Annotated in this window: 47 protein-coding genes (2 of these 47 running past the window's edge); 20 read left to right on the plus strand and 27 right to left on the minus strand. The window is 70.4% G+C overall.

Translation table 11 applies throughout. From position 1 onward, the window contains the following. The 3 genes from ACX114_RS23425 to ACX114_RS23435 all read left to right on the plus strand — a co-directional run. Positions 1–633, plus strand: partial view of a serine hydrolase domain-containing protein gene (locus tag ACX114_RS23425; RefSeq protein WP_459287961.1) — the 3' portion only. The gene continues 375 nt to the left of window position 1, outside the view; the window shows 633 of its 1,008 coding nt (coding positions 376–1,008); its start codon lies beyond the left edge, outside the window; the stop codon is at positions 631–633. A 2-nt stretch (positions 634–635) separates the two neighbouring features. Continuing rightward, entirely contained in the window at positions 636–2,021 is a 1,386-nt protein-coding gene (locus ACX114_RS23430) for a serine hydrolase domain-containing protein (protein ID WP_459287963.1), read from the plus strand. A 170-nt stretch (positions 2,022–2,191) separates the two neighbouring features. Beyond that, positions 2,192–7,261, plus strand: coding sequence for a tetratricopeptide repeat protein (locus tag ACX114_RS23435; protein ID WP_459287965.1), 5,070 nt, complete (start codon positions 2,192–2,194; stop codon positions 7,259–7,261). A 9-nt stretch (positions 7,262–7,270) separates the two neighbouring features. Here ACX114_RS23435 and ACX114_RS23440 read toward each other — a convergent pair whose 3' ends face one another. Both ACX114_RS23440 and ACX114_RS23445 read right to left on the minus strand, forming a co-directional pair. After that, entirely contained in the window at positions 7,271–8,008 is a 738-nt protein-coding gene (locus tag ACX114_RS23440; protein WP_459287967.1) for a competence/damage-inducible protein A, read from the minus strand. A gap of 34 nt (positions 8,009–8,042) precedes the next feature. Continuing rightward, entirely contained in the window at positions 8,043–9,740 is a 1,698-nt protein-coding gene (locus tag ACX114_RS23445; protein WP_459287969.1) for a hypothetical protein, read from the minus strand. A 261-nt stretch (positions 9,741–10,001) separates the two neighbouring features. Between ACX114_RS23445 and ACX114_RS23450 the strand changes: the two genes are divergently transcribed. Then, on the plus strand, positions 10,002–11,294 hold the full coding sequence (locus tag ACX114_RS23450; RefSeq protein ID WP_459287971.1) for an AMP-binding protein: 1,293 nt from the start codon (positions 10,002–10,004) through the stop codon (positions 11,292–11,294). Here the strand turns inward: ACX114_RS23450 and tmk are convergent. Together tmk and ACX114_RS23460 are read right to left on the minus strand one after the other, a co-directional pair. Further along, complete coding sequence (gene tmk, locus ACX114_RS23455) at positions 11,257–11,913, minus strand: dTMP kinase (protein ID WP_459287973.1); 657 nt, start codon at positions 11,911–11,913, stop codon at positions 11,257–11,259. The two genes, ACX114_RS23450 and tmk, sit on opposite strands and share 38 nt — an antisense overlap. Next, positions 11,910–12,248: a hypothetical protein gene (locus tag ACX114_RS23460; protein WP_459287975.1), complete on the minus strand. Its 339-nt coding sequence runs from the start codon at positions 12,246–12,248 to the stop codon at positions 11,910–11,912. Before ACX114_RS23460 ends, tmk begins: the two co-directional genes overlap by 4 nt. A 214-nt stretch (positions 12,249–12,462) precedes the next feature. On the opposite strand from ACX114_RS23460, the gene ribB reads away from it, so the two are divergent. Beyond that, complete coding sequence (ribB, locus tag ACX114_RS23465; protein ID WP_459287977.1) at positions 12,463–13,590, plus strand: 3,4-dihydroxy-2-butanone-4-phosphate synthase; 1,128 nt, start codon at positions 12,463–12,465, stop codon at positions 13,588–13,590. A gap of 23 nt (positions 13,591–13,613) precedes the next feature. Here the strand turns inward: ribB and thrC are convergent, their stop codons facing one another. The 5 genes from thrC to greA form a co-directional block, all read right to left on the minus strand. Then, the gene (thrC, locus tag ACX114_RS23470) at positions 13,614–14,945 is read right to left on the minus strand and encodes a threonine synthase (RefSeq protein ID WP_459287978.1); all 1,332 of its coding nucleotides are present in this window, start codon (positions 14,943–14,945) and stop codon (positions 13,614–13,616) included. Further along, complete coding sequence (locus tag ACX114_RS23475; RefSeq protein WP_459287980.1) at positions 14,942–15,502, minus strand: hypothetical protein; 561 nt, start codon at positions 15,500–15,502, stop codon at positions 14,942–14,944. Before ACX114_RS23475 ends, thrC begins: the two co-directional genes overlap by 4 nt. 91 nt (positions 15,503–15,593) lie before the next feature. Further along, positions 15,594–16,229, minus strand: a complete 636-nt coding sequence (locus tag ACX114_RS23480; protein WP_459287982.1) for a protein-L-isoaspartate(D-aspartate) O-methyltransferase — start codon at positions 16,227–16,229, stop codon at positions 15,594–15,596. A gap of 91 nt (positions 16,230–16,320) precedes the next feature. Beyond that, a complete protein-coding gene (gene recG / locus ACX114_RS23485; RefSeq protein ID WP_459287984.1) occupies positions 16,321–19,404 on the minus strand; it encodes an ATP-dependent DNA helicase RecG in 3,084 nt (1,027 codons plus the stop codon). A gap of 118 nt (positions 19,405–19,522) precedes the next feature. Next, a complete protein-coding gene (gene greA, locus ACX114_RS23490; protein WP_459287986.1) occupies positions 19,523–20,029 on the minus strand; it encodes a transcription elongation factor GreA in 507 nt (168 codons plus the stop codon). Positions 20,030–20,212: 183 nt separating this feature from the next. Between greA and ACX114_RS23495 the strand changes: the two genes are divergently transcribed. Continuing rightward, positions 20,213–20,743, plus strand: a complete 531-nt coding sequence (locus ACX114_RS23495) for an FHA domain-containing protein (protein WP_459287988.1) — start codon at positions 20,213–20,215, stop codon at positions 20,741–20,743. 18 nt (positions 20,744–20,761) lie between these two features. Here the strand turns inward: ACX114_RS23495 and ACX114_RS23500 are convergent, their stop codons facing one another. The 5 genes from ACX114_RS23500 to ACX114_RS23520 all read right to left on the minus strand — a co-directional run bounded on the left by ACX114_RS23500 (position 20,762) and on the right by ACX114_RS23520 (position 26,991). Then, entirely contained in the window at positions 20,762–21,706 is a 945-nt protein-coding gene (locus ACX114_RS23500) for a hypothetical protein (protein ID WP_459287990.1), read from the minus strand. A gap of 312 nt (positions 21,707–22,018) precedes the next feature. Continuing rightward, complete coding sequence (locus tag ACX114_RS23505; RefSeq protein ID WP_459287992.1) at positions 22,019–22,492, minus strand: hypothetical protein; 474 nt, start codon at positions 22,490–22,492, stop codon at positions 22,019–22,021. Between the two features lie 95 nt (positions 22,493–22,587). Beyond that, positions 22,588–25,659: a CHAT domain-containing protein gene (locus tag ACX114_RS23510; protein ID WP_459287994.1), complete on the minus strand. Its 3,072-nt coding sequence runs from the start codon at positions 25,657–25,659 to the stop codon at positions 22,588–22,590. After that, positions 25,643–26,200: an RNA polymerase sigma factor gene (locus ACX114_RS23515; RefSeq protein WP_459287996.1), complete on the minus strand. Its 558-nt coding sequence runs from the start codon at positions 26,198–26,200 to the stop codon at positions 25,643–25,645. The genes ACX114_RS23510 and ACX114_RS23515 overlap by 17 nt, the downstream gene beginning before the upstream one ends. Positions 26,201–26,370: 170 nt before the next feature. After that, the gene (locus tag ACX114_RS23520) at positions 26,371–26,991 is read right to left on the minus strand and encodes a hypothetical protein (RefSeq protein WP_459287998.1); all 621 of its coding nucleotides are present in this window, start codon (positions 26,989–26,991) and stop codon (positions 26,371–26,373) included. Between the two features lie 116 nt (positions 26,992–27,107). Here ACX114_RS23520 and dgcN point away from each other — a divergent pair, with 116 nt between their 5' ends. Both dgcN and ACX114_RS23530 read left to right on the plus strand, forming a co-directional pair. Beyond that, positions 27,108–28,121 carry an N-acetyltransferase DgcN gene (dgcN, locus tag ACX114_RS23525; protein ID WP_459288000.1) on the plus strand — a complete coding sequence of 338 codons (1,014 nt, stop codon included), beginning with the start codon at positions 27,108–27,110 and terminating at the stop codon, positions 28,119–28,121. A gap of 61 nt (positions 28,122–28,182) precedes the next feature. Further along, positions 28,183–28,911 (plus strand): YebC/PmpR family DNA-binding transcriptional regulator, encoded by a 729-nt coding sequence (locus tag ACX114_RS23530; RefSeq protein WP_459288001.1) that lies wholly within the window; start codon positions 28,183–28,185, stop codon positions 28,909–28,911. Between the two features lie 60 nt (positions 28,912–28,971). On the opposite strand, the gene ACX114_RS23535 is transcribed toward ACX114_RS23530, so the two are convergent. Further along, complete coding sequence (locus ACX114_RS23535) at positions 28,972–31,098, minus strand: nucleoside hydrolase-like domain-containing protein (RefSeq protein ID WP_459288003.1); 2,127 nt, start codon at positions 31,096–31,098, stop codon at positions 28,972–28,974. A 110-nt stretch (positions 31,099–31,208) separates the two neighbouring features. Here ACX114_RS23535 and ACX114_RS23540 point away from each other — a divergent pair, with 110 nt between their 5' ends. Further along, on the plus strand, positions 31,209–32,846 hold the full coding sequence (locus ACX114_RS23540; protein ID WP_459288005.1) for a DUF2339 domain-containing protein: 1,638 nt from the start codon (positions 31,209–31,211) through the stop codon (positions 32,844–32,846). A 70-nt stretch (positions 32,847–32,916) separates the two neighbouring features. Next, a complete protein-coding gene (locus ACX114_RS23545; protein ID WP_459300254.1) occupies positions 32,917–34,524 on the plus strand; it encodes a cell division protein FtsK in 1,608 nt (535 codons plus the stop codon). On the opposite strand, the gene ACX114_RS23550 is transcribed toward ACX114_RS23545, so the two are convergent. Together ACX114_RS23550 and ACX114_RS23555 are read right to left on the minus strand one after the other, a co-directional pair. Continuing rightward, positions 34,521–34,787 carry a hypothetical protein gene (locus ACX114_RS23550; RefSeq protein ID WP_459288007.1) on the minus strand — a complete coding sequence of 89 codons (267 nt, stop codon included), beginning with the start codon at positions 34,785–34,787 and terminating at the stop codon, positions 34,521–34,523. The two genes, ACX114_RS23545 and ACX114_RS23550, sit on opposite strands and share 4 nt — an antisense overlap. Next, positions 34,784–35,137, minus strand: coding sequence for a hypothetical protein (locus ACX114_RS23555; protein WP_459288009.1), 354 nt, complete (start codon positions 35,135–35,137; stop codon positions 34,784–34,786). Before ACX114_RS23555 ends, ACX114_RS23550 begins: the two co-directional genes overlap by 4 nt. A 95-nt stretch (positions 35,138–35,232) precedes the next feature. Here ACX114_RS23555 and ACX114_RS23560 point away from each other — a divergent pair, with 95 nt between their 5' ends. The 4 genes from ACX114_RS23560 to ACX114_RS23575 all read left to right on the plus strand — a co-directional run bounded on the left by ACX114_RS23560 (position 35,233) and on the right by ACX114_RS23575 (position 38,894). Next, positions 35,233–36,093, plus strand: coding sequence for an alpha/beta fold hydrolase (locus tag ACX114_RS23560; protein WP_459288011.1), 861 nt, complete (start codon positions 35,233–35,235; stop codon positions 36,091–36,093). Positions 36,094–36,131: 38 nt separating this feature from the next. Next, positions 36,132–37,739 (plus strand): patatin-like phospholipase family protein, encoded by a 1,608-nt coding sequence (locus ACX114_RS23565; RefSeq protein WP_459288013.1) that lies wholly within the window; start codon positions 36,132–36,134, stop codon positions 37,737–37,739. Positions 37,740–37,826: 87 nt separating this feature from the next. Then, on the plus strand, positions 37,827–38,228 hold the full coding sequence (locus tag ACX114_RS23570) for an MGMT family protein (RefSeq protein ID WP_459288014.1): 402 nt from the start codon (positions 37,827–37,829) through the stop codon (positions 38,226–38,228). 120 nt (positions 38,229–38,348) lie between these two features. Next, positions 38,349–38,894, plus strand: a complete 546-nt coding sequence (locus ACX114_RS23575; protein WP_459288016.1) for a M15 family metallopeptidase — start codon at positions 38,349–38,351, stop codon at positions 38,892–38,894. Between the two features lie 32 nt (positions 38,895–38,926). On the opposite strand, the gene ACX114_RS23580 is transcribed toward ACX114_RS23575, so the two are convergent. The 5 genes from ACX114_RS23580 to ACX114_RS23600 form a co-directional block, all read right to left on the minus strand. Further along, a complete protein-coding gene (locus ACX114_RS23580; RefSeq protein ID WP_459288018.1) occupies positions 38,927–40,285 on the minus strand; it encodes a D-arabinono-1,4-lactone oxidase in 1,359 nt (452 codons plus the stop codon). Continuing rightward, complete coding sequence (locus tag ACX114_RS23585) at positions 40,180–40,875, minus strand: FAD-binding protein (RefSeq protein WP_459288020.1); 696 nt, start codon at positions 40,873–40,875, stop codon at positions 40,180–40,182. The genes ACX114_RS23580 and ACX114_RS23585 overlap by 106 nt, the downstream gene beginning before the upstream one ends. Before the next feature lie 142 nt (positions 40,876–41,017). Further along, positions 41,018–43,429 carry a sensor histidine kinase gene (locus ACX114_RS23590; RefSeq protein ID WP_459288022.1) on the minus strand — a complete coding sequence of 804 codons (2,412 nt, stop codon included), beginning with the start codon at positions 43,427–43,429 and terminating at the stop codon, positions 41,018–41,020. Positions 43,430–43,511: 82 nt separating this feature from the next. Continuing rightward, positions 43,512–44,720: a type 2 periplasmic-binding domain-containing protein gene (locus ACX114_RS23595; protein WP_459288024.1), complete on the minus strand. Its 1,209-nt coding sequence runs from the start codon at positions 44,718–44,720 to the stop codon at positions 43,512–43,514. Between the two features lie 282 nt (positions 44,721–45,002). Beyond that, the gene (locus tag ACX114_RS23600) at positions 45,003–45,995 is read right to left on the minus strand and encodes an alpha/beta fold hydrolase (protein ID WP_459288026.1); all 993 of its coding nucleotides are present in this window, start codon (positions 45,993–45,995) and stop codon (positions 45,003–45,005) included. 119 nt (positions 45,996–46,114) lie between these two features. On the opposite strand from ACX114_RS23600, the gene ACX114_RS23605 reads away from it, so the two are divergent. The 5 genes from ACX114_RS23605 to ACX114_RS23625 all read left to right on the plus strand — a co-directional run bounded on the left by ACX114_RS23605 (position 46,115) and on the right by ACX114_RS23625 (position 52,935). Next, a complete protein-coding gene (locus ACX114_RS23605; protein ID WP_459288028.1) occupies positions 46,115–47,038 on the plus strand; it encodes a hypothetical protein in 924 nt (307 codons plus the stop codon). Between the two features lie 129 nt (positions 47,039–47,167). Continuing rightward, the gene (locus ACX114_RS23610) at positions 47,168–49,390 is read left to right on the plus strand and encodes a DUF4139 domain-containing protein (RefSeq protein WP_459288029.1); all 2,223 of its coding nucleotides are present in this window, start codon (positions 47,168–47,170) and stop codon (positions 49,388–49,390) included. Then, positions 49,390–50,949 carry a mucoidy inhibitor MuiA family protein gene (locus tag ACX114_RS23615; RefSeq protein ID WP_459288031.1) on the plus strand — a complete coding sequence of 520 codons (1,560 nt, stop codon included), beginning with the start codon at positions 49,390–49,392 and terminating at the stop codon, positions 50,947–50,949. The genes ACX114_RS23610 and ACX114_RS23615 overlap by 1 nt, the downstream gene beginning before the upstream one ends. A gap of 14 nt (positions 50,950–50,963) precedes the next feature. Then, entirely contained in the window at positions 50,964–51,728 is a 765-nt protein-coding gene (locus ACX114_RS23620; protein WP_459288033.1) for an alpha/beta fold hydrolase, read from the plus strand. A gap of 7 nt (positions 51,729–51,735) precedes the next feature. Next, entirely contained in the window at positions 51,736–52,935 is a 1,200-nt protein-coding gene (locus tag ACX114_RS23625) for a DUF6348 family protein (protein WP_459288035.1), read from the plus strand. A gap of 9 nt (positions 52,936–52,944) precedes the next feature. Here the strand turns inward: ACX114_RS23625 and ACX114_RS23630 are convergent, their stop codons facing one another. From ACX114_RS23630 to def, 5 genes are all read right to left on the minus strand, one after another. Then, positions 52,945–53,379 (minus strand): hypothetical protein, encoded by a 435-nt coding sequence (locus ACX114_RS23630; RefSeq protein ID WP_459288037.1) that lies wholly within the window; start codon positions 53,377–53,379, stop codon positions 52,945–52,947. 142 nt (positions 53,380–53,521) lie between these two features. After that, the gene (locus ACX114_RS23635) at positions 53,522–54,682 is read right to left on the minus strand and encodes an FAD-dependent monooxygenase (protein WP_459288039.1); all 1,161 of its coding nucleotides are present in this window, start codon (positions 54,680–54,682) and stop codon (positions 53,522–53,524) included. A gap of 30 nt (positions 54,683–54,712) precedes the next feature. Then, the gene (locus ACX114_RS23640; RefSeq protein ID WP_459288041.1) at positions 54,713–55,561 is read right to left on the minus strand and encodes an MBL fold metallo-hydrolase; all 849 of its coding nucleotides are present in this window, start codon (positions 55,559–55,561) and stop codon (positions 54,713–54,715) included. A gap of 19 nt (positions 55,562–55,580) precedes the next feature. After that, positions 55,581–56,648: an NADH:flavin oxidoreductase/NADH oxidase gene (locus ACX114_RS23645; RefSeq protein ID WP_459288043.1), complete on the minus strand. Its 1,068-nt coding sequence runs from the start codon at positions 56,646–56,648 to the stop codon at positions 55,581–55,583. Then, on the minus strand, positions 56,645–57,271 hold the full coding sequence (gene def, locus ACX114_RS23650; RefSeq protein ID WP_459288045.1) for a peptide deformylase: 627 nt from the start codon (positions 57,269–57,271) through the stop codon (positions 56,645–56,647). The genes ACX114_RS23645 and def overlap by 4 nt, the downstream gene beginning before the upstream one ends. Before the next feature lie 138 nt (positions 57,272–57,409). On the opposite strand from def, the gene ACX114_RS23655 reads away from it, so the two are divergent. After that, on the plus strand, positions 57,410–57,671 hold the 5' portion of the coding sequence (locus tag ACX114_RS23655) for a hypothetical protein (RefSeq protein WP_459288047.1). The gene runs 236 nt beyond the window's last position; only the first 262 of its 498 coding nucleotides appear in the window; its start codon is at positions 57,410–57,412; the stop codon falls past the right edge of the window.

The raw sequence follows: 57,671 nt of genomic DNA on the forward strand, positions 1-57,671 counted from the left end.
GAAGCCGTGACCCGGTACGCGAGCGGTGACTTGGTGTTCACGCCGGGCTCCCGCTTTGACTACAACATCACCAACTGGATTCTCGTGCAGGCGATCCTGGAGCGTGTTTCCGGAGGCTCCTACGCGGAGCTTGCTCAGCGGCTTGTGTTCAAGCCCTTGCGCATGACGGACAGCGGCATCGCGGCGGGCGAAGCCGGGAAGATTCCCAACCTCGCGTTGGGCTACCGCTCGCTGAAGCCCAAGGCGGAGCGTCGCGTCTACACGCTTCCGAGCTACCTCGTGACCGCTGGCGGCTTCTACAGCACCGCGGATGACCTGCTCCGCCTGAATCACGGAGTGCTCTCGGGGAAGCTCCTGTCGTCGGAGTCCAGGAAGGCACTCCTGACGGTTGAGCGTCCCGAGTCTTCGTACGCCCTGGGTGGACGCGTCCGGACCTTCAAGAACCCACGACTGGTGACCCAGAACGCCGCGACGAACGATGGGACGTGCGGCGCCTATCGCACCGTCTCCTGGCGCATCCTCGAAGATGGCCGCACCGTCATCTTCCTGAGCAACCTACGGCCGGATGACACGAAGCTCTTCGCCTTCACGGAATCGCTCCTGGAGATTCCGAGCGCCCAGCCGGAAAACTGATCATGCCCCTTCACAGATGGAGCTTGCTGCTTGTTTTGGGATGGGCGCAGTGGGCTTGGGCCGCGCCGGACAAGGTGGATGCGTTCCTGCGTGCGGAGATGGCTCGCAATCACATTCCTGGCGCCGCTGTTGCCGTGGTGCGTGACGGCAAGGTCATCAAGCTCGCGGCCTACGGCACGGCGAATCTCGAGTGGAAAGCCCCCGCGAGCACTCGCACTGCATTCCAGATTGCTTCCGGCACCAAGATGTTCACGGCGGTCCTGCTGATGGACTTCGTGGGCCAGGGAAAGCTCCGGCTGGACGACCGTGTCTGTCAGTACATCTCCGAGTGTCCTCCCGCCTGGAAGGACATCACCCTGCTTCATCTCGCCAGTCACACGTCTGGCTTGAAGCCTGGCCCCGTGGACGCGGACAACGCCAGCGTCACGGCCGCGATTGATACGGCGAAGAGGGCTCCGCTTGCGTCAGCTCCTGGCGAGAAGAACGCCTATGGGTCAGACGACTTCGTGCTCCTCACCCATGTCCTGGAGAAGGCCGGCGGCGCGCCCTACGAACAGCTCCTGAGAGACCGCATCTTCACGCCCCTGGGCATGACGAACAGCGGCTTCGACCATGCCACCCTCACCGAGCAGCACGTCGTCCTGACCAGCGACGTCGTCACGGAACGCTCGGCGACCTACCAGTGGAAGACGGATCACCAGCAGCAATACTGGTTCATGTACCCGTATTACACGCTGTCGGCCGGCGGCCTGTTCTCCACCGTGACGGACATGTCTCGATTCGTGTCCGCACTGATGAGCGACAAGCTCTTGAATTCGGACCTGCGCGCCGCCATGTGGACGCCGCCCAAGCTCAACGACGGTAAGGCCAGCGGCTTCGCGGTGGGCTGGACCGTGGGCCAGTACCGGGGACGTCGCGAAGTGGCCCACAGCGGCGGCCCGGCACTCTCCGACACGGTCTACTACCCGGACGACAAGCTGGCCGTGGTGGTGCTGACGAACCAGCGGAAGCTGGTCCCGGCCCTCGCCCACGGCGTGGCGAACTTCTATCTGTCGCCTCCGCCCTTCCTGAACGAGCCCGGCATCACTGACTCCAATCCCGAGCGGACAGAGACCATCAAGGCCCTCGTGCCCGCACTGAGTCAGGGCAAGGCGGAAGCCCGCCACTTCACCGGGACCGCGAAGGACGAGCTCGCGGACATGAACGATTGGTTCCGCATGAAGCTCGGCGGAATGCCTCCGCTGAGCCGGTGGGTCCTCGTGAAGGACTCCACGGACCACCTGTCACGGACCTACCGCGCGGTGTACGGCAAGGACGTGACCCAGCGATGGAAGGTCACGTTCGATGCAACAGGCCTGATCGCGGAAGTGGACGTCACGGACGAGTGAGGCCGGGGGCCTCGCATGTCTTCCTGGGACCGGGCCACCGCCTGTCCGCCTGCCTCCCCTGCACTCAAATCGCCAGGAAAGACGGGAAGTTGAGGGGCCAGCCGAGCGCGTGGTACGAACTCCCGTTCAGTCTCCCCCTCTCAATTTCAAAGTGCCTGGAGCCGGCTTCCATGAGCGAGCGCAATGACGTCACGCGGCCTTCGTCCCCCGCATCGGTGCCTCCCCCCGGGGCTCCCGAGGCTGGCGCGGTCCAGGCACTCGCACAGAACGTGAGCACCCTCCCCGCCCCCGTCCCCCAGGCCAGCGCCGAGGACGATGCCCGCGAGCGCATCGCTTCCATGGAGCGCGAGGCCAAGGCGCTAGCCACCACCGAGCCGCAGACCGCCGCCCTTCTGTTCCATGAGGTCGGTCTGCTCTGGGAAGAGCCTCTCAAGAATCCTCGCAACGCCGCGGTCGCGTTCCAGAACGCCTACAAACTGGCGCCCCGGTTCCTTGCCAACATCCGCGCTGCTCGCCGCCTGTTCGCTGACGTCGGTAACTGGCAGATGGTCGTCCAGCTCATCGACGCGGAACTCTCCGCCTCCGAGGATCCTCGCCAGCAGGCGTCCCTCCTCTTCGAGAAGGGGCAGATCCTCGAGGAGCGCCTGTCTCGCGACAACGACGCCGCGGATGCCCTGCGCCAGGCCCTGGACCGCAAGCCCACCGACGTCACCCTTCTCACCCAGCTCGAGTCCGTCTACGCCTCGCGCAACGACGCGGGCGCGCTGGTGGAGATCTACCGGCTGCTCGCCACCGCCGTCGTCCCTCCGTCCCTTCGCGCCCACTACCTGACCTCCGCGGGCATGCTCCTGGAGGAGCGCCTCAAGCAGAAGGAGGCCGCCGCCGCTGCGTTCCGTGAGGCCTTCGCGCTCGACCGCTCCGACCCGCTGCTCCAGGCCGCCGTCAAGCGCGTCGCCGAGCGCGAGGACCGCACCGATGAGCTCCTCTCCGCCCTCCTCTCCGAGGCCGAGGGCCAGGGCTCCCAGGGCGCTCCCGCGTACCTTCACATCGCCAAGGTCCATGACCGCCTGGGCCGCAAGGACGATGCCCTGTCCGCGCTGCTCGCCGCTCGCCGCGTGAGCCCTCATGAGCCGCTCGTGCTCAGCGCGCTCGCTGGCATCTACGAGACGCAGGGCCGCTTCGAGGAGCTGGCCGACGTGCTGCTCGCGTGGGTCGGTTCCATCAACGACGAGAGCGAGCTCGTCGCCATCAACCTGCGGCTCGCCGCGCTTTACGAGGACGACCTCAAGCGCGACCAGGAGGCCGCTGCCCGCTACCAGGCCATCCTCGCCCGCATCCCCAGCCATGCCGCCGCGCTCGCGGGCCTGGGCAAGCTGTCGTACCGGATGCAGAACTGGGAAGGGCTCGTCGCCGTCTTCGACGCGGAGGTCACCGCCGCCGAGGACGCCAAGGGCAAGGCCGCTCGCATGTACAAGGCGGCCGAGATCCTGGAGGAGCGCCTGAGCCGCCAGGAGGACGCCATTGCTCGCTACAATGCGTGCCTCCAGCTCCAGCCGGGCTACCTCCCCGCGCAGAAGGCCCTCACCCGCCTCTACGAGCGCCAGGGCCGCTTCGCCGAGCTGGTCCAAATGTTCGAGCAGGACCTGCTCCAGACGTCCGACCGCGACCAGGTCATCACCACGCTCAACAAGATGGCGGTCATCTACGAGGACCGCCTCGGGGACCTGGACCACGCCATCGAGTGCATGAAGCGCATCCTCGACCTGGCGTCGGATCACCTGCCCACGCTGCGCAACCTGGCCCGCCTCTACGAGCGCGCCGGACGCTTCCGTGAGCTGCTGGAGACCAACGACCTGGAGGCGTCGTTCGCCGGTGACACCAAGCAGGTGCTGTCGCTGCTCCACCGCAACGCGGAGATCCTCGACGAGAACCTGAAGGACCGCGTGGGCGCCATCACCGCGTATGAGCGCGTGCTCGCGCTGTCGCCTTCGTACCTTCCCGCGCTCAAGGCCCTGGGCCGGCTGTACGCGCAGGACGGCCGGTGGGAGAAGCTCATCGACATGTACCGCGCGGAGTCGGAGATATCTCCCTCCACCGACGCGGCCGCCGCGCTCATCTACAAGATTGGCGAGCTGTACGAGCACCGCCTCAAGCAGGAGAACGAGGCGCTCGCGTCGTACCAGGAGGCGCTGATGCTGGCGCCCAGCTACTTCCCGGCGCTGCGCGCGCTGGCCCGCATCCACCGGGCCCACGGTGCCTGGGAGAGCCTCGTGGAGGTGCTCCGCGCGGACGCCGCCAACCGCACGGATCCGCTGGAGCGCGCCAACGCGATGTACCAGGCCGCCGCCATCTGGGAGGACCAGCTGGGCCGCCCGGAGCTGGCCATCGAGGGCTACCAGGAGGTGCTGCGCCTCACGCCGGGCCATGCCGCCACGCTTCGCGCGCTGGAGCGCCTGTACGTCGCCCAGGACAACGTGAAGGAGCTGGTGTCCATCCTCGACCGCGAGACGCAGGTGGGCCAGACGCCCGCGGCCAAGGTGACCGCGTACCTCAAGCTCGCGCGGCTGTACCTGGACCGCTTCCAGGAGCCGTCCCGCGCCGCGCAGTGCTGCGAGTCCGTGCTGGGCCTGGAGCCCGGTAACCTCACCGCCCTCACGCTGCTGGAGCGCATCCGCGTGTCGGACCGCGTCCGCCGCGCGGAGCTGCGCGCCCGCATCGCCGAGCGCGTCACCGACCCGCGCCTGTCCAGCGCCCTGCGCATCCTGGCCGCCGCGGATCAGGAGAAAGGCCCGCCCTCCGAGCGCACCCTGGAGGTCTACCAGCGCGCCTTCGACGCGGACCCGTCCGACGCGCGCCTCGCCTTCGGCCTGGAGCGCGTGCTGCGCCAGAGCGGTGACACCGCCGCCCTGTCGCGCATGTACGGCATGCGGCTGGCCGTCACCACCGACGCCACCGAGGCGCTCGAGTTGCTCCTGCGCGCCGCCGAGCTGGCGGAGAAGAACCCCGACCAGGAGCAGGCCGCCGCGCTGTACCGGCAGGCGCTGGAGCTCCAGGCGCAGTGCCTCCCCGCGCTCCAGGGCGCCCGCCGCGTGGCGCTGCGCCGGGGCGACTTCGCCACCGCGCGCGCCATGATGGAGACCGAGGCCCGCGCGAGCCGCGACACCAAGAGCTCCATCGAGGGCTTCGTCGCCGCCGCGAAGCTCGCGGCCCAGAAGCTCAATGATCCCGACGGCGCCGCAGCCCTCTACCGCCTGGCGCTGGAGCGCGACCCGCTGCACCCGGGCGCGGCCACCGGCCTGGAGGAGCTGCTCGCGCAGCGCGGTGGTTCCTCCGACCTCGCGGCCCTGCACGAGCGTCGCGCGGAGGCCCGGCTCGCTCAGCGCGACGTGGAGGCCGCCGCGGCGGCTTATGTCACCGCGGCCCGCCTGCACAACGTGGCCCTGGGTGACCGGGCTCGCGCGCTCGCGGTGCTGGAGAAGGCCCTGGCGGCCCGGCCCGGCTTCCCTGACGCGCTGGAGACCCGCGGCCTGCTCCTCCTGGAGGCGCAGCAGTACGCGGAGGCCGCGCAGATGCTCGGCCAGCGCGTGCAGCAGGGTGGCGATCCTCGCGTGCTCGCGCAGCACCACCTGACGCTGGGTGCGCTCTACCAGCAGCACCTCAACGACCCGGGCCGCGCGGCGGCGCACCTCCAGACGGCGCTGGCCACCCTGCCCCGCCACCCGGAGGCGCTGGAGCGGCTGGCCACGGTGTACGCGCAGGGCCGCAACTTCGGCGGCGCGGTGGACTGCCTGCGGCGGCTGTTGGATCAGGACCTGCCCAACGACGCCCGCGCTCGCTTCACCGTGGAGCTGGCGCGCATCCATGAAGAGGGCCTGGGCGATGTCGCCTCCGCCACGGCGCTCTACAAGAAGGCGCTGGAGCTGACGCCGGGCGAGCCCGCGCTGGTGGACCGGCTGGTGGTCCTCTACGAGCGCCAGCGCAACCTGCCGGAGCTGGCGCAGATGCTGGAGGCCCAGGCCGCCGCCACCGCGTCCACGGACGTCAAGCGCGCCGCTGCCCTGCGCATCCGAGTGGCGAGCTTCTACGCCGGCCCGCTGGCGGAGCCTGCTCGCGCCACCGTCATCTACCGGCAGCTCGTGGAGCAGGATCCGCAGAACCTCCAGGCCCGCGCCGCGCTGGCGGACCTGTACGGCCGCGACATGACCAGCTACCCGCTGGCCATCGAGGAGCACCGGCAGATTTTGCGCCAGGACCCCGCTCGCGTGGACAGCCTGCATGCGCTGTTCAAGCTGTGGGATGCCCAGAAGCAGCAGGACAAGGCGTTCGCCGTCGCCGCGGTGCTGACCTTCATGCGCGCCACCAACGAGGTGGAGCAGGCCTTCTACTCGGAGGCCCGCGCGCGCCAGCCGCAGGAGCCGCGTGAGGCGCTGCCCGCCGCGGACGTGGACACCGTCCTCATGCACCCGGCCGCTCGCGGCCCGCTGACGGACCTGCTGCGCGCCATGGGTGAGCACCTGGGCAAGGTGTACCCGCCGCAGTTCGAGATGCTCGGCGTCAACCCGAAGCAGGACAAGCTCAAGCCGGACTCGGCCGTGTTCAAGGCCGTGCGCGCGGTGGCGCAGACGTTCGGCGTGGAGGAGTTCGAGGTCTACCTCGCCCGGCGCGGCCTGTTGCAGCCGGAGACGACGGAGCCCCTGTCCCTGTGCGTGGGCCAGGACGTCGTGCGCCGCTTCAACGCCCGTGAGCAGAAGTTCCTCATCGGCAAGGCGGTGCTGGGCCTGCTCAACAAGACGGCCGTCCTCTCCAAGCTGTCCCAGGGCGAGACGGTGGACCTGTTCGGCAACGCCATCCGCGTCCACGAGCCGCAGTTCAACGGCCTGGGCCGGCGCAACGATGACACGACGAAGCAGCTCAAGAAGGCCTTCAGCCGCAAGGCGATGAAGGCCTCGGAAGGCCCCGCGCAGACGCTGTCCACGCAGCCGAAGATCGACGTCGCGACGGTGGTGGACGCGCTCGGCTTCTCCGCGGACCGCGCGGGCCTGCTCGTCTGCGGCGACCCGTCCGTGGGCCTCACCATGGTGCTGCGCGAGGATCCGAACATCGTGGCCAACCGCCAGGACGGCAGCACCGACGCCATCCTCCAGGCGGTGCGCGAGCGCGCGGACCTGAAGGCCCTGCTGTCGTGGCTGCTGACGGACGACTTCTTCCGCCTGCGTCAGCGCATCGGCCTGGCGCTGTAATCCGCCGCGTTACTCCCGGCGGACCAGCGCGTCCGCCGGGAACCCCGCGAGCAGCCGGCCCACGGCGTCGTCCACGTGGGCCCGCTCCGGGGCCTCCACCGTCACCTTCACGCGGTAGTCCATGGCCGCGTCGAAGACGGGATACGAGCCGATGGCCACGTGGGGCATGTCCAGCGCCACGCGGTCCAGCACGGCGGCCAGGGCGCTCTCGCCCAGGTTGAAGTACAGGTTGACCAGGTGCACCGGCGTGCCGCTCAACCGTGAGAGCACCGTCTCCAGTTGCAGCCGGAAGAGCTGCGGCACCCCGGGCAACAGGAACATGTCCCCCACCGTCAGCACGGGGAACCACATGCCCGGCTGGGCCAGGAGCACCGCGCCCTCGGGCGCGTCCGCCAGGCGCAGGGACTCCGGCGTCACCGGCGACGTGCCCGCGCGGACCTGGATGGCGGATACCATCTCCGGCAGGCGCACCACGGGCCGGCCCAGCGCGAGCGCCACCGCGCGCACCGTGACGTCGTCGTGGGTGGGGCCGATGCCGCCGCTGGTGAAGACGTAGCGGGCCTTGCGCCGGGCGCGGGACACCGCGTCCACGATGGCGTCCACGTCGTCCAGGATGGTCTCCACCGAGACGAGCGGGATGCCCAGCTCCCGCAGCCGCTGGATGAGGTGGGGGCCGTTCTCGTCCTTCACCTTCGCGGTGAGGACCTCGTTGCCAATGATGATCGCCGCCGCGCCGGTCCGCTCCATGGGACCGTGGATTCTACTCCAACGGCCCCCGCCGTCAGTACGGATGGAAGCGGGTCACGAAGGGTACGGCTTCACTCTTCCCCTCCGGGATTCGCGTCCCGGTGACGCGCAGGAAGCCTTGGGCGTCCAGCCGGGCGGCCGTGGGCTGCTCCTCACCGGGCAGGTCCGTGCGGTGCGAGCGGAGGATGCTGGCGCCAGTTGGGGACAGGTGGACGACTCCCAGTCCGGAGGCGCCCTTCGAATCCTGGCTCCAAGTGGCGACCGCGAGGGTTCCATCCGTCAGCACGCCCGCGCCGACGACCGTGTCCCTCACGCCCGTGAGCCCCGCCGTGAAGAAGGTGTAGCCCTCACTGCCGAAGGACGTGTCCTGCCCCGCGCTCGAGGTCAGCCGCGCCACCACGGCCTGGGTGTCTCCGTTGGAGAACACCGCCTTCCCGCCCACCAACCAGCTCCCGTTCGACAGCCGCAGCAAGGTTCGCGGCGTGATGTCCGGCGAGCTGAACGACGATGAGTAGCGGAAGCTGTTGTCCAGGGTGCCGTTGGCGTTGAAGCGGCGCACGACCAGCGTGTCGAGGCTGCCCGTGGAGGTCCCAGCCACGACGACCTTGCCGTCGGGCTCGGCGACGACGCACAGGCCGTCATCCTCGCGGCCCACGTCCGTGGTCGCGACGCCGTCTCCGCTGAAGGTCGTGTCCGGCACCCCGGCCGGCGTCAGGCGGACCACCACCAGGTCCAGGCCGTCGTTGTCGACGGTGCCCGCGCCGACGATGTTGCCATTGGCGTCCACGGTGACCGCGTGCAGGGTGGAGATGCCCGTGGAGAGCTGGAAGGTGCGCACGCCCGTGCCTCCGAACGTGGTGTCCAGGACGCCGGCCGCCGTGTACCTCGCGAGCAGCACGCTCTGATACTTCGGCCCCGCGCAGGTGTTCGTTCCGGAGATGGCCCCGCCCGCGACGACGATGCGTCCATCCGACTGCACGGTGACGGCGTCCACGTAGTCATCGCCCCCGCAGATGTCGCTCACCACCACGCCCTGCGTTCCGAACGTGGCGTCCGGCGTGCCATCCGCGAGAAGGCGCACCACCATCACGTCGCGCTGGCCCGTGGTGCCGGTGGAGCCCACGAGGATCCACTTGCCGTCGGACTGCTCGGCCATGCCGGTGATCTTCACCGCGGGGAGGCCAAGCTCCGGCGCCGCCACGCCTTCCGTTCCGAAGGCACTGTCCAGCGCGGCCGGCGCGGGCTCCACCTTGAGGGTGAGCGGGAACTCGACGCGCTCTCCGCCCCCCACGCCCACCAGCTTGAGAGCGAACTGGCCATAGGCCGCGAACTCATCCGGGACGTAGCCCAGCGGTGTCGAAGCCGTACCTTCGGGGATGACCACCGGCAGCGCCTGGGTGGTGCGCACGTGGGGAGGCAGCCCCTCCACCGAAAGCGAGACCTCTCCCGTGAAGTCCGGATGCCGGAGGACCTGGACCGCGAGCGCGGTCGACGTCGAAGGATTGAAGCGCACCGTCTGCTCGGAGGCCGTCGACAGGGTGAACGCGGGTGGCGTCTCCCCGGCATCCGGCGTGGGCTCGGTGCCGCCGTCCTGCTCCTGCGTGCCCGCGTCGGAGCCGCCATCCGAGGTTCCCGTCCCTGCATCCACCCCCGCATCACGGGTCGGCGTCGGGGAAGGACTCGTGGGCTCATCCGACGAGCCGCAGGCGCCCGCCATCAGGGCGGTCACCATCAGCGCGAGCGCCGAAAGGCTTCGGAGATGGAACGGCGAACGGCGGCCAGGAGCCGGGGAACGAAGGACGATTGGGCGCATACCAGTCAGGAATGAAGGGTGCGCCCCACCTGATAAGTGCCCCCGGTGCCGGTGATAAATGGATCCGGAGATCCATGCTGAAGACCGCGCAGGCGGTGCGTTCTCCAGCGCGGCAGTGGATGTCAGACCCGTGGGCCATCATCCGTTCTAGTCTGACTTTCCTGGCCTGGTGACTTGTTCATGGATGCAGCGGAGAACGGCGAAGACCTCTTCCATTCGACCCTCCACCTCGCGGACCTGCTCTATCCCCATGCGGAGCGGTTGGCGGAGGGCTCATCCGATGAGTGGAGCTTCTCGCAGCTGGACACCCGGGCGCGGGCCCTGGGGACGTGGCTGACGACGCTGAACGCGACCGGCGAACGGGTGCTGCTGCTGTATCCCCCGGGCCTCGAATACGTCGTGGGGTTCATGGGCTGCCAGTACGTGGGCGCCATCGCGGTGCCGTGCCCTCCGCCGGAGCCTTCCCGGTTGGACAGCGCCCTGCATCGACTGCTTGCCATCGCTCGGGATTGCGGCGCGCGCTTCGTGCTGACGACGAGCAGCATCCTGGAGCTGTCCCCTCGCCTCACGTCGGAGGCACCGGAGCTGGGTGGGCTCCACTGGGTGGCCACGGACATGGTGCCGACGTCGCTCGCGGAGGACTGGACGCCTCCAGCGCGGGCGCAGGCGGCCCCGCCTCCCGTGTCCATGGACGTGCCGCTGCTCGACACGGACGAACGGTCCATGCGGCTTCACGAGTCGCACGACCCGACTCCGTTGGATGACTCGCGCTGCCTCGCGACGCAGTTCCGCGCGCAGGTGGCTCGCACGCCGGACGCGGTCGCGGTGGCGGCGGAAGAGGAAACGCTCACCTACGCGCAGCTGGACGCGGCCAGCGACGCGCTGGCGTGGCACCTGCGCGAGCATGGCGTCGCGCGGGACGTGCGCGTGGGTCTGTGCGTGGAGCGCTCCACCCGCCTGGTGGTGGCGATGCTGGGCATCCTCAAGGCAGGCGGCGCGTTCGTGCCGCTGGATCCGGATTGTCCGCGGGAACAGCTGGCCGAGCTGCTGGAGGATTCACGGGCGCGGGTGCTCGTCACGGAGTCCCGCCTGGCCCCGTGCCTGCCGGCGGACGGCGTGTGCACCGTCCTGCTGGACTCGGAGGACGCGTTCGAGCTGGACGTGCTGGGGCCTCCGCGCGCGGGCACGACGCTGGACGCCCCTGCCTACGTCCTCTACCCGTCCGGTGCCTCCGGCAGCCCCAGGGGCATGGTGGTGTCGCACCGGAGCGTGGCGGACTTCTTCAGCGCCATGGACGCACGGGTGGGCGCGGCGCCCGTGGGCACGTGGCTCTCCGTCAGCAGCATTTCCTGCGACAGCTCCGTGCTGGAGCTGTTGTGGACGCTCGTCCGCGGCTTCCGCGTCGGAGGAGCGCCCCAGCCTCGACAGCCGGGGCTCAGCGCTTGCGCGCGAGCAACCGCCGCACTTCCTTGAGGCACGCGTCCGTCACGCCCTCCACGGACAGCTCACCGTCGATGTGCACGATGCGCTCGCGCTTCGCTCGCAGCGTGATGGCCTTGAGGTACTGCTTCGCGATCCGCCGCTGGGCCTCGTCCGCTTCGAACAGCTCCGCGGGGCCTCCGCGCACGGCCCGGCGCTTCGCCGCGACCTTCGGATCCACGCCCACGAACAACGTCAGGTCCGGCGACACCGCGTGCGCGTTCACCGTGTCCACCCACGTCATGGGCAGGCTCGCGCCCTGGTACGCCAGCGAGGACAGCACGTAGCGGTCGCACAGCACCACCTTGCCCTCCTCCAGCGCCGGCAACACCCGCGCGTGCAGGTGGTCCGTCCGGTCCGCCGCGAACAGCAGCGCCAGGGTCTCCTGCGCCAGCGGCCCACGGCCGTGCGGCAACCCCAGGCGGCCCGTGAGCGCTTGGCGCAGCATCGTTCCCACCGGACCATCGGACGGCTCGCGCGTCGTCACCACCGCGTGCCCGTCCGCCCTCAGCACGGACGCCAGGCGCTCCGTCTGCGTGGTGGTGCCCGCTCCGTCCAGGCCCTCCAACACGATGAATCGCCCCGGCAGGGCGACCTTCCTGGCGGCGCTCACCGGGGAAGGAGCGCGGCGGGGTTGTCCAGGTGCAGCTCGCGGCGCAGCGCGAGCAGCGCCTCGTAGCGTTGCAGCTCCTCCGTCAGCACCGCGCGGCCCTTGCGGTAGCTGAGGAAGCCGTACGCCAGCAGGCCCAGCGCCACGAGCGTGGCACCCCAGGCGAGCAGCGGCGTGCGCAACGAGTCGTAGAACAGCTTCCCCGCCGCCCCTGAAATCAACATGAAGGCGATGAGGGAAACACCCGCGTGGGTGAAGTGGGTGGTGCTCTGCCGGGTCGACAGGCTCTCCTGCAACTGGTCGAACCGGGCCCGCTTGTCCTGGATGTCTGCGCTCACGGAGCCGAGCACCCTACATCACGTGCCCCAGCCCGTCGAGTCGGCCGCCAGTCAGCACCCACCTACACGGACGCGCAGTCCCAGCTTCCGCTCATCCCAGCCATTGAACGGACGCACGCTCGCTCCCCGGGCATGGCTTGCCACCCCACCCCCCTCGCGTTACATGCCGCGAACCATGCCTCTCCACGTCGTCAGCAGGATGAGTTCCCCCGACATGAGCCGTGACTCCGAGTTGAACACCATCGAGGAGGCCATCCGCGACATCCAGGCCGGCAAGTGCGTCATCGTCGCCGACGACGAGGACCGCGAGAACGAAGGCGACCTCATCATGGCCGCCGAGCTCGCCACCCCGGAGATGCTGGCGTTCATGGTCCGCCACACCAGCGGCATCATCTGCCAGCCCATGCTCGCCGAGCGGCTGGACGCGCTGCGCCTGCCCCAGATGGTGGCGGAGAACACCGAGTCCCACCGGACGGCCTTCACCGTCTCCGTGGACTTCCGCCACGGCACCACCACCGGCGTCTCCGCCAGCGACCGCACCAAGACCATCCGCGCGCTCGCCGATCCGAACAGCACCGCGGACGACTTCCTGCGCCCCGGCCACATCTTCCCGCTGCGCTACCGCGAAGGCGGCGTGCTGCGCCGCGCGGGCCACACCGAGGCGGCCGTGGACCTGGCGCGGCTCGCCGGCCTGCAGCCGTCCGGCATCCTCTGCGAGCTGGTGAAGGACGACGGCACCATGCAGCGCATGCCGGACCTGAAGCAGTTCGCCCGCGAGCACAACCTCAAGCTCGTCACCATCGCGGACCTCATCGAGTACCGCAGCCGCAAGGACCGCCTGGTGCGCCGGGAGTCCGGCCAGAGCGTCGTGCGCACCCGGCACGGTGAGTTCACCGCCCTCACGTACACGTGGACGCCGGACGGCGCGAAGTCCCTGGTCCTGGTGAAGGGCGACCCGTCGAAGACCCAGCCCGCCCCGCTGGTGCGCCTGCACGGCGCCTGCGCCCTGGGTGACGTGTTCGGCTCGCCGGACTGCAAGTGCAACCTGCTGCTGGACCGCGCGATGGAGACCGTGGCGCGCGAGGGCACGGGCGTCATCGTCTACCTGCCCGGCATGCACGGCAACGACTTCGGCATCCACCACAAGCGCGCGGGCGACGGCAGCAACGCGTCCGTCAGCCGCGCGGCCAACGAGTCGCGCGACGTGGGCATGGGCTGCCAGATCCTCACGGACCTGGGTGTGAGCACCATGCGAGTCATGTCCAACACGGACATGACCTACCGGGGCCTCTCCGGCTTCGGCCTCACCATCGAGTCGCGCCTGCCGCTCGAAGTCGAGTAGCGCGACCCCGGAGGCGCGAGGCTTCAGCCCAGGTCCTTCAGGGCCTCGCGCACCGCGGAGAGGTCCGCGGGCAGTTCCACCGGCGGGTTCGCGTGCGCGGCCTTCACGTCGCTCAGCGTCTGCCGGTGGTAGCCCACCTTGAAGTCCGCAAACTTCAGCCCGTGCGCGGTGGCCACCACCGCGACGCTCGCACCCTTCGCCATCACGCCCGACGCGGCCAGCTTCTCCACCGCCGCCAGCGCGACGCCCGTCTGGGGACAGGCGAAGGTGCCCTCACGGTCCGCCCGGGCCGCGGCGTTGGCCAGTTCCGACTCCGTCGCCTCCTCCACCACGCCGTCGAACGCGCGCAGCATCCGCACCGCGCGGCGGAAGGACACCGGATTGCCAATCTGGATGGCGGACGCGAGCGTCGCTCCCGCCTGCATGGGCACCAGCTCCTGGAAACCACCCCGGAAGGCGCGCGCCAGGGGGTTCGCCCGCTGCGCCTGCGCCACCGCGATGCGTGGCCGGCGCGTGATCAGCCCCAGGTTGAAGAGCAGATCCAGTCCCCGGCCCAGGGCGCTCGCGTTGCCCAGGTTGCCGCCCGGGATGACGATCCAATCCGGCGGCTCCCAGCCCAGGTCCTGGCACAGCTCGATGGCGATCATCTTCTGGCCCTCGATGCGCAGTGAGTTCATCGAGTTCGCCAGGTACAACCCCGTGTCCGCCGTCACCGCCTGCACCAGCTTCATGCAGCCGTCGAAGTCCGTGTCCAGGGACAGCACGCGCGCCCCGTTGGCGATGGGCTGCACCAGTTGCGCGAGCGACACCTTGTTCTTCGGCAGGAACACCACCGCCGGGATGCCCGCCGCCGCGGCGTACGCGGACAGCGCCGCGGACGTGTCGCCCGTGGACGCGCACGCCACCGCGCGGATGGGCGTGCCGCGCGAGCGCAGGTGCTTCACCGCGGACACCAGGACCGTCATCCCCCAGTCCTTGAAGCTGCCCGTCGGCGAGACGCCGCACTCCTTCAGCATCAGCGAGCCCAGCCCCAGCTCCGCCGCCATGCGCGGCAGCGGCTTGAGCGGCACGCGCCCTTCTCCCAGCGAGACGATGTCCTCCACCGGCAGCTCGGGCAGCGCCCACTCGCGCTTGCCCCAGACGCCGGAGCCGTCCGGCAGCCGGGACGTCGCGAAGCGGGACTCGAAGCGGCGCTTCCACTCCGCCGCGGGGATGGCGCGCAGGGCGGCCTCGTCGTGGGCCACCTCCAGCAGGCCTTCACAGCGCGGGCAGCGGTAGACGACGTCCCACAGCGAGGCGGTGAAGCCGCAGCCCTCGCTGCACGCGTAGCCCGCCTTCAGCGCTGGAGCCGTCATGCCTCCACCTCCACCTTCGTGCCGCACGCCACGCACGCGCGGCCCGGCCAGGCCGGCACATGGCAGGAGGGACAGGGCACGCGCTCGCCCTCGTCCGCGCGCTTCGCCGTCACGGGCGCCGCCACCCGGACGCGAGGCAGCCGCATGCCGCAGCCATCACACAGGAGGCCCTCCGCCTGGACATGGCGGCAGTAGCGGCACGTCACCGCGCCCACCGGGGCGGCGGTGCGCACGCCGTCGTCCTGCGCGCGGCCCGTGTCCAGGTCCGTCATCTGCGCGACGGGCACATCGCCCGTGACGCCCGAACGGGTCAGCTCCAGGTCGGGCACGGACATCGCCGGCAGGTCCGGCCCCGAGCGCAGCCGCGTCAGGTCCAGCTCCGGCAGCACGGGCGCGTCCACCGGCACGCGGCCTCCCGCGTGGTGCGTCAGCTCCAGCTCCGGCAACGGGGTCACGACCGGCGCGGGGGTGTTCATGAGGCCGGGGAAGCGCTTGCCACAGCCTTCGCACTCTTCGCCTTCCGACTGCACGTGGTCGCAGACCGGGCAGATGATCATGGGCGGGACGTTACCGGTCCCCTCTCCGCTCGGCAACGCGACCCCGGGACGCGGGGAGTGGGCGTGCAGGCGCGCGGCCTGTCGCACCCGCTCAGTTCAGGGCGGAGGCCAGGCCTGTCATGGGGACGAAGCGCACCGGCAGCAGGTGGTCCACCCGGGGCAGCATCCCCGGCTGTCCCCGGCGGATGCGCAGCAGCTCCTGCGTCTCGTGCACGGAGCCCACGGGGATGACCATCCGCCCCCCGGGCCTCAGCTGGCGCAACAACTCCCGAGGAATGTCCGCCGGCGCGGCGGTGGCGATGATGGCGTCGAAGGGCGCGGCCTGGGCCCAGCCCTGGGAGCCGTCACCCTCGCGGTAGAACACGTTGGTGAAGCCCAGCCGGTGGAGGAGCCGCCGGGCGGGCCGGGCCAATTCGCGGACGATCTCCACCGTGAAGACCTCGTGGGCCAGCTGCGCCAGCACCGCGGTCTGGTAGCCGGAGCCGGTGCCAATCTCGAGCACTCGCTCACCACCGCGCAGGCGCAGGGCCTCCGTCATCAGGGCCACCACGTACGGCTGGCTGATGGTCTGTCCATGGCCGATGGGCAGCGGCACGTCCTGATGGGCCGCGTCCCTCGCATCCATCGGGACGAAGTCCGCACGGCTCAGGTTGGCGATCGCCGCGAGCACCCGTCGATCCCGGATGCCCTGCCGCGCCAGATACTCCGCTCGGCCCCAGTCTCCCATCGTGTACGTCCCCCCGTGGACCTCCTGCCAGGAACGTAAGCACGCCGACAGTCGGGGACAATCCGGGGTTCGGGCGCGGGCCCCCTCGGGCCTACCCCACCCGGGCAAGCGCGAGCCGGCCCTCCCAGCGCTCCTCCAGCGCCTTCACCAGCCCCTGGTGGTCCGGCTTCTGGAGCTGGGGGTCGGCGTCCATGATGCGTCGCGCCTCCGCCTGGGCCAGCGATAGGAGGTCGCCGTCGCGCACGAGGTTCGCCACGGCCAGCTCCGGGAGGCCGCTCTGCCGCGTGCCCAGGAACTCGCCAGGGCCGCGGATCTCCAGGTCCTTCTCCGCGATGACGAAGCCGTCGCTGCTGCGCTCCATCACGCCCAGCCGCTCGGTGGACTCCCAGGAGCGCGCGGCGCCCGCGACGAGGAAGCAGAAGCTGGCCGCGGCGCCACGGCCCACGCGTCCGCGCAGCTGGTGCAGCTGCGACAAGCCGAAACGCTCCGCGGACTCCACCACCATGACGGACGCGTTGGGCACGTCCACGCCCACCTCCACCACCGTGGTGCAGACGAGCAACTGGATGCGCTTGTCGCGGAACGCCTCCATCACGGCGTCCTTCTCCTCCGGCTTCATGCGCCCGTGCAGCAGGCCCACGCTGGCGTTGGGGAACACCGCCTGGAGCTTCGTCGCGCCCTGGGTGGCGTCCTCCAGGTCCAGCTTCTCCGACTCCTCCACCAGCGGATAGACGACGTAGGCCTGGTGGCCCTTGGCCAGCTCCGCGCCCACCGCTTCGTAGACGCGCGCGCGCTGCTCGTTGTTGAAGACGCGCGTGGTGATGGGCGTGCGGCCCGGAGGGAGCTGGTCGATGATGGACACGTCCAGGTCGCCGTAGAGCGTCATCGCGAGCGTGCGCGGGATGGGCGTGGCGGTCATCACCAGCACGTCCGGAGTAAGCCCCTTGCTCATCAGCGTGTGGCGCTGGAGCACGCCGAAGCGGTGCTGCTCGTCGATGACCACGAGCCCCAGCTTCTGGAAGGACACGCCGCCCTCCAGCAGCGCGTGCGTGCCCACGGCGAGGTGGATCTCCCCCTTCGCCACGGCCTCGCGCACCTCGCGCTTGTGCTTCGCGGTGCCCGCCGCGCTGATGAGCCCCACGCGGTAGCCCAGCGGCTCCAGGATGCGGCGGAAGGTGCGCTCGTGCTGTTCGGCCAGGATTTCGGTGGGGGCCATCACCGCCACCTGGTAGCCGTCCTGGAGCGCCACCATGCCGGACACGAGCGCCACGGCCGTCTTGCCGCTGCCCACGTCGCCCTGCACCAGCCGGTTCATGGGCTCCGGGCGCGCCATGTCCCGGGCGATGTCCCCCACCACGCGCGCCTGAGCGCCGGTGAGCTGGAAGGGCAGCGCGGCGCGGGCCTTGTCCAGACGCTCCGGGGAGACGTCGAAGGCGATGCCCTCCTCCGCCTTGATGCCCTGGCGCTTCAGGGCCATGCCCAGTTGGAGGAAGAACAGCTCGTCGAACGCGAGCCGGCGGTGCGCGGGGCTCTGGTGCGCGTCCAGCGCCTCCAGGTCCGCGTCGTCGGGCGGGAAGTGGATGAAGCGCAGCGCGTCCGGCAGGCCCATCAGGTGGTAGCGGCGGCGCAGGTCCGCGGGCAGCGGCTCTTCCAGATGGTGCGCGTGCTGTTCGCTGATGCGCGAGGCCAGCTCGCGGAAGGAGCGCTGCTCGCCGCGCTCGAAGCCCGGGTAGACGGGGACGATGCGGTGGAAGTGGACGGAGGTGGTGTTCTCCAGGTCCTCTGCGGGCTCCAGCTCCGGGTGGGCCATCTCCCGGCCGTTCATGGAGGCGCGCACTTCTCCGGAGAGCACCAGTTGCTTGCCCACGGAGAAGCGGCTCTTGAGCCACGGCCCGGCGTTGAAATAGGTGGCGGCGATGCTGCCGGAGCGGTCGCCCACGACGGCGCGGAACATGCGCTTGCCACCGCGCCCCGGGACGAAGTCGGCCGTCTTGACCGTGCCCACCGTCACGCCGCGCTCGCCGGGGATGAGCTCCGCGATGGTGCGCAGCTTGCGGCGGTCCTCGTAGCAGCGTGGCAACAGGAACAGGATGTCGCCGGTGCGGCGCAGGCCCTTCTTGTCGAGCACCGCGACGAGCCGTGGCCCCAGGCGCTTGCCCAGCGTCTTGAGCGGCGCGGACAGCGGACCGGTGCGCGGCGCGATGGACAGCAGCTTCGCCTCGGAGCGGGACGCCTCCGCGCCCACCGCCTTGGCCTTCTTCTTCCGGGCCTTCTCCGTGGGAGCGCGGTCCGCTGGCGGCGCGCCCTTGCGAGGGTCGGTGCTCGGTTTCGGCTTCGCGCCCGGTGCACCGGCGGGAACGGCTGCGTTCCGGGCCGCCATGCGCGCACCGTAGGGCTGGGCTTCACCTTGCGCGGGGCCATTCGCTGCGCCCCGTGCGCCGGAAGAAGCATGACCGGCCGCAGGGCCCGAGGCCCCGCCAGCGCCCTGCCCGGCACGCGCGCCAGGCCCCAGGGCGTTGCTCGAGGCCCCGCGAGCGCCCTGCCCGGCACGCGCGCCAGAAGCCAGAACGTCGCCCGCGGCAGTGCTCGCGGTCCCCGCGCGGGATGCCGCCATGCGCGCGCCGTAGGGCACCGGCTCGCCCTTCATCGGGCCCGCCGCGTTCCCACCCTGGGGTCCCCGGGCCTGCTGCTGCCGGGACGCGTCCCCACCGCCCACCGGCGGCACGGGGTCCTGCGAACGCCACGGCGGCACGGTGTTGCCACGCGCCTCCATCGTCCCCGGCGGCGGCGTCATCCGGCGGCGCGGCGGCGCGGGGATGAGCTCCCCTTCCAACACGTGCGCACGCTCCGGCGACCGGGGGAAGCCCGCCGCCACGGCGTTGATCTCCCCCGTGACGACCACCCGCTCCAGCTCCTCCGGCAGCACCACGCCGCTGAGCTTCAGCGCGCCCAGCACCTGGCGCAGCGCGGCCTTGCGGTGCTCCGGCGGCGTGGGCGGATCCACGTGCGGCAGCGCCGCCCTCAACTCCTCCAGGGCTCGCGCGTCCACGCCCCCGGCCGACGCCAGGGTGCGCTCCATCAACGTGCGCAGATCCCGCACGATCCCGAGCTGGGCGAAGTCACGCTGACACGCGTACTTGAGGGGTCCTACGAGGCTGGCGAGCGGGTGGTTCACGCGGGATTTCCAGCCTCCATCCTACGAAGCGCTCCTGACGCCGCAGGGAAAACGAAACCGGGGGAGCGAGCCTTGGGCCCGCCCCCCCGAAGGACACCCGGCCAGCCGGGCTCCAGCGCTAGCTGGCGGACTCTTCCTTGGGGTCCTCGAAGCTGATGGAGACGACCTCCAGCTCCCGCACGCCGCCGGGGCTCTGCACCGTGGCGATGTCGCCCACCTTCTTGCCGATGAGCGCGCGCGCCACCGGCGAGGTCACGGCGATCCACCGCTTCTTCAGGTCGGCCTCCGTCTCGCCCACCAGGCGGTAGCTGATGGACTTGTCGTTCTCCGTGTCCACCAGCTCCACGGTGGCGCCGAAGACAACCTTGTCGCCGCCCAGCTTCGCCGGGTCGATGACCTCCGCGCGGGCAATCCAGTCACCAAGGGTCAGGATGCGCCCCTCGATGTGCGACTGCTTCTCCTTGGCCGCGTGGTACTCCGCGTTCTCACGCAGGTCGCCGTGCGCACGGGCGACCTCGATCTCACGCGAAATCTTGCCCCGCTCCACGGACTGGAGGTGCTTCAGCTCGTCCTTGAGCTTCTGCAGACCGTGGGGGGTCATCGGGATGTTGTCGCTCCCGCTCATCGAACCACCGCTCCTTCCATCACCTGGCTGCGCATCGGGGGTCCGGCGTTCCCTCCTGGAACCCGGCCCGCGACTCGAAAGGGTCAATGTAGGGAACGAGTGACTGGCCGGTCAACGAAAGCCTTACAGCCATCGTCCGGTAGTGGCTGGGCGCCCGACGGCCGACCCGTTAGGCTGCTGCACGTGCTGTCCGTCCAGGAATTGCGCGCGCTCGCCTCCGCACTCCCCGTGGGTGCCTTTCAACATCAGCTGGGTCCCTTCGCGCTGGTGCAGCGCCCGCCGTCGGAGTTGTCCGCCGCCGCGCTCGCGCCCACCCGCATGGCGGACCCGGGCGACGTCGAGCAGGGCATGCTCGCCCTGCTCTTCGAGTTCGACGACCTGCTCGTCGCCACGCTCCCCACCCTCAAGGACTCGGACGTGCTGCGCATTGGCCGGCGGCTGGACTGCGAGCTGGTGCTGGACGACGCGTCCGTGTCCAAGCAGCACGCGGAGCTCAAGTGGAGCCGCGCGGCGGGCCGCTGCACCGTGCGCGACCTGGGCTCCACCAACGGCACCTTCGTCAATGCCAGCACCATCGGGCAGCGCGAGGTGCCGCTCCGGGGCGGCGACATCCTCAGCTTCGGCAACGTCCAGTTCTGGTACCTGCTCACGGACGCGCTGCATGAGCGGCTGCGCGCGGGCGCGGCCTCCGGCCTGGGCTCCCACTCCGGCTGAAGGCCGCCCGCGCTCACCTCATGGGCAGGCGCCGCAGTCCGCCGCGCACGCGTCGTAGGTGTTGGACGCTCCGCAGGACTCCGTCACCTGGCAGACGCCGTCACCGCACATGGCCAGGTCCGAGGCGCGCACGCGCGTGGTGAGCGGCTGGAAGCTCACGCCCCCCACCGTGCAGTTCGTGAACGCCGCTCCCGTCTGCGTGCACACGTCCGAGCAGCTCCCCACGTAGACGAGCGGCGCGCACGTCATGCGCGGCATCCCGGAGCCATCCACCACCGCGCACGCGCGCGTGGTGCTCTGGGTCGCGTCCAGCGGCGGGTTCTGGCTGCCGGCGTAGAGCCCCTGTCCCTGGAAGAGGTTGCCGAAGAAGCACGACTCCGGCTGGGCGAAGGCCGCCAGCTCCCCCTCGGAGGCGGGGATCTCCGCCCCCATCCCGTTCCGTCCCAGCACGGAGATGGGCACGCTCACGCCGAAGGGATTGCTGTGCGCCGCGAGGCACGCGGAGACGATCTGCTGTTCTGCCTCCGTCGCGGGAGCCCCACCCGCCCAGCCCGGCGCCAGGCCCAGCAGGCCCGTCCAGGTGTGCACCGTGTTCGTCTGCGGATCCGTGTACGTGCGCGTCTGCCCCTGCGGGACTGCGCAGCGCACGATGTAGCGCATGACCTCGTCCGCGAGCGCTGGATCCGCGCCGTACCACGACTCGAAGTCGAGGGATGACAAGCCATTGAACGACAGGCCGTTGAAGGACAACCCGTTGAAGGACAGGCCATTGAACGACAGCCCGTTGTACGAAAGGCTGTTGTAGCTGAGCGCCGCCTGCTCCCGCGTCGCCAGCGGATCCGCTGGCGCGGGCTCCCGGGCTCCCGGATCACATCCCGCTCCCATGACGGCCAGCGCCAGTCCCCACGCCCACCGAGAGAGCCCTCCCACGCCACGACGACGCCCGTTCTCCACGTTCCCCATGTGTGCAACCTCCTGCTGCCGCGGGCGCTCCGGCCTCGACCCACGAACGTTTGGACAAGGAGGGCGTCAAAGACAAACGGGCGAGCAGCGCCCCCTCACGCACGAAAAGTGCGAGCACGTTGTACGTGTGGCAAGGCGCGAGAGGTGAGGGAAACACGGGAGCGAAGTCAGGGCAGACACTCCGGGCGTCTGGGGTTGAACGCGTGGGCTGGCATTCATCCAGGAACGTGAAGGCCGTGGCCCTCCGGGGCGAGGAGACATGTCCCCACTCCGGCGCCACGGCCGTCCGTTTCTTCCGCTGAGAGGCTGGGATTACCGCCGGGCCTGGGTGGCGATCTTCACCTGGGACTTGTTCAGCTTCAGGCTGCCCAGCTCGCGGTTGATGTTGGCCAGGTCCGTCTGGGTGAGGTGCTGGCCCGGATCATGTCCGCCCGGGGGGCCTCCGCCCTTGGGGCGCGGGCCCTCGGGGGCGACGGCGCCGCCGCGGTCCGGATCCACGAAGGCCTTGCCACCATCGGCCTCCACGACCGACAGCGCCTTGAAGCCGGCGGTGGAGCTGGCCGCTTCCTTCTGGGTGAGCTGCTTCACCAGCGTGAGCTTCCCGCTGCTCCGGTCGTACCGGTACATGCGGGTGCCCTTGGCGCCCTCGTCCACGGCCACGTCCACGGAGCCGGTGGCCTTCGCCGTCGCCGGGCTCGCGATGGGCTTCGCCGGAGCGAGCTTCACCGGGGTGTTCTGGGTCCTCGCCGGCTGGGCCCCGGCCTGCGCCGCCGACAGGGCAACCACCCCCACGGCCATCCTTCCCACTGCGGACTTCCAACGCGTGATCATGATTCCTCCCGGCTCCCTTACGCGCGGCGGCGCGGATATTCGCCGGGACTCTATTCGAACGCGACCAGGTCCTGGACCCACCGGGCGCTGCCCTGCTGGAGCCACCGGGCGCGGGTGTCCCGGAGCGCCTGGGCCGGAGGGGTGCCGCGCCGCAGGGACTCCACCAGTGCCTGGAAGAAGGCCCCGGCCTCCACGTCCGGCACCTCCGTGGAGGGCGCGACCACGGCCCGAGCGCCCGCCTGGATGAGCGCGGAGGGGAGGCTCGACACCGCGTGGTAGCGCCACGCGCCCACGTTCGCGTCGCAGGCGGCCAGCATCACCACCGGCGAGCCTCGGAGCGTGTGCCCCTCCAGCTCCTCCGCGGTGAGCGCGTAGCGGCCCGCCGCGTCCGGGGACAGCGCCAGGAAGGCCGCGTCGGACACGGTGCCGGCGAGGCCGTGCGTGTGCAATTCCACCTCCGTGGCGTCCTCCATCTCCGCGAGCACCGCCTCCGGCGTCGCCGCACGGCCCCGCAGGTGGACGTCACCCGGCCCCGTCATGCCCTTCCACGGCATCAGGCGCGGCAGCCCCAGCGTCGCGGGCGGCTCCACGTCCGACACCACCAGCCGCTTCGGGACGGGCGCGGCGGCCGGGGCCTCCACGCGGTGGCCGCCCGGCGCCAGGTAGCTCCACGCCCGGTCCGCGGACAGCAACCCCGGGCGCCCCTGGAGGATGGGCTCCGCGAGCACCCGCACGACGTCGCAGCCGTCGAGCACCTGTAGGAGCGGCCCGGGCACTTCCGGCACCTTTTCGCGCAGGGGCTGCTTGAGGGCGTGGAGGTACAGCCCGCTGCTCGCGCCGGTGGGCCCCCGGGCGACGAAGAGCATCCGTTCGTCCTGGCCGGCCAGCGCCAGCAGGCACGACGTGGGCGCGGTGCGGTCCACCTCCTCGGCGAGCAGGTCCACCGCCGGCCCCCACTCCTTCGCCCGGCCCGCGTCCATCACCAGCACGTGGTGGCTGTGGGCCCAGGCCTTGCGCGCCTCGATGTCCGTGGAGCGGTGGAGCGCCGAGCCGGTGATGACCCCGCGCAACAGCTTCTGGCCCTCCTGGCGGTCGCGCTCGATGAGGATGCGCCCTTCGATGTGGTCCAGGAGCAGCTTCTCGCCGGTGGTCAGCGACGGGTCCTGGCGCAGCACCCGGATGCGCTCGCGCACGCGGTCCAGCTCGCGGCCCGGCACCGTGGCGCCCTCCAGCCGCAGCAGGTCTCCCGCGACGGCGACCTCCATGAGCGTGGGCGCGGTGGGACAGGTGAGCGCGTCCTGCACCTCGCGCCGGGCCCGCTTCGCGTCCAGGTCCTCCACGAAGAGGAGCGCCCGCGCGTGGTGGTACTCCGACCGGCGTGCGCAGTCCTCCGGCGAGTGCTGGAGGTATTCGTCCAGGTACGCGCGGGCCAGCGCCGGGGCGTGGCTCAGCCGCGCGCTCGTCACCAGGTCGGCCAGGAGCAGCTCCTCCTGGTACCAGCTGTCGCTTCGGAACGCCTCCTCCAGGGCGGAGCGCGCCAGGGACTCGGCCTCCTTGCGGCGATCCATGCGGTTGTAGAGCGAGGCCAGGTGGCGCTGGAGGTCCACACAGCGATACCCGAAGCCCGCGCTCCGGCATGCCGCCAGCCCGTTCTGGAGGGACGTCTCCGCCGTCTCCAGGTCCCCCCGGTCCTGCGCCGCCTGAGCCCTGCCCCTGGCCAGCGGAGCGTCGTACCAGGCGGGCTCGCCGGACTGACGCACCAGCGCCGCCAGCTCGTCGACGAAGCGGTCCTCGTGGTGGAGCAGCAGGATTCCACCCAGCAACAGGTCGCGCTCACCGGAGCGCCGCAGCCGCGCGAGGAACGCGTCCGCCTCCGCGCCCTCCAGCGAGAGCGTGCCGGCCAGCAGCTCGCGGTAGGTGTTGGCCAGCGGGCCGCGCTTGTGGAAGTCCGCCGCCGCCACGCGCGCCACGTAGGCGCTCGCCGTCTTCGTGCGAGTGACGTCGTCCAGCAGCGCGGCCAGCGGGGCCAGCGCCTGCACGCGCTCCACGGACGGGGCCGCGCGCAACGCGTGGTAGAGGTACAGCCGGGCCAGGTCCGGGTTGCGCCGCGCCATCGACCCCGGGTACGGCGTGCCGTCCAGCGCCAGCTCCATGCCGGCCGCGTTCATCGCCTGCCACGAATCCCGCCGCGCCAACGCGCCCTTGCGCAGGCCGTCCGCGCGCTCGGTGGCCTCGGTGCTCCAGCCGGGCTCCTTCGCCTGTGCCACGCGGGAGAACTCCGTCGCGGCGGCCAGCTCCAGCGAGAGCGCCTGGAGCGCGAGGCCCCGGTTCCAGTGCAGCCGCGCGTCGTCCGGAGCGGTCTCCAGGCCCTGCTCCAGGAACGTCAGCGCGCGCTCGGGCTGGGCACGGCCCAGGGCCGCCAGCGCCAGGTCCCCCATGACGGCGGGCGACGCGGGCAGCTTCTCCAGGATGCGCTCCGCGCGCTCGAAGTCCCCGGCCGCGAGCCACGCGGTCGCGACGCCGTGCAGGTCCCCCTTCGCCTCCAGCTCCGACAGGACCTTGAGGTCCAGCTCCGGCCGTCCGTCGGTGCCACCGCGCATCGTGCCCGTGGCGCGGTAGCCCGCGAGGCCCGGGTGACTGAGCCGGCCCTCCAGCGGGCGCGCGGAGGCCAGCGCGAAGGGCAGCGCGCGCGCTGTCTCCGTGGAGCGCCACGGACGTCCCACCAGCAGCACCGCGAGCACTACAGCGGCGGCGGCCGCCGCGAAGCCCGCGACACGGCGGCGATCCCACGCCGCACGGCCGCGCGGTCGAGCCGACGGGGACCGGGTCCCGGCATCGGGCACAGGCTCGGACCGGCTCCCCGTCCCGGGGACGGCCCGGAGTCCTGAACCGGGAGACGCCACGGGCCGTGCATCCGTGCCGGGAGGTCTCACGGCCTCACCCGTGCCAGACGCGGCGCGCGCTTCAGCGGCGGCCTGCACGAGGAGGCTCGCCTGCACCTGGTCCTCCAGGTGGGCCTGGCACTCCGCGCAGGTCGCGAGGTGGGCCTGGAAGGCCTCGGCCTCTTCTGGCGGAAGCTCCCCGTCCACGAAGGCGGCGAGCTGTTCACACGAGACGGTCACGCCGGTCCCCCGCGGTGCCTTCCCGGGCGAGGAGCAGCTCCTTGAGCTTCTTGCGCGCGCGGAACAGACGGGTGCCCACCGTCATGGACGGGATACCGAGCCGCCGGCCGATCTCCGCGTAGCTCTGTCGCTCCATGTCCTTCATGCGGACCACCTCGCGCAGCTCCGGGGGAAGCTGTTCCACCGCCTGCCACACGTCGTCCAACGTGTAGCGCGCCCATGTCTCCGGGGCGGCTTCGGCCTCCGCCAGGGTGTCCCCCATCGCGTCGGTGAATTCCTCCTGGGGGTGGCGCCGGTCGTGCCGGCACCAGTCGAGGAAGCGTCGAACGAGGATGGACGCCAGCCACGCCATGGGAGGCGCGGACCGGTCATACGTATGAAACGCGCGGAAGGCCCGCTCGTAGGTCTCCTGCAACAGGTCCTTCGCGTCCGACGGGTTGCGGCCCCGGCAGAGGATGCGGGCCCGCTCCTCCAACGCCGGAGCGCACCGCGCGATGAGCGCCTGGAACTCCGCGGCGTCCTCACGGGAGGCCGAAGGCACCTCCGGCTCGGATGCGGAGGACTCCCCGGGCGGGACGGCGCGGGGCGATCGCGGGCGGAAGACCACGGGGGCGTTCCTAGCAGGAGCCGCCCCGCCCGCGAAGTCCGTCGACACCCTCCCTAGCGCTTCCCACCCGTCAGGTGGGAGCCCCGGGATGGCAGGCCGGAGGCCTAGCAGGGGCCGTTGCCGATGCGGACGCCCGTGCGCACCCGGGCCTTGAAGACGCCCAGCGCCGCGCCGAAGCCCGTGACGCGGATCTTGCTGTAGCCGGATCCGCCCGTGCCGATGTTGAAGCGCAGCCCGCAGAACGCCGGGAAGAAGGGACCCGCCGGGTACCAGACGCCGTTGGTGCTCACCGAGCCCAGCCCCCACCAGACGCCGTTCGCGTAGCCGAACGCGGCGCCGGTGATCGCCACGCCCTTGCAGGCGCTCTCCGTCACGTTGCTCGACGCCGGGATGAGCTCCACGAACGGCTGGGCGTAGCCACCGTTCAGGCCGGTGATCTCCGTCACGAAGCGGTGGGGGCACGCCGGCTGATCATAGGTGCCGTCGTTGGAAGCCGCGGAGATGTCCGCGTACGAGCAGTGGGGAAAGACGGCCGGGACCGACGCGCCGTCCGGCTGCGCCAGCACCACGCCCGAGCCCACGCAGGACTCGTCGACGCCCTGCTCCTGGCTGGCGATGGACTCGTCCACGACCTCGGCGCCAGGGGTCTCCTCGTCGAGAGGTCCCCCACAGGCGGTGGCGAGCGAGGCGGCGAACACGAACGCGGCGGCAGGGATGAAGCGCATGGGGTGACTCCGGAAGAAGGAGCCCATCCGTGGGCTCCCCCCTGTTACGTCCGGTGTCGCGCTTATTCCCCCGCGCCATTTCCACGCCGTTTTTCGGCCGTGCTAAGGCACCGCGCGTGGACATCGACAAGCCCTACCTGCTGTTCCTGGGAGACGTGAGGGATCAGCTCGCGGCCAAGACGGCGCACGGCATCGTGGACTGGCGGCCCGACTGGTGCGTGGGTCAGCTGCGCCTCCCGGGCTGCGCGGCGGACTGTGGTCTGCCGGACATGGACATCGCCCAGGCGAAGGCGAAGGGCGCGCGCACGCTGGTGGTGGGCGTGGTGAATCCGGGCGGCGTGCTGGCGGACGCGTGGGTGGACACGCTGGTGCGGGCGCTGGAGGCCGGGATGGACGTGGCCACCGGGCTGCATAAGCGGCTGTCCTCGTTCCCCGCCGTGGCCGCCGCGGCGGCGAAGCATGGGCGCAGGCTGCACGACGTGCGCTTCCCGGACCGGGACTTCGCCACCGGCCAGGGCACGAAGCGCCCTGGCCTGCGCGTGCTGACCGTGGGCACCGACTGCGCGGTGGGCAAGAAGTACACGGCGCTGGCGCTGGAGAAGGAGCTGCGTCAGCGCGGGTGGAAGGCGGACTTCCGGGCCACCGGCCAGACGGGCATCCTCATCTCCGGGCGTGGCGTGGCGCTGGATGCCGTCGTGTCCGACTTCGTCTCCGGCGCGGCGGAGTGGCTCACGCCCGCGAACGACGCGGACCACTGGGACGTGGTGGAGGGCCAGGGGTCGCTGTTCCACCCCTCCTTCGCGGGCGTCACGCTGGGCCTGCTGCACGGCGCGCAGCCGGACGCGTTCATCGTCTGCCATGAGCCCACGCGCACCCGGATGCGAGGCGTGAAGCACCCGCTGCCATCCATCCAGGACGTCATCGACCGCACGGTGCTGGAGGGCCGGCTGACGAACCCCGCCATCCAGTGCACGGGCATCGCCATCAACACGGAACACCTGGGCGAGGCCGAGGCGCTCTCGCTCCTGGAGGCCACCGGCCGGGCGCATGGCCTGCCCTGCGTGGACCCCCTGCGCACGGGCGCGGGCCCCCTGGCCGACGCGCTGGCGAGCCGCTTCCCGCGCGGATGACACACACGCTCTTTTCCGAAAGCCTCTCCACTGGGGCGGCTCACGGTATATTGAGGACACCATGGGACGCATTTTCGAGACACGCAAGGCGACGATGTTCGCCCGCTGGAACAAGATGGCGAAGGTCTTCACGCGCATCACGAAGGACATCGTGATCGCGGTGAAGGCGGGCGGGCCGAACATTGAGTCGAACCCCGCGCTGCGCCGGGCCGTGCAGAACGCCCGCGCGGCGAACATGCCCAAGACCAACGTGGACGCCGCCATCAAGCGCGCCAGTGGTCAGGACCAGGCCGACTACCAGATCCTCCTCTACGAAGGCTACGCTCCGCACGGCGTGGGCATCCTGGTGGAGGCGGCCACGGACAACGTCACGCGCACCGTGGCCAACGTCCGCTTCCCCTTCACCAAGCTGGGCGGGAGCATGGGCACGGCGGGCAGCGTGTCCCGCCTCTTCGAGCACATGGGCGCCATCCGCCTGGACGCCGAGGGCGTGAACCAGGAGGAGCTGGAGCTGGAGCTCATCGACCACGACCTGGAGGAGATGGGCGAGACGACCGGCGAGAAGGGCGAGAAGCAACTGCTCCTGCGCTGCAAGTTCGCCGACTTCGGCAAGCTCATGTCGGCGATTGAAGCCAAGGGCATCGCGCCCGTGTCCACGCAGTCCGAGTACATCCCCCTGCCCGGAACCCTGAAGGAGCTGCCCGAGGAGCAGGCCACGGAGGTGCTCAAGCTGGTGGACATGCTGGAGCAGGACGACGACGTGCAGCACGTGTTCCACAACCTCGCCTGAAGCAAAGGCATCCGGCCCCCGTGCGCACTTCCCGGGGGCCGGTGCCACGCCCGCGCGGCGTCAGAGCTGCTGAAGCTCCGCCGCGCTGAGCACCCGGTCATACACGCGCACTTCATCGATGCGGCCGTCGAACGGCGTGCCGCCTCCGGGCCGGCTGCCGATGGCCACGTTGATGCCCGGGTTGTACTGCGACGCCGGGACGCCCGTGGTGAGCGCGCCGTCCTGCACGCCGTTCACGTAGAGCCGCAGCGCCACGCCGGGCTGGTACGTCCCCGCCAGGTGCACCCACTGCCCGGTGGGCAGCGTGGACGCGCCGTCGACGATGACCAACTGCGTGCTGCTGCTGGCGACCTGGAACGACGCGTAGCCACCCGCCTCCACGTTGAGGCTCCAGCCCCGGCTGCCGCTGGGGCCCTGCTTGTTCACGATGCGGCCATTGCCGCTGAACGTGTCGATGAACACCCACGCGGACAGCGTCATCGCGCCGGTGAGGCGCAGGTGCGTGGGGTTGCCCAGGTCGACGCGGTCATCCACGCCGTCGAACTCCACCGCGCCGCCCTGCTTGCCGTCGGCCCACGCCGGGCCGTTGAGCAGCGTTCCGGACTGCCCGTAGGACGAAGCATCCACGGTGGTACCGCCCTGCCCTTCATCGAGCTTCCAGTGCCCGCGCAGCGACGTGTTCCCACTGCCGGCGGGCTGGACGGTGACGACGACGCGCCGGTAGCGCGTGAGCGCGGGGCTGCCGTTGTCCTTCACGGCGAGGACGAGGTGCACAGTGGATGCGCTGCCGACCGTGGGCGCGGTGAACCGCACGTCGCGCGTGTTCGCGCCCGTGAGCGTCACGGCCTGGGCATACGAGCCCGCCTCCACGTACTGGAACCACTGGTAGCTCAGCGTGTCGCCGTCCGGGTCGGACGAACCGGTGGCGCTCAAGGCCACCGTGCTCCCGGACGTCACCGTGCGCTGGAGGATGTTCGCGCTCGAGTCCCCGTCCACGACCGCGACGGGGGCGTGGTTGGCGTTGGCGTAGGTGGCCGTGGCGCACCAGTCCATGCGGGCCGCGAAGTCGTTCTGGTAGGCCTCCCGCCAGCGGGCCACCGTCCACTTGCGGCGCACGGCGTAGTCACTGCTGCCCGACCCGTGCGCGTCCTCCGCGTCCACGAAGTGCTGTCCCGCGTCCAGCTTGAAGCGGCCACCCCACCCGCCCCAGGTGGGCTGCTCGGGGTCCTGGAGGCCGTTGGGCAGCACGTAGAACCAGCTCGGCGTGTCGCCCTCCTTCACGCCCTGGGTGTTGCGGGAAGTGCTGGGGTTCTGCACCACCACGGGGTAGCCCGCGCCCAGGGCGCCGTGGCCAGTGCGGACGTTCGCGTTGAGCCAGGCCTCCTGGTTGAGCGGCACCACCGCGGACTCCACCAACTGCACGGTGGGCCGGCCTCCGCCCGTCGCGTCGTTCTGATACATGCCCCGGAAGAGCGACGTGTAGCCGTCCGTCGTCGGCGGGCCCGCCTCCACGTAGCGCAGCGTGGGGAAGTTGGCGCGGATCCACTCGCCCGTGCCCTGCGTGCCGGAGGTCTTGTCCTGGTCCGCGATGGCGTACACGCGCAGCCGGGAGAGGAACGTGGCAAGGCCCGCCGCCGTGCGCGACGCCCGCACGTCGTAGAGCGCCTGCGCCAGGTCATGCGCCCCGCCCCAGAGGGTCACGTGCAGCGGCGCCGTCGAGGCATCCACCATGGCGATGATGTGATTGGAGCCCGCGGTGGACTTCCCCGCGCCCAGGTTCGCCACGCCCCGGTTCGGGGAGCCGGACTTGATGCGCGAGCGCAGCGTCGTCGCGGTCGGATAGCCCGAGGCGTGCTTCGACAGGTTGGACTGCACCGTCCCGTAGTCGTCGACGATGTCCTCGATGAGGTCGGGCCGGACGACCGCCGTTCCCACCTCGTTCGGCGTCCCCGAGGCGGAGGCCACGAGCCCGGTGATGTCGAGTTCGTTCGCGTACAGCAGCAGCCGGCGCATCGACTGCTGATCATCCGGGTCACCGCCGATGTCGGTGGTGACGAGGAGCCGGGGTTTCGCGGGCGTGGACTGCGCCTGCGCGGTGGTGGTCAGGAGGGCCGTCGCAGCGAGGACCCACGAACGAAGATGTATCAGCACGAATGCCTCCAGCGGGATGGACAGCCCGCTAATCATGACATTCAAGACAAAAGCGAAAAACTGATTCGTCGCAAATTGAAGGGTTGCCGGGCCTGTGCTTGAAGGTATCCAGGGCCGGAGCGCGCGCTGGTGTACGAGGGAAGTCCATGTCGGACGAGGGTGACGGGCAGGACCTGCGGGAGACGGTGAGGCGGTTGGAGGCGACGGTCGCGGCCCTGGAGACGCGGCTCGCGAGCCTGGAGGCCCGGGAGGTGCCGCGCCCCGTGGCCTCGCCCTCGGTGGCCCCTGTGACGCCTCCGGTGGCCGCGCCCGAGCAGCGGGACATGGAGGCGCATGTCGGCACCTACTGGTTGAGCCGCCTGGGCATCGTGGCGCTCATCATCGGCATCGCGTACCTCATCACGTACCACTTCGGGGAGCTGGGGGTGCTGGCGCGCGTGGGCGCGGGCTACCTGCTCAGCGCGGGGCTGGGCGCGTTCGGGTTGTGGCTGGCGCGGCGGCATCAACTCTTCGGGCGCATCGTCTTCGGCGGCGGCCTGGCGCTCGCGTACTTCGTCACCTACGCGCTGCACTTCATCCCGGCGGTGCGGGTCATCGACAGCGAGGTGTTGGCGCTGGTGCTGCTCGCGGGGTTCGTGGTGGCCATCGTCACCATCGCGCACCGGATGCAATCCGAGACAGTGGCGGGCATCGCGCTGTTCCTGGGGCTGCACACGGGGATGCTCAGCGACATCACCGCGTTCACGCTGCTGTCCACGACGCTGCTCGCGGCGGGCGCGCTGTTCTTCCTGGTGCGCAACCGTTGGGTCATCGTTCCGCTGTCCAGCCTGGTGGCCGTGTACAGCACGCACGTCGTCTGGGCGGTGCGCACGGGCCACATGGCGCCGGGTGCGCCCGAGGACGACCGGCTCCTGTTGAGCCTGGGCTTCCTCGCGCTCTACTTCCTGCTGTTCTCCGTGGCGCTGCTGGTGCGCCCGCGCGACCTGCCCGTGCGCGCGAGCCTCGCCTTCACCCTGCTCAACTGGGTGGGCCTGACGTCATTGGGCGCGTACGAGGTCTCCCAGGAGCAGGACTCGCACCTCTTCGGTTTCCTCGTCGTCGTCGCGCTGGCGCATGGCGCGGGGGCCGTCGTGTCGAGGCTCCAGCGTGCTCCCGCGGCGCTGATCCACGCGTACCTGGCGCTGACGGCGGTGACGCTCGCGCTGGCCATGCCCGCGCGCTACGACGACGTCGCGCTGGTGGCGGCATGGACGGTGACGGGGCTGGTCGCGGGCCTGGCCGCGCGCGGTGTGGAGTCCCCGGTGCTGCGCGGCGTGGGCGTGCTCATCCTCTACGTGGCGCTGGGTGCGTGTGAATGGGAGACGCCGGGACGCCTGACCCTGCTCATCGGGCTGGTGGTGGCGTTCGTGCTGGTGGAGCGCGGTGGGACGGTGCGAGTCGCCGGCCTGCCCGAACCCGAGGCCCGGACGCCCTTCACCGCCATCTGCGCGGCGGGCGCGGGGCTGTCGCTGGTGGCATTGGTGGGCGCGCGAATGCCCGAGGGGCTCGTCACGCTGGGTTGGGTCATCGCCGCCTTCCTCCTCTTCGGCGTGGGCTTCGCGGTGCGCGAGCGCTGGTACCGGCTGGCCGCGTTGGCGGTGCTGGGGCTCGCCCTGGGGCGGCTGGTGCTGGTGGACGTGGCGAAGCTGCCGCCGGATCAGCGGGTGCTCACGTTCATCCTGCTGGGCGTCATGCTGCTGCTCGTCTCATACACATACACACGGCTGCGCGACCGGCGCGGGTGAAGCCAGACACCGGCTCGCGTTAAACCCGTTATTCCGTTATGCTGGCGAGATGCCCCGGTCCCGCCTGGATGTGTTGTTGGCCGCCGTTCACCCGCGAGTGTTGGGCCTGATGGCCTGGGGCGTCTTCGCGACCCAGGCGGGCTGCGCGTCCCTTCCCGAGTCCGAGCAGGACGACCTGGAGAGCACCACCGCCGCGGTCACCAGCGGGAACATCCTCTTCGTGGGCAACAGCTTCACGCACGGCAACGAGGAGCCCGTCTATTCGTACAACAAGGCCGCCGTCACCGACACGAACGGCTCTGGCCAGGGCGGCATCCCAGGCATCTTCAAGAAGCTGACCACGCAGGCCGGCTTCACGTTCAACGTGAGCCTGGAGACGGCCAGCGGCCAGACGCTCCGGTGGCACCACACGAACCGGGCGTCCACCATCGGCCAGGCGACGTGGAACACCGTCGTGCTCCAGGAGCAGAGCACGACGCCGCTGCCCACCTCGCGCGGTGGCTCGCCCACGGCCTTCACGGATGCCGCGCGCGACCTGCGCACCCTGGTGCGCGCCGCGAACCCTTCCGCGAACCTGTATCTGTATGAGACGTGGTCCTCGCCCACGTCCGTGAGCGCGCAGGGCTACCCGAGCGGGACCTCGGGGCTCCAGGCGATGCAGACCGACCTGCGCGATGCGTACTTCAAGGCCTACCGCGACCTGGGCTTCACGGGCGTCGCGCGCGTGGGCGATGGCTACATGCGCGCGGTGGACCAGAACCTGGCCGACCCGAATCCCGCGGATGGCATCTCACCGGGGATGTTCAACCTGTGGAGCGCCCAGGACAGCCGTCACTCCAGCAAGTACGGCAGCTATCTGTCCGCGGCGGTGCTGTTCGCGAAGATCACCCAGGCGGATCCCCGCGCCCTGGCGACGGGCACGGGCAGCGCGGCGGCGGACCTGGGCATCAGCGCGGCCGACGCGGCGAACCTCCACCGCCTCGCCTACGAAATCACCGCGCTGCCGGACCCGGTCGTGAACGGTCCCACGCGCCTGCGCGTCACCAGCGCGACCTTCAGCGGTTCGGTGACAGCGGGGACGCCAGCCAACATCACCGGCAACGCACAACTGGCGTCGCTCACGACATCGGAGGGCACGTTCACGAACCTCGTGGGCGCCACGGCCAACGGCATCACGAGCACCAACACGCCCAGCGCGCGGGGCACGGTGCCCGCGAATGCCAACGCAGCCTCCACCGGGCTGAGCATCCACGACGGCACCAACAACCTGAACGCCGGCCACTTCCAGTTCGGCACGGCGTTCTCCTCGAAGACGCGCTTCTTCATCGTGGACAGCACGCCCACCTCCACGACGCTCGGTGACGACGCCACGGTCACGCTCATCAACGCGTCCAACCAGGTCATTGGCGGCTACTCACTGGCGTTGCTCGCAAGCGACTTCACCTCTTCGGCGGCGGGCAACACCTCCACGGCGCTCGCGACCATCTCCTACACGAGCGGCGTGGCGAGCCTCACCGGCAACCCGGTGGGCACGGTGCAGTCCAAGCTGGGCGGCGTGTCGTTCTCGCTGGCGGACCTGGGCGTGACGGACGCCGCGAGCATCAGCACCGCCACCGGTCTGCGCATCTCCAGCGCCACGCTGGATCCGAACGTGGTCGGGCTCTACACGGTCCCCTAGATGTCGGTCTCCTGCCGCTCCGTCACCCGATACTCCTGCCGGTAGGCCTTGCCCCCACGCTCGAAGGTCTCCACCACGGTGACCCCGTCCTCGGAGAGGAAGAGGCGATAGTTCGTGTCCGCCGTGGAGGTGCTCACCCCGTAGTTTCCGAAGGGCAGCTTGAAGACCACGCGCGGGGGGCGGTCCGGACAACAGGCCGTCAACAGCGTGGAGGCCAGGGCACTTGTCAGCATGCCCGCGAGCACGATGCCAAGCTTCCTCATGGCTGCCTCTGGAGGCTGAGGTTCCGGTAGAGCTCTCCGGTGCCTTCCGTCGGCTCCGCTTCAAAGAGCGTGGCCTTCGCGAAATCGCCGGTCGCTCCCGCCTCTGGCCGCACGGCCCACACGTTGTAGACGGCGCCAATGGGGCCCGTTCCCTGCGCGGGGATGATGGAAACGCCATCCGCGGTGGCCGACACGAGCCGCACCCGGATGCCTTCGGCTTCATCATTCAGCGGATCACACACCCCACCCTGGAGCTTCGCGCCCGCGAACAGGGGCCAGCCCAGCGCGAGTCCCGCGCAGAAGAGTGCCGTCGATGCGACCTTGCGACGATGCGAGGAAGGAATTGGCATGGGATGGGAGCCTGCCCCAACTCCCACGCGAAGAACCAATGCCCCTGGGGACAAGATAGCCTTCACGCCTTCCCCTGCTTCATCCAGGAGTCCGCATGAGCCTCGCCTACCGCCGACAGAGCACCCTGCACCGAGGCTGCACGCTGAGCTGGTTCGTGGAGGGTGAGGGCCCTCCGGTGGTGATGATCCAGGGGGTCGGCGTCGGTGCCTCGGGGTGGCGGCCACAGGTGGACGGTCTGGCCTCCCACTTCCGGTGTCTCTGCATGGACAACCGCGGCTTCGGCGCCAGCCAGCCGCCAGGCGACGCGCTCACGGTGGAGATGATGGCGGACGACGTGCTTGCCCTGATGGATGCGCAGGGCTGGAAGAGCGCGCACGTCATGGGGCACTCGCTGGGCGGGCTGGTGGCGCTCTACCTCGCGCACAAGGCGCGCGAGCGGGTGCGCAGCCTGGCGCTGCTGTGCACGTTCGCGACGGGCGCGGTGCCCACCCGCCTCGCGCCGGGCCTGCTGCTCATGGGCCTTCGGACCCAGGTCGGCACGCGGCGCATGCGGCGCCACGCCTTCCTCCGCATGGTGCTGGCGCCCGAGGAGCTGGCCCACGCCGACAAGGATGCGCTGGCGGAGCAGCTCGCGGAGCTGTTCGACCATGACCTCGCGGACCAGCCGCCCGTGGCGATGCGCCAGTTCCGGGCCATGCGCAGCGCGGACGCGACCCCGTTCCTCAAGGGGCTGGCGGGCCTGCCGACCCTGGTCGTGAGCGCCACGCACGACCCCATCGCTCCCCCCACGGCCGGGCAGGCGCTGGCGGCGGGAATTCCAGGCGCCCGCTTCGTGGAGCTCCCCCATGCCTCGCACGGCGTGCCCCTGCGCTTCCCGGACCGCGTCAACGCGCTCCTGAAGGAGCACCTGGACGCCGCGGAGGGTGGGAAGGCGCCGGACTCGCCGTTGGCCTAAGCTTCCGGCGTCCTCTCCGCCGCGTTTCAAAGCCCCCCATGAGCCAAGACGTCACGCCCCCTGTCTCCGAGAAACACGGTCCGCTCGGACCGCTCGCGCTGTGCCTTTCCGGTGGGGGTTACCGCGCGGCGGCGTTCCACCTGGGGACACTGCGGTTCCTCGACACCGTGGGACTTCTCTCCGATGTCGTGGGGCTGTCCACCGTGTCTGGCGGGACGCTCACGGGCCTGGCCTGGGTGGTGAGCCAACTGGACGGCAAGCCGTTCAAGGCGTTTCACGAGACGTTCTCGGCGTATCTGCTGCGGACGAATGTGATCGCGGAGGCCCTGACCGGACTGACCTCCAACCGCGACCACGGCAGCCACGCGTGGGCCAGCCTCATCCGGTCCGCCGCGGACGTCTACGCCCGGCCCGACTTCCTGGGCGACCGGCGCTTCGGAGAGGTCCTGGAAGCAGGCGGGCTCCAGTTCCAGGAAGCCATCTTCAACACCACCGAGTTCCACACCGGCCTGGACTTCCGCTTCCGGCGCAGCAACAACCCGGGCACCGTCCTGGGCAACAACGGCTACCGGATGCCTCGCCCCGTGGCCAGCCACGTCCGGCTGGCGGACATCGCCGCGGCGTCGTCGTGCTTCCCGGGCGGCTTCGAACCGCTGGTGTTCCCGCAGCAGTTCCACTGGCCCCAGGGCTACCCGCTCGACACGGCGCTCGCGGCCCTGGGTCCGGGCTTCCAGAACGGCCTGCCGCTGATGGACGGCGGCATCTACGACAACCAGGGCATCGACAGCCTGCTGCTCGCGTTCAACCGGACGGATCCGCCGCCCACACTCGTGATCTCCGATGTCAGCGTCCAGAACCCGGAGATGTACAACGTCCCGGAGAACCCCACGAAGCGCGGCTGGGTGACGCTGAACGGCGTGTCGTGGTTGGCCTATGGGCTCTTCTTCCTCACCCTGCTCTCCGCCGCCATCCTCGCGTGGCGCGGGTTCGAGACCGCTCGCGAGGGCAACTGGGAGCCTCGGGACTACTTCCTGTATCTCATCCCCGGTGTGCTGACCGCGTCGGTGGCCACGGCGCTGGTCTGGGTGCGTGCGCGGCTCACGGACGTCATCACGCTGGTGAAGCGGCAGATGGACCTGGATGTCTGGCCGTCGTTCAAGAAGCTCACCGTGCCGGAGTTCACGCAGATGCTGGTGCTCCGCGCGACGTCGCTGCTGGCGCTGACGTCCAAGGTGTTCATGAAGCGGGTGCGCGGGCTCGTGTTCGGTCAGGTGTATGGGGACTCGCGGTTCAAGGACCGGCGCATCTCCAACCTCATCTCCGCGCTCACGGTGGACCGGCCCAACCTGTTCGCGAAGCACCCGTGGCTCAAGCCCGGCGCGCACCTGGTGGCCATGGGCACGCAGGCCTGTCAGATGCCCACCACGCTCTGGTTCACGGACGCGGGACAGTTCACCGCCGTGGAGGACGCGGGCGCGGCCACCATCTGCTACGTGCTCCTGCGCCACATCGTGGAGCACCACGCCGGACAGTACGAAGCGCCGGGCCAGCCGTTGAATGCCCTGTACGAGCGCCTGCGCCGGGAATGGGCGGTGTTCAACCAGGCCGGCGCGCCGTCGCAGGAGCGACAGCCCGTGGCGGCCTAGCGCCCCAGGAGGAGCAAACGCCTCGGGTTTCGCGTGCATCAGTGGATGTCATGAGTAGGATTCCGACAGCCCCAGCCCGGAGACCCGATGGCATCCCCCACCGACACGCAGGACCCGTACGAGCGCATCTACCGCGTCTGCGAACAGGTGCCCTCCGGACAGGTGGCCACCTACGGGGACATCGCCACCATCGTCGGCGGGGCCTGTGATGCGCGCACCGTGGGCCATGCGATGGCGGCGTTGGGGTCGCGCGCGGCGACCGTGCCGTGGCAGCGCATCATCAACCGCACGGGAGGCATCAGCACCTCCGGCAACCGTCAGCGCGAGCTGCTGGAGGCCGAGGGCGTCGCCTTCGACGACGCGGGCCACGTGCGCATGGACGCGCACCACTGGAAGGGCCCGAGCGAGGCCTGGGCACGCGCCCACGGATTCAGCGTCCTGCCGCTCAAGGACGCGCCCGCACCCGACGCGCAGCTCAAGCTCTTCTAGGTCTCACGGAACGTCCGGGCGACCGGACACGAGGAGAAAGCGCTCGGCGGGCCGCCTGCTTTTCAGAGCGGAATAAAGGCGGCAGCCTCAGGTCCTCGCCCACTGCTTGGACCTCGAAGAATGTCCTCTCCCCTGCTCCGCTGGGGCCTCGTGCTCCTGATCTGTCTGCTGGCACCCGTCGGGTTCGCGAAGGAAGCGAAGGTCCGCAGGGCCAAGGCGAAGACACCGCGTCTGGTGCGGATCCACAGTGGACACCGGCTCCACCGCGACGCGGCGGCCGCCTTCGAGCGCATGGCCGCGGAGGCGCGCACGGCGGGTCAGCCGCTGCTCGTCACCAGTGGGTGGCGTTCGTATCAGCAGCAGCGCTTCCTGTGGCGCCGCTACCGCAAGGGGCTGGGGCCCAAGGCCGCGCGGCCGGGACGCTCCAATCACAACCGCGGGCTCGCGGTGGACCTGGTGGTGGGCAGCGAGGAAGCGTCCCCCACGTATGACTGGCTCGCGGGCAACGCGTGCCGCTTCGGCTTCCGCCGCACCGTGGCGTCCGAGCCGTGGCACTGGGAGTACCGGCCCAAGAGCACCTCCGCGCCCGAGGACGGTGTGGACTGCCTGGGCCGCCCCCTGGACGTGGAGCCCACGCCCGCCGTGGTCCGCCAGGACGCGAGCTAGGCCCCACGAGGTGGCCTGTCAGGGCGCCCGCGCTACGAGCCTGGGGACCCGCGACCCGTCCCCATTCCGCGCGACCTCGCGAGCGCGAGCAGGATGCGCCGCGCGATATCCACCAGCCCGCGCGGCACGATGCACCCGGGCAGCGGCTCCAGGCCGCGAGACAGCGAGAACGAGGTCCGGAAGGTCTCCGTGCGCCCGCCGCCGGCGGTGATCAACCGCTGCAACTGCCTGCGCCAGCTCGTGAGCCGCTCTCCGTAGAGCCGCTCCACCTCCGGCACGTCGATCTCATGAATGAGCCCCCAGTGCGGAATCGCGCCGTGCGTGCGCGCGATGGCGTACAGGCGCCGCCTGAACTCATCGTGGCCCGCGAAGCCGCGCAGCATCAGGAACTCCACCGAGGCCGTGCGCGCGAACTGCTGCATGCCAATCGAGGCCCGCGTGCCCCGCGTGAAGCGGATGGAGAGGCCGAAGCCCGGCGGACGGTTGTTGTCGAAGAACTCGCGCGTGAGCGCGAACACATCGTCGATGAACGCGAACAGCGCCGTGCTCCCGGGTGTGGCGGGCAACGCGAACTCCAGCCCGTCAATCTCACGCATGCAGTTGGGCGAATCGCGCCAGGGCACACCGCAGGCCGGCTGCGCGGTCATGATGCGAAAGCTCTCCTTGATGATGGGCGCCTCATCGGGATTGCGCTGGAAGGTGATCATGGCGTTGATGAGCTCGGGCACGATGCGCTTCTGCCCCACCGCCGTCGCCAGGTTCACGATGTTCGCGAGGCGCGAGGCAATGTTCTCGCCCGGCACGGCCAGCAACGAGGCGATGGCCGTTTGCAGCGCGATCAGCCCCGTGGTCGCGGCGGTGATCACCACGCTCGAGGCGGCCGCGTACATGATCCCACCAACGAAAGGAACGAACAGCATCCAGGAGATTCCCGCGAGCGCCACCCCTACCGCCGCGGCGATCAGCCCCGGAATCAGGCCTGCCAGCCCCGCCAGGATGGGCGTCAGGGGCTGTAGGTTGCAGACGAAGCCAAAGATATCTGGCGCTGGCGGGCGCTCGTTCGACGCCTCCTCCGTCTCGCTGCGCGTGGAGATGACGCAGATGCGCTCCCCCGCCCCGTCCGCGTAGGGGCTGAGGACCACCTCCATGAAACGCGGGCCCTCGTATGCCTCTCCCGCGTCGATGATCTGTGTCTGGATTCGAGCGCGAGCCTGGTTCCAGGTCGTCCGCTCGCGGTCCTCGCGCAGGCGGAACGCGTTCACGACCTCCACGACCACCGCGTAGATCACCCCCATGCGCCCGGCCGAGACCAACACGGCATTGAACAACTCCGTGTCGTAGACGATGCGGATGTCGCTGCACAGCCGTCCCGCATCCCGTGCGCTCTCCATGCGCGTGAGGTCCGTGATGGCTCCCTTGGCCGGCTCGATCCACCACTCCTGTCCCCCGGAACCACCAGATGCACCGCACGCACCTGATCGGAGATCGACGCGAAGTCGACATCCGAGCCATGCGTGCCCGTGCCCATGACCCCAGCGAGGGACTGACCGTTGCTGCCGCCCAGCGTGGGCATCGCCTTGCCGAGTGCGTCCAGCGCGCAGTTCAGCGCGTGGATCTTGATACCGGCCTCCACGTGGATGAGGTTGCCAGCGTTCGCTCTCGCGTCGTCGTTCAATGCGAATGGCAGGAGTGTCGCCGCTGGCGAGGTGGCGTCCGTACCATTCAGGAGATTCGCGAGCGCCGAGGTGTCGACGACATGCGTGACGTCACGCGTGAGCGCGACCTCCGTGTACGACCAGTGACTGCCCATGGCGCGCAACACGCCGCCCCCCGTTTCGACCGCACGGACCGCCGCTGCCAACTGCGTGACCGACGTGGGCCTGATGAGATTGGGCGGAATGAACGCACGCGTGCGCGCCCAGTTGGACAACAAGGGAAAACGGATGAGGGTGCCGACAGAGCCGTCGCCAGTGCAGGGCATGGTCCGCCTCCTTGAATGGCCAGCGGTGAAAACTAGCCCAGGGAGAAGCCCCCTCACGCCCGGGGAGCCGTCTCTCCTTCAATGCGACTGGCAATCAACACTGCACTCCGACCCAGGTTGCTGTATGACTTCAGCTTGCAACTCAAGACATGCGAGGAGGCAGGTCCACGATGAACCTCGCGCCATGCCCCGGCTCGCTCTCGACGCGGATGCTTCCGCCGTGCGCCTCGACGATGCGTCGCGTGATGAAGAGGCCCAGTCCGAGCCCTCCGTAGTTGAGGGAGGCGGCGCGCTCGAAGCGCTCGAAGATGCGGGCCTGGGATTCGAAGGGAATGCCCATGCCGTGGTCCTCGACGATGAGCCGCGCCCTGTCCGCGTGCTTCGCGACCTCCATCCGGATGGGACGCCCCGCGCCGTACTTCATCGCGTTGGTCAGCAGGTTGAGCATGACCTGCTCCATCCGGAGCCGATCCCAGCGGCCCCAGACCGGCTCCGGGGCCACCAGCTCGAAGTCGCAGCCCGCCTTCTGGAGCGACTCCGCGATGTGGCCCGCCATGTGCCGGGCGACCGTCACCAGGTCCAGTTCCTCGATCCGCAGATCGATCCGCTTCTCGTGGACGCGTGAGACATCGAGCAGGTGGTCCGCCAGATTCGACAGGCGTTGGAGCTGATCCTGGAAGACCTCCAGCATCCGCGTCACCCGCTCCGTGGACAGCGGCCGCGTCCCCAGGAGCAGCATGGACTCCATCTGTTGGACCCGCAGCCGCATGGAGGTCAGCGGCGTCTTCAGCTCATGGGAGGCGATGGACAGGAACTCATCCCGCGCGCGGACGGACTCCTGCGCCGAGCAATAGAGCTGCGCATTGTCGATGGCGAACGCGGCGCGGCGCCCGAGTTCCTCCGTCAGCGTCAGCTCCTCCGGCGCATACGTGCGCCCCGGTTCCGGTGACAGGAGGTACAGCACGCCCAGGGTGCGGCCTCGTGCCTGGAGGGGCACCCCCAGCGAAGGGCGGTCCAGGAGCGGTCTCAGCTCCTCCGGCAGCGCCTTGGAATCCCACAGGTCCTCTGACGCTTCGGACACCACTGACGCTCCCGTGGCCAGCACCCAGGCCGGACCGTGAGGGGCGTCCAGGTCCGGCGGGTGGAGTCGCAGGTACTCCCGCACATTCGCGGCACGGACCGGCGAACGGTCCGCCACCGCCGCAGGCCGCAGCCCCACGCCGTCCGTCCGCACGAAGAAGACACACAGCTCCGCCAGCAGGGGCACGGCCAGCTCGGCGACGCGCTGGAGCGTGGTTTCAGGGTCCAGCGAGGCCACCAGCTCGCGGCTCGCCTCGGCCAGGAATCGCTGGGACACCTCCATCCGCTTGCGCTCGGTGATGTCGGTGGCGATTCCGCAGAGCGCGTAGGCCACCCCATTGCTGTCGAGCAGCGGGAACTTCTGCGTGAGGTGGACGTGGATCCCATCGTCGTGCAGGAGCCGCTCCTCCCTTTGCACGGGGATCCGGCTCTGGAAGATGTCCCTGTTGGCCTCGTGCAGCGTCTCCGCGATGTCCCGGGGAAAGACGTCGAAGACCGTCTTGCCGGCGACCTGTCGCCGGGTGCGGTGGAAGAGCCGCTCCCACTCGCGGTTCACGAACAGGAAGCGCTCCTGCGTATCCAGGAGGAAGAACACGGTCGGCGCGTTGTCCAGGATGGCGCGCAGCCGCTGCTCGCTCTCCTGCAGCGCATCCTCCGTTCGCTTCCGCTCGGTCACGTCGATCAGCACCGCGAGCGAACGGACCATCTTCCCGGAGTTGTCCCGCTCCACGATGGCGGACAGCAGGACGTCGATGATCTCCCCGCTCTTCTTCACGAGCTGGTACGGCACGTCCCTGCACCACCCGGTCCTGTAGTACTCGGGCAGGACGACCTCACGGGCGTACCTCCGGGACTCCGGCGTGAGGAACTCCACCGACTCGCGCCCGAGCACCTCCGCGCGCTCGTATCCCAGCGTGCTCAACCAGTAATCACTGACGCTGATGAGCCGCCCGCGTGGGTCGATGGATTGCATCATCACGGGCGTGCTGTTGTAGAGCGACCGGTACTTCTCCGAGCCTTCGCGCGCCGCGTCCTCCGCCCGCTTGACGTCGGTGATGTCACTGACGACGGAGACGCCGCCGCGCACCCGGCCGGCCTCGTCTCGAATCGGGCTGGAGCTGACATGCAGCCAGGTCCCCGCCGGCCTCGCGGCGTTGCGCAGGAAGACCTCCGCGCGGTTGACGACCTCCCCCCGGAGGGCCCGGCTCATGGGCAGGCGCTCAGCTGGATAGAGCGTGACCTGGTCCGGCAGGTAGAGCCCGTAGTGCACCGGCCACCGGCTGACCGGCTCGTCGGTGGGCCCCATGCCCAGGATGTGTTCCCCCCTCGGGTTGAGGAACACGAGGCGCTGGTGCTCGTTCGCCACCAGCAGCCCTTCGCCCATGCTGGCGAGCACGGCATCGAGGAGACTGTCGTGCCCTGGCGGCGGGGCCTGCTGGGGCGGAGACGCGGGGCTGTCGTGCAAGCGGGCCATGGGACGCGTGAAGGGGGCGGACTCTTCCCCCTTCAACGATGGGGGCTCGCCCGCCCATGTGCCAGACGCCGCCCGCCCCGGGTTACTGGAGGGCTTCGAGCAGGGCCGCCTGGAGCGCCTTCCGGTTCTCGGGGAAGCGCTGGTTGGGATAGGGCCGAGCTCCGCTCAGGATGTCTTCGTACTGCTGGTACATGGGGTCGGAGCGTGCGGGCTCCTGCTGGTAGAAGGCGCGGTTGGCCTGGAGCAGGTAGCGGGGCCGGGTGCCCTGGGGGCCGTCCTCACTGAAGGCGATGAGGCTGCGCGTCGCGGGGGCCTGCATGAACGACGTGAAGGCGCGGGCGTCCTCCGCGCACGTCCCGGTGCAGTTCGCGTTGAGCACCAGCGCATCCACGAAGACCGCCGGAGCCGAGCCCGCGCCCAGCGGAACCGAAATCACCTCCGGGAGCGGCATGGAGGGCTGTGACTGGAGGATGTAGAACAGGCGCTCGGTGTAGCCCATGAAGCCGTTGGCCTGCTCCTGGGCGAAGGCCACTTCCGCGACCGTGTTGTCCGCGTAGCTGCCATCCAGGCACGGATTGACGCCCGCTTCGAGCGAGCAGCTGTCGACGATGTCCGCGAACGCGTTCACCGTCGGAGCGTCGAGCGGCAGCGAGATGGCGCTCGAGAGCGCATCTCCCGGATGCGTGTCCGCCCAGGCATCGATGTACGAGGAAGGCAGCGTCCAGCTCCCATCGAGGTTCGTCGCCAGGGGGCGCTTGCCGGGCGCCGCCTCGCGGAGGAGCCGCACGAGCGAGGCGCTGTCCGTCGCGGACCGGATGTTCGTGGTCCGCGAATAGACGACGTAGGTGCACAGGTAGGTGGGCACGCCGTACTTCTCACCGCCAATGCTCACGGCCTCCTCCGCCGCGGAGTGCATGACGCCCGCTTCCAGCGCGACCGGCTGGATCCACTTCTTCTCCGCGAGCGAGCCAAGGATCAGCGTGTCCACCTCCACCACCTGGGCGGCCCCGGTCCCCGTGCCGAGCAACTGATTCAGCGTCCCGCCTTCGTCCAGGTCATAGACATCCAGGTTGGCGTCGAACACGACGTCCAGGTCGATGTCCGGATGGGCCGCTTCGAAGTCGGACTCCAGCCGCTGCTCCAGGCTTGCGAAGCTGTCCCCCGCGGAGTCGGGGATGTATGGGAACAGCACTGCCTTCAGCGGACGTTTCGGAGTGGGGTCCGGGTCGGAGGAATCCGAGCAGGCGCTCAGGACCAGGACGGCGGGGCAGATCAGGGCTCTCCAACTCATTGCAGGTGACCTCTTTGGGGGATGATGGCCGGGCGATGCGCGATTCGAAACGGTTGATGGCAATGGGGATGTTGCTGGCGGCGATGCCCGCCTGGGCCAGCGACATGAGCGGGCTCATCGGGCTCGTCTTGCTCCCGCCTGTCTATCTGTGGGCTTTCATCGCGGCAGTCCTCGGCAGCACGAGACGCTGTTCGCCTATGCGGTGGGCGCGATCGTCCTGGTGCTCGCGTCCCACGTCTGGGCCTTCCGGCGGCTCCGCACGCGCCTTCCAGCAGCGGAGGCCTAGCGCGCGAGGAACGCGCGCATCTCGGAGACGACCTCCGCCTGTCGCGGGAGCCAGAGGTAGTGCCCCGCGCCCTGGAGCGTCACGAGCTTCCAGTTCGGCAGGCTCTTGAGCAGGGCTTCCTGGTCGGCCTCGTGCTGGCGCAGCTCCGGAAGAAAGGACCGGGCCCGCTCGCGCAGGTCCGCGGGGACGGTCTCCGCCTGGGACAGATACGCCACCCAGCCCGCGAAGGCCTGATCATCGGAAATGGCGAGCACGGGGCCCCGCAGCTTCGCGTAGTCCGGCAGCGCCGCGCCCCGGATGCACTGCTCCGTCGCCTCAGGCAAGCGGCGGTAGCGCAGGTACGCGCCCGTGCCAGCGTCGAACTCATACGCCTGATCAATCTCGTGCGGCGGGAACGGACCACCCAGGTCGCGCGCCAGCAATGTCTTCACTGCCTCGCGTGACGGCTGCCCGTCGAGCACGGTGAACGGCAACGGAGGCAGAGGACCGGGCTTCAGGAACTCGGCGATCTCTCCCTTGTTGTCCGTGGCGTCCAGGAAGATGAACGCCTCCACGCGCTCCGGATGGTTCAGCCCCATCCAGTTCAGCTCATCCCCCGCGAGCGAATGCCCCACCAGCGTCGCCTTCGCGAGCCCCAGGCCGTCCATCGCGGCCAGCACGTCGTGCCCCAACGTCGCGCTGTCGTAGCCGGTGGCCGGCCAGCTCGACGCGCCGAAGCCGCGCCGGGTGACGGCATAGACGTGGTGCGTGGCGATGAACTCCGGCGCCAGCACGTCGAAGACGTGGGCCGTGCTGCCCACGCCCGCCAGGAACACCAGCGCCGGCCCCGTGCCGCCGAAGTCGAGCACCTCCAATTCGACCTCCGGAGCCACCCGCACCCGACGCACCTGGTGCAGCGGGTCCGCCGTGCCGCCGGGTGGCGGTGACGGCGTGGTCGCACAGGCGGAGAGCAACAGCACCCACGACAGACGAAGCCAGGACGTTCGCATGGGCGGAAACCTTTGCATGGCCTCCCGCGACAACGGAACGGGACTCAAGTCCGTAAATCACGCTTGGCTTGAATTCAGCGTAATTTTCCAACCTTCGCTGAATCCCCCCTTGGAGACAGATGATGCGCTCGAACTGGATGACGTGGTCCCCTGCCCTGCTGGTGTCCGCGGGCCTGATGCTGGCCGCGTGCGGCGGTCCGGAGGTGGAGGCTCCCGGGCGGGATGTGTCTGCCATTGGCACGGTGGAGGGCGAAGCGAACTCGCCCATCTACGACCGGGCGCGCGCCTTCGCCGCCGCCAATCCCAAGCGCGACGGCGGGACGTGGAACCAGTGGTGCGGGTCGCTGATGGTCCGCTTCGGGCAGCTCCCGGACTCCGCCGTGCGCCCCACCGCCATCGAGGCCTACCGCGCTTCGCGCATCGTCTCCACGGACGCGTCGAAGGCGCTGACCGGGGCCTTCCACTGGTGGGACATCGGCTCCGCGGGCCACGTGGGCGCGGACCTGAACGGCGGCGGCGGCACGGTGTTCATGGCCACGTACAACCTCTCCCAGTCGTGGGGGGACGCGATTGGCGTCAACAGCGTCTCCGGCTACTCGTCGAAGACGGGCGCGCGCTACCTGGGCTGGTCCATGGACTACGCGGGCGGGAAGATCGCGGGCGGGGGCCAGGCTCCGGGCGGCGGCTCCAGCAGCCTGCCGCAGACGACCACCGAGTTCGACGGCATCCCGGGTGAAATCTATTACAAGCGCATCCAGACCGTGGGCCAGCGCGACTACGGCTACACGGGCCCCATCGACGGGGTGACGGGACCGAACACGGAGAAGCTCCGCGTGCGCATCACCGCGCGCGAACTGAACCGGCGCGGCAGCCCTCGCACCTCAGCCGAGGACGATGGCATCCCCGGCTCCATCTACTGGACCCGCGTGCAGACGGTGGGCCGCGCTTTCGGCTACACCGGCCCCATCGACGGCATCCCTGGCGCGAATACATACAAGGCCGAGCACATGATCTGCGCGTACGCCGTCAACCGCGCGTTCTGATCTCGCCCGGTGACCCACGGCGCGGTGCGTGATCCGCGCCGAGGAAAGCCATGTCCCCCGCCCCTCCTCGGTCGCCATTCGCGGTGGCCTCGGGGTAGCCTGCGGGCCTCTCCACGGAAGAGGGGGCCCATGCGCGTCGTACCGTCCGTCCTGGAATCCGTCACCGTTCACGCCGAGGGCGCGCTGTGCACGCGCGCGTTCGTGCTCTCGCCCGAGAACGGACACCTGCCCGGCCAGGTCCGCATCGACGGCCTGCCGCTGTCCCTGCGCACGGGCTCGCTGCGCGCCCGGGTGGTGGAGGGGCCGCCGGAGCTCCTCGTCCGCGACCTGAAGCCCACGTTCGATGTGCGGATGCCGCCGGAGTCGGAGCTGCCCGCGGAACAGCACGCGCTCGAAGCGGCGGAGGCCACGCTGGCCGCCGTGCATGGCCGGCTGGAGCGGGTTCGCGCGGAGATCGCGGCGCTCCGCGGCCTGACGCCCACCTGGCCGGCCGCGCGCAAGGGCCATCCCCCGCGCGAGGCGCCCCTGGCCTCGATGTTGGCGCTCACCGGCTTCGTGGAAGCGGAGCTGGCGGAGCTCCAGGCCCAGGAGCTGGACCTGGCGCGCCAGCACCGCGACGCCACGAATGAGCTGGAGCTGCGCCGCCGCCGCGTCCAGGAGCTGTCCTCCGCGCGGAGCGTGGACCGGGCCCGGCTGTTCCGCGCGGCGTTGCTGACGCTCTCCGGCCCCATCGCCGCGAGCGCGGACGCGCGCCTGGTGCTGGAGTACGCGGTGGCCGGCGCGCGCTGGGTGCCCACCTATGACCTGCGCCTGCCTCGCACGCTGGAGGAAGGCACGCTGCGCATGCGCGCCGCCGTCGTCCAGCGGACCGGCGAGGACTGGATGGGCGTGCGGCTGGCGGTCTCCACCGCGAGCTTGGAGCGGCGCGCGGAGGTGCCGGAGCTCAAGTCGCTGCGCATCGGGCGCAGCCAGCCCGTCCCCGCGCGCTCGGGGTGGCGTGAACCCGCGCCGGGACTGGAGGAGCTGTTCGCGGGCTACGACGCCCTGCACGTCGCCCGCCCGGAGCCGGTCCCGCCCAAGCCTCAACCGCCGCCCATGCCGGTGATGGAGGTCGCGTATGAGCAGGAGAAGCTCTACAAGGAATCGGCCTCGTATGGAGGCGCGCCCGGAGCACCGCCCAGCGTGTCCGCGCCTCCTCCGCCCGCGCCCATGGCGCCAGCACCCAAGGCCTCGGGAGCCTTTCTGGGAGCGGCGCGTCCCTCGGCGCCCCGCCGCAGCGTCACCGGTGCCGTCCCCGCGCAGAGCATGCCCGGGTCGCGCGGCGGTGGCGGCATGGACCGCATGCGCAGCAAGAAGCGCGCGGTCGAGGAGGACGACTTCGATGGCGCTCCGATGGCGGATGAGTCGATGGATGCGGAAGAGGGAGGCGCTGGCGATGAGCTCCGGAGGGCCGCGGGCCTGGAGCCGGCGGACCGTCTGTTCGACTACGACTCGCTGACGCTGGCCTCCGCGGCCTCACAGGCGGAGCGCGGCCGGTTGCGTCCCCGCTCCGCGCTCGTCTCCCAGGCGATGCTGTCCATCACCTCGGTGAACGTGCAGGTGGAGGTGGTGCGACTGGAGGCCCAGGCCTTCGTCATCGCCGAGTCCGTGAACGACGTGGCGCCGCCCACCTGGTCCGTGCCGCCGCATGACTCCGCCCGGCACTTCGATGCGCGCTTCGACGCGGAGGCCGTCGCGGACGTGCCATCCGATGGCGCGTGGCACACCGTGCCCATGCTGACGGTACCCCTGGAGCTCAAGGCCGAATACGTGTGCGTGCCCTCCGTGGAGCCGCGCGTCTTCCGCACGGTGCGCCTGGACAACGCCTCGCCGCATCCGCTGCTCGCGGGGCCGGTGGACGTGACGCTCGGCGATGAGTTCCTGATGACGTCGCCCATGCCCACGCTGGGGCCGGGCGAGACGCAGCGGCTGGGATTGGGCGTGGAGGAGGCGCTCCAGGTGGCGCGCAACACGCGCTTCGACGAGGCCTCCGGCGGCATGTTCGGCAACAGCACGGTGCTCACGCACCATGTCTCCGTGGAGGTGGCCAACCACCTCACCCGCGCCGCGAACATCGCCATCTCCGAGCGGATCAGCGCGGTCCCCGAATCCCAGAAGGACATCAAGGTGGAGGAGGCGGAGGTGGCGCCGCCCTGGCAGAAGCCCACGCCGCTGCCGGGTGAAGAGGCGGTGGAGGGCGAGCGGGTGTGGCGCGTGAGCGTCCCCGCGGGAGAGAAGCGTTCGATGAAGGCGACGTGGGTCGTGAAGCTGCCCGCCAGCAAGATGCTGAACGGCGGGAACCGGAGGACGTGATGCGCACTTCCATTCTGTTGCCCCTGGTCAAGGTGACGGTCCTGGAGGACCGGGCGCTCGTCGAGCGCAGCGGCACGGTGACGCTGCCCCCGGGCCCCTGCCGTCTCGTGGTGGACGGGCTGCCGGCGGTGGCGGTGGACCGCTCGCTCCAGGCGAAGCTCACCGGCGGCATGGTGACCCAGGCCAGCCTGCGCCGCTCCATGCGCGCGGTGCTGCCCGAAGCGCTGCGCGAGCACCACTCGGAGCTGGCCCGCCGCGCCTTCGAACGCGAGCAGGTGCTGGCGCGCGCCCAGGCGGAGATACGGCGCCTGGAGGCGAAGCACGGCCTGCTGGAGACCGCGCGCCGGGACATCCTCCGCGCCATCTCCGAGCGCACCGGCGCGGGGGAGGCGGATCCGGCGAAGTGGAAGGAGCAGCTCGCGACGGTCCGCCAGGAGCAGACCGCGACCGACGATCAACTGCGGCAGGCCCGCCGTGAGCTGGGCCGCCTGGAGCGGCAGCACATCCAGGAGACCCGCGACGTGCTGTCGCGCACGGAGGTGCCGGAGCCCACGCTGGACGTGCGCGCCGAGCTGGACGTGAGCCACGCCGCGGGCGGTGAGGCGACGTTGACGCTCAGCTACCTGGTGCCGTGCGCCGCGTGGCGGCCGGCCTACCGCGCGGTGCTGGGGCTCGCGGAGTCCGCGTCCTCGGTGAGGTTGGAGTGCGAGGCCGTGGTCTGGCAGAACACCGGCGAGGCGTGGAAGGACGTGACGCTGGCCTTCTCCACGGCGCGGCCCACGCTGGGCGCCACGCCGCCCCGGCTCACGGAGGACTGGCTCTCCCTGCGGGAGAAGACGTCGCGCGAGAAGCAGGTGGTGGACGTCTCCATCCGTGAGGAGTCGCTCCAGGAGACGGGCGAGGCGGGGACGACGAAGGCCGCGGACGCGCTGCCCGGCATGGACGACGGCGGCGAAGCGGTGACGCTGTCCGCGCCGCACAAGGCCACGGTGCCGTCGGATGGCGAGGCGCACCGCGTGGCGCTGTTCACGTTCACATCGCCGGCCACGTCGGAGCTGGTGGCCTGCCCGGAGCAGTCACCGCTGGTGCACCGCGTGGCGAAGTTCGACAACACGGGGCCGGCGGTGTTGCTCGCGGGGCCGGTGGACCTGGTGCGCGCCAACGGCTACGTGGGCCGCGCGCAGCTCAAGTTCGCGGGCCGGGGCGAGCGCGTGAAGCTGGGCTTCGGCAGCGAGGACTCGCTACGCGTGTCGCGGCAGGTGGACGTGGGCGAGGAGGTCGCCCGCATCACCGGCCGGCGCACGCGCACGCAGAAGGTGAAGCTGTTCGTCTCCAACATGGGCGCGAAGCCCGCGGCGCTCGCGGTGGAGGAGCGCATGCCGGTGTCGGAGGTGGAGGCCGTGGAGGTGGCGCTGCTCAAGGACGCCACGAAGCCCGCGCCCACCAAGGTGAGCGACGAGGGCATCGTGCGCTTCGAGTTGAGCGTGCCGCCGCGCTCCCGTCAGACGGTGGCCTTCGGCTTCACGGTGGCCAGCGCCGCGAAGGTCTCGGGGCTGTAGGGAAGCCCCACGCCATGCCCTTCGCGACAAGGTCCGGCCGCCGCATCCACTACGAGGTCCAGGGCCACGGCCCTCCCCTGCTGCTCCTGCACGGCCTGCTCCAGTTGGGCTCGCACTGGTCGCTCAAGGGGTACCTGCCCGCGCTGACGGACACGTACACGGTGGTGACGTTCGACTCGCTGGGGCATGGCCAGAGCGACACGCCGCACGACCTGGAGGCCTACGCACTGAGGCATCGCGTGGAGGACGCGCTGTCGGTGCTCGACACGCTCTCCATCGACCGGGCGCATGCGTGGGGCTACTCGATGGGCGGCTGGACGGTGTGTGGCCTGGCGTCCTTCGCGCCGGAGCGGCTGGCGTCGTACGTGGTGGGCGGCTGGGATCCGGCGGTGGGCCTGCCCGTGGCCTACGCGGCCCTGGAGAAGCAGTTCAAGCCCGGCACGACCGTGGACTGGTTCCAGATGCTCCTGATGGGAGCACGGCGCGCGCCGGAGCTGGCGGAGGCCATCGACGCGGGAGACCTGGACGCGCTCCGGCTGTGCATGAAGGCCTGTGAGACATCGGCGGGCCTGGATGAGGCGCTGGTGGGCTCCGGCAAGCCGGGGCTGCTCTATTGCGGCGCCATGGACCCGTACCACGACTCCATGAAGGCCGTGGCGCGGCGGGCCGGCGTGGCGTTCGCGACCATCACGCACGCCGACCACGGCGGCGCCTGGGCGAAGGCGCCCAAGGTGCTGCCCCACGTCCTGCCGTTCCTCGCCTCCGTCACGCGGTCCTGAGGTTTCCATGACGTCGACTTCCGCAAACGAGCCACTGGCGGAGCTCCTCCGCGCTCACGGCCTCCCCATCCAGGAAGAGGAGGAATGGCTCCGCGTGGGTCCCGGGGGCCCACGCTTCCAGGCGACGCTCATCGACACGCGGACCGAGCCGGGCATCTGCACGCGACAGCTCGACGTCTGCCTGGAGCCCTGGACCGGCCGGTGGGTCTTCGAGTCCGTGGGAGGCTTTGGCACGACGGAGACGGAGGCCTCGAACGATGCCCTGATGAATTTCGTCCGGGCGAGCCTGCACGTGCTCCTGTCCGCCTTCGTCCGTCCTCCCGACGAGCACGTCACCGTCGCGACCTGGCGGGTCGGTGGCATCGACCGGAAGGTCATCCTGGGCAATATCATCACCCGAGGCGACCATCCCGGCCCGAAACTCGAGGAGCCGTGGTTCAAGGCCTTCGAGAGCGCACTCCGGTCGCTGCCGCTGACCTCCGGTACCCATTGGGTGCGCGTCTATTACGCCCAGATGGATGAGAAGCGCATGGCGCTGGAGGTGCTGCTCGACAACGAACCGTGGCAGGCGCTGGCGGACCTGCTCGAGACCGTCTCCTGGCCTGCTGCCTCCGGGTTTCTCAGCCGGAGGCTGTTCCTGGTGCTCCAGGGCGGCGTGGACGTGAGCCGCGCGGTCGCGGCCTGGTTTGACGTTCCCGAGGACGGCGATCCGATTGCACTCCTCCAGGAACAGGGCGCGACCCGGCTGGAAGCGGAGAAGCTCGACGCGTATCTGCCCCTGGCCTTTGGCAAGCCCGTGATGAGGAAGCTGGGCGCGGAGTCTCCGCTCACCGCCGAGTTCACCGCCAATCCTCCCATTGTCCAGCGAACCGTGGTGTTGGCGGAGGATCCGCTGTGGCGAGACGCCGTCCATCTGGCGGAGCAGGCCTTCCAGGGGAATACCGCCCTGACGCGCGAGCAATTGATCCGCCTCTCCACTTCTGGAGCGACGGTCCGAGTCCGCAACGACTTCTTGAATCAGGGCTCGGACCCCAAGGACCTCCGTTTCACTCCGCCACTCATCACGCTCTCGCCCAAGGCGATGGCGGAATGGTTGACGTCCGAGCCCTTCGTCTCGCCTCCCGTCGCTACACCCGCGGGCCCCGCGATACTCACGATCTCCGAGGAGCCTGCGGCCCCCCGGCGCCCCTGGTGGAAGTTCTGGTAGCAGCCCTGATCAATTCGCGGACTGGATGGCGATCACCCGGACATCGAAGTCCTTGCAGGCGTCGTCCTTGCAGACGCCGTTGAGCCACGCCTCGCCCTGGCCGAACATCACGCCGTCGGCGTTGACGAAGAGGTCCGCGTAGCGCTGCCGGGTGATGACGTTGGCGATGGCTGGCGTGACGATGACGTCGTAATGCCTCACGAACGCCGCGGCGTCTGGCAGCTTCACCCTCCTGCCGCCCACGTTCGCGGTGAAGGGATACGCCACCAGGGCGGCGACGGCCTTCGCGTCGTGCGCGGCCACCGCCTTCTGGAACGCCGTGAAGGCCTGTTCGTACTTCGCGGGCTCCCCGAGGATGCGCTGGATCCGGGCGTTGACGTCGGCGGTCCCTGCATCCGGAGCCCCGGTGACGACGTTGGGAGCGGCTGGTGGCACGGCGGCCACGGGTGCTTCAGCGCGCTGACAGGAAGCCGAAGACACGAGTACAAGGGCGGCCAACCGCGTGGGCTTCGTCTGCATGAGTTCCCCCCGCCAGGGCAGGCTGCTCTCTCCTGGCAAAGGCAGACTCTATAAAGCCTGATACGTCTCAGCGCATGCCCTGGACCAGCGTCCAGAGCTGACGTCTCGCGGCCGACTGCGGGACTCGACGGAATAGTGCATCGCGGACATAGCGCGCGGCGCCATTCTCCCACTGGGCCATACGTCCCACCTGATGTGAGCGCACGACCAGCGCGTTGGCCCGTTTCACGCGGCGGGATTCGTATGCACGCAGTGCGTCCTCCACGCTGCCCGGCGCCGCGAGACATTCCCCCAGCACCACGCCGTCCTCGATGGCCTGACAGCCGCCCTGCCCCAGGTTCGGCGTCATCGGATGCGCGGCGTCCCCCAGCAGCGTCACGCGACCCCGGCTCCAGTGACGCACCGGCGGACGGTCGTGGATGTCCGTGCGCAGGACGCGTTCAGGCGGCGTCGCCGCGAGCAGCTTCGCGATGGGCGCATGCCATCCCGCGAAGCGCTCCTGGAGGACGGCGAGCGTCTGTCCCGGCGCATCCTCCGCCCCCGCGGGCGCATTCAGCGTGGCGTACCAGTACACCTCGCCACGGCCGATGGGCACGATGCCGAAGCGGGCTCCGGGCCCCCACGTCTCGGTGAACTGTCCCGCTTGCACCAGGTCCGCGCCCACACAGACACCGCGCCAGCTCGTGTAGCCGGAGTAACGCGTGGGCCGAGCGCCCAGCAGGCCCGTCCGCACGGCGGAGCGCAGGCCATCCGCGCCCACCAGGACGTCGCCGGTGACGGTCTCGCCAGTGGACAGCGTCACGCTGACGCCGGCGCCGTCATCCTCGAAGCCCGTCACGCTGACACCCAGCCGCACGGCCTCCTCCGGGCCCGCGTGAGCGCGAAGGACGGCCTGGAGGCGCGCGCGGTGCACGGACACCATCGGGATACCCCATTCCTCCTGGAGCGACCGCACATCGATGGCGGTGATCCGGGCGCCCGTCGAATCGAGGATGAGCGTCCGCTCGGCGCGTTCCCCCTCCGCGACCACCGCGTCACACAGGCCGATGCGCCGCAGCGCGACCGCGGCGTTCATCTGCACGATGATGCCCGCGCCCACCGGCCGAAGGGCTTCGGCACGTTCGAATACCGTGGCGCGAAGGCCCGCGCGCTGGAGGGCACAGGCCAGCGTGAGGCCTCCAATGCCGGCTCCGGCGATGAGGACGTGGCGGGGGGATGCGGACGTCATGGCGGCCTCCTGTCAGGCCGGCGCCACGGGTCAACCGAACCAGCGGCCGGCGTCAGGCGCGAAGACTCGCACGCGTTCGAGCAGCGACGCTGGCAGGCGGACCTGGAGCGTCGCGTGGACCTGCGCGGGGCTGTAAGCCTGACTGAAGTGCATCAGGACCAGGGCCTCGTTCTGGAAGCGGTCCGCCATGGAGGCGATCTCCTCCAGGTGGATGTGGGCCCGCTCCTGAGCGTCGCGCACGGTGCGCTCCGCGTCGATGAACGTGCACTCGAGGATGAGCACGCGGCTGTCGAACAGCGACGGCTGGCGCTCCAGCACGTTGGAGAGGGTATCCGTGCAGTAGGCCAGCTCCAGACGTTCGACTTCATCGAACAGCGGCTCACCGGCCTGACGGCGGCGGCCAATCTCCGCCGGAGGCAGCTCGCGGAACTCGGGCTTGAGCTTCGCGACACGGCGAAGGAACTGGTAGCCCAGCGACGGCACGGGATGGTGCGTGCGAAAGGCGCGGACCCACACGTCCTGCTGCACCTTCACGGTGTCGCCAGGGCGCATGGGAACGGTGCGGACGTCGGACTTCATCCGGTGCAGGCGCCCCAGGGCCGCGAGCGCATCCTGCACGGGGGCTTCAATCTCCGCCGGCAGGTAGACGAACGGCGGCCCCTTCCCCACGAGCGCGCGGATGCCCATGAGCGAGCCCAGCGCGCTCGCATGGTCCGCGTGCCCGTGGCTGAGGAAGATGCGGTCCGTGGTGGCGAAGGAGCGGATGGGGATGCCCGCGTCGAGCAGCACCCCCAGCTCCGGCACCAGGAGCGACGTGTACACGCCGCCCACGGAGATTCCGCGCACGGTATAGGGCCCGGCCTGCACCTCGGTCAGCATGCGCGAAAGCCTACGCCGATCAGTTCTTCGCGCGCTCGTACTGGTGCGGCCACAGCACGTCCGCGCGCAGCTCCTTCGCGGCGCGCAGCGGCCAGTACGGATCCCTCAACAGCTCGCGCGCCAGGAAGACGACGTCCGCCTGGCCCGTGGCCAGGATGTGCTCGGCCTGGTACGCGGAGCGGATCATCCCCACCGCGCCCGTGAGCAGGCCCGCCTCCTTGCGCACCTGCTCCGCCAGCTGCGTCTGGTAGCCCGGCCCCACCGGAATCTTCGCGTACGGCACCACGCCGCCGGATGAGCAATCCAGCAGGTCCACGCCCTCCTTCGCCACCAGCTTCGCCAGCGCCACGGAGTCCTCCGGCGTCCAGCCGCCCTCCACCCAGTCCGTGGCGGAGACGCGCATGAAGAGCGGCAGCGACTCCGGCCACTTCGCCCGCACGGCGCGCGTCACCTCCAGCGCGAAGCGCGTCCGGTTCTCGAACGTGCCGCCGTACCTGTCCGTCCGCTTGTTCGACAGCGGCGACAGGAACTCGTGCAGCAGGTAGCCGTGCGCCGCGTGCAGCTCGATGACCTGGAACCCCGCCGCCTTCGCGCGCACCGCCGCGTCCGCGAACGCCTTCACGATGCGCTGGATGCCCGCCTCGTCCAGCGCGGTGGGCACCGGGTAGCCCTCGTCGAACGCCTCCGTCGTGGGCCCCAGCACCTGCCAGCCACCGTGCTCCGGATCCACGCGCTTGCCCGCGTCCCACGGACGGGGCGTGGAGGCCTTGCGGCCCGCGTGCGCCAGCTGGACGCCGGACGCGGCGCCGTTCTGGTGCATGAAGCGGTTGATGCGCGCCAGCTGCTCCACGTGCGCGTCCTTCCACAGCCCCAGGTCCTGCGGCGAGATGCGGCCCTCCGGCTCCACCGCCGTGGCCTCCGTCACCACCAGCCCCGCGCCGCCCACCGCGCGGCTGCCCAGGTGCACCACGTGCCACTCGTTCGCGAAGCCGTCGTCGCTCGAGTACTGGCACATGGGCGAAACCACCACGCGGTTGCGCAGGGTGATGTCCCGCAGCTTCAAGGGGGAGAACAGCTTGCTGCTCATGTCGGGTCCTTTCGGGGAATCGAGGGGGGCTGCTCCGGCAGCCCCAGCGCCGTGCGCACCTGGGCCGTGCTCTTGCCCAGCCAGTGCCGGCGGTGGTTCTCCTGCGTCGTGAGGCTGCGCGTCTCCATGCGGTCCACGTAGAGCGTGCCGTCCAGGTGATCCAACTCGTGCTGGATGATGCGCGCGTACCAGCCACGCGCGGACACCGTCACCGGCTGCCCGTTCTCATCCAGCGCCTCCACCCGCACGCCGCGCGCCCGGGCCACCAGCGCCGCGAAGCCGTTCACGCTCAGGCAGCCCTCGTGGAACTCCATCGGCGTGGGGTCCTCCACCACCAGCTTCGGATTGATCAACACGTGGAAGGCCACCGGCGAGCGCTCCCGCAGCGCCAGGTCCGCGGGCGACGCGCCGGCCTGGTACTCGGCGCGGTCCTCGATGACCACCAGCCGCAGGCCCACGCCCACCTGGGGCGCCGCGAGCCCCACGCCGGGCGCGTCCCGCATCGTGTCGCGCATCAACTGGATGAGCCGCCGCGTGTCCTCGCTGCCGATTTCTTCCGGGGTCAGCTCCCGCGCGCGCTGGCGCAGCACCGGTTCCCCCGCCTGGACGATCTTGAGCACCATGGTGGCCCCACCGTAACAACCGCTCACCCGCCGCGCCGCATCGCCGAGGGAACGCCAGGGGCCCGGCCGCCCGGTTCCCCACGAAGAGGGCAGCCCCTGGCGTGGAGGGGTGCCACTGACGGTAGGCTGTGTCGCACCATGGCTCGCCGCAAGAAGGCCGACGAAACCACCGCGCGCGTGCGCAACCTGCTCGCCCTCGACGCCGCCGGCATCATGCGCCGGCTGGCCGCACGCCGGGAGGAGATGTTCCTCCTCTTCTCCCGCCTGCGCAGCCGCGACCCGCTGGTGGAGACGGTGGCCTCACGCTACGCGGACGGCGCCTTCGCCCAGCTCATCCACCTGACCGAACAGGAGCAGGCGGTGGTGGACCACTTCTACGGGCGCCTGGACGAGCTGCGCT

Source organism: Corallococcus sp. M7 (genome assembly GCF_054512695.1).

Bases quoted from the DNA above. Each gene is read 5' to 3' on its own strand.
- ACX114_RS23445 (WP_459287969.1), bottom strand. From the start codon at position 9,740: ATGGTGACCGCCCTGATGGCGGGCGCCTGCGGCTCGTCGGATGAGCCC.
- ACX114_RS23575 (WP_459288016.1), top strand. From the start codon at position 38,349: ATGTCCTCTCCCCTGCTCCGCTGGGGCCTCGTGCTCCTGATCTGTCTG.
- ACX114_RS23550 (WP_459288007.1), bottom strand. From the start codon at position 34,787: ATGAGGAAGCTTGGCATCGTGCTCGCGGGCATGCTGACAAGTGCCCTG.
- ribB (WP_459287977.1), top strand. From the start codon at position 12,463: ATGAGCCGTGACTCCGAGTTGAACACCATCGAGGAGGCCATCCGCGAC.
- ACX114_RS23635 (WP_459288039.1), bottom strand. From the start codon at position 54,682: ATGACGTCCGCATCCCCCCGCCACGTCCTCATCGCCGGAGCCGGCATT.
- ACX114_RS23620 (WP_459288033.1), top strand. From the start codon at position 50,964: ATGCCCTTCGCGACAAGGTCCGGCCGCCGCATCCACTACGAGGTCCAG.
- ACX114_RS23570 (WP_459288014.1), top strand. From the start codon at position 37,827: ATGGCATCCCCCACCGACACGCAGGACCCGTACGAGCGCATCTACCGC.
- ACX114_RS23520 (WP_459287998.1), bottom strand. From the start codon at position 26,991: ATGCGCTTCATCCCTGCCGCCGCGTTCGTGTTCGCCGCCTCGCTCGCC.
- ACX114_RS23580 (WP_459288018.1), bottom strand. From the start codon at position 40,285: ATGGAGAGCGCACGGGATGCGGGACGGCTGTGCAGCGACATCCGCATC.
- ACX114_RS23540 (WP_459288005.1), top strand. From the start codon at position 31,209: ATGTCGGACGAGGGTGACGGGCAGGACCTGCGGGAGACGGTGAGGCGG.
- ACX114_RS23450 (WP_459287971.1), top strand. From the start codon at position 10,002: ATGGATGCAGCGGAGAACGGCGAAGACCTCTTCCATTCGACCCTCCAC.
- ACX114_RS23645 (WP_459288043.1), bottom strand. From the start codon at position 56,648: ATGAGCAGCAAGCTGTTCTCCCCCTTGAAGCTGCGGGACATCACCCTG.
- ACX114_RS23440 (WP_459287967.1), bottom strand. From the start codon at position 8,008: ATGGAGCGGACCGGCGCGGCGGCGATCATCATTGGCAACGAGGTCCTC.
- ACX114_RS23475 (WP_459287980.1), bottom strand. From the start codon at position 15,502: ATGATCATCTGCCCGGTCTGCGACCACGTGCAGTCGGAAGGCGAAGAG.
- ACX114_RS23435 (WP_459287965.1), top strand. From the start codon at position 2,192: ATGAGCGAGCGCAATGACGTCACGCGGCCTTCGTCCCCCGCATCGGTG.
- ACX114_RS23560 (WP_459288011.1), top strand. From the start codon at position 35,233: ATGAGCCTCGCCTACCGCCGACAGAGCACCCTGCACCGAGGCTGCACG.
- thrC (WP_459287978.1), bottom strand. From the start codon at position 14,945: ATGACGGCTCCAGCGCTGAAGGCGGGCTACGCGTGCAGCGAGGGCTGC.
- ACX114_RS23625 (WP_459288035.1), top strand. From the start codon at position 51,736: ATGACGTCGACTTCCGCAAACGAGCCACTGGCGGAGCTCCTCCGCGCT.
- ACX114_RS23565 (WP_459288013.1), top strand. From the start codon at position 36,132: ATGAGCCAAGACGTCACGCCCCCTGTCTCCGAGAAACACGGTCCGCTC.
- ACX114_RS23595 (WP_459288024.1), bottom strand. From the start codon at position 44,720: ATGAGTTGGAGAGCCCTGATCTGCCCCGCCGTCCTGGTCCTGAGCGCC.
- ACX114_RS23610 (WP_459288029.1), top strand. From the start codon at position 47,168: ATGCGCGTCGTACCGTCCGTCCTGGAATCCGTCACCGTTCACGCCGAG.
- greA (WP_459287986.1), bottom strand. From the start codon at position 20,029: ATGAGCGGGAGCGACAACATCCCGATGACCCCCCACGGTCTGCAGAAG.
- ACX114_RS23480 (WP_459287982.1), bottom strand. From the start codon at position 16,229: ATGGGAGACTGGGGCCGAGCGGAGTATCTGGCGCGGCAGGGCATCCGG.
- ACX114_RS23605 (WP_459288028.1), top strand. From the start codon at position 46,115: ATGATGCGCTCGAACTGGATGACGTGGTCCCCTGCCCTGCTGGTGTCC.
- def (WP_459288045.1), bottom strand. From the start codon at position 57,271: ATGGTGCTCAAGATCGTCCAGGCGGGGGAACCGGTGCTGCGCCAGCGC.
- ACX114_RS23500 (WP_459287990.1), bottom strand. From the start codon at position 21,706: ATGGGGAACGTGGAGAACGGGCGTCGTCGTGGCGTGGGAGGGCTCTCT.
- ACX114_RS23555 (WP_459288009.1), bottom strand. From the start codon at position 35,137: ATGCCAATTCCTTCCTCGCATCGTCGCAAGGTCGCATCGACGGCACTC.
- ACX114_RS23430 (WP_459287963.1), top strand. From the start codon at position 636: ATGCCCCTTCACAGATGGAGCTTGCTGCTTGTTTTGGGATGGGCGCAG.
- ACX114_RS23585 (WP_459288020.1), bottom strand. From the start codon at position 40,875: ATGCCCTGCACTGGCGACGGCTCTGTCGGCACCCTCATCCGTTTTCCC.
- ACX114_RS23600 (WP_459288026.1), bottom strand. From the start codon at position 45,995: ATGCGAACGTCCTGGCTTCGTCTGTCGTGGGTGCTGTTGCTCTCCGCC.
- ACX114_RS23615 (WP_459288031.1), top strand. From the start codon at position 49,390: ATGCGCACTTCCATTCTGTTGCCCCTGGTCAAGGTGACGGTCCTGGAG.
- ACX114_RS23590 (WP_459288022.1), bottom strand. From the start codon at position 43,429: ATGGCCCGCTTGCACGACAGCCCCGCGTCTCCGCCCCAGCAGGCCCCG.
- ACX114_RS23640 (WP_459288041.1), bottom strand. From the start codon at position 55,561: ATGCTGACCGAGGTGCAGGCCGGGCCCTATACCGTGCGCGGAATCTCC.
- ACX114_RS23530 (WP_459288001.1), top strand. From the start codon at position 28,183: ATGGGACGCATTTTCGAGACACGCAAGGCGACGATGTTCGCCCGCTGG.
- ACX114_RS23535 (WP_459288003.1), bottom strand. From the start codon at position 31,098: ATGATTAGCGGGCTGTCCATCCCGCTGGAGGCATTCGTGCTGATACAT.